Raw genomic sequence first — 57,671 nt, 5'->3', positions numbered from 1 at the left:
CCCTTGGTGACGAACGCAAGGATGCTGGCTTGCTCCGCGGCCATGCGCGCGGCTTTGCTGCGCTTCTTCGGAACAGGCGCGGGCACGGCGGGCGCGGCACCGATGCTCGAATAGATCACGTTGGTCCAGGTATCGAAGGCGCGAGCATCAAAGTAGCGGCCCCGTAACGTTCCGGAAGGCGTGGACTGCACGGAAGACAACGCCGGCAACGAAACCAGCACCGGTCCACTCGATACATCCAGCCATGCCGACGATTCCAGCGTATCCACGCTCGGCCGTCCCGTCGCGCCGACCGGCGGCAACGCGGTGGTGTGCCGCAAGGTGTTCACCGCCGCCTGACCGGGCTTCGATGCGTCGCCGCCCGTCGTCTTTTCGCGCCACAGATCGGACGCCACCAGCGGATAACCGAACACATAGGCATCGGCGACCTGGTCCTTGCGCCAGCCGTCGCCGTTCGTCGCGACCGGCGCCTGCGTCGAGCACCCGCCCAGTATTGCCAGCGTGCTCAAACCGGCAACCATCCAGCGTGCCCCACGCAACGGAAACAACGGAACTGCCCAGCGTCGGTTATTTTTCATTCGAATTAGGTCTGTTTAGGCTTTTTTACTTCGCCCGACGCGCGCGCTGGCGGGTTCTTAAATTAAGGCCCCGCGAATCTGCACGCCGACGTTCAAGCTATCTTGAAAACGCGTTTTATCTTATCCAATGAGGATAGGCAAGAAGAGCGTGACGAAGCCTCGAAATAAGTCTGATGTTTGGACAATCCAGCCATCGGTAACTACCTACATAGTGCCGGTTTTTTATTCACGCGCCGCAGCAAAAAGGGACAAACTCTCTTGAAAATACACCTTGACCTTCCAATGATTGGAATGTCGATACTGGTTTTATCGAGCTGAATCTCATGGCCCGCAATGAAACGGGATGCTTTTATGTCTGCTGGTACAAGTCAGAACATGGCTGTTGCGTCGAACACGGCTGAATTTGCTATTGGCGGGATGACCTGTGCCTCGTGCGTACGCCGCGTCGAAAAGGCGCTCGCCAAGGTGCCGGGCGTGGAAACCGTGTCCGTCAATCTCGCGACCGAGAAAGCCACGGTTCACGCCGGGCCGTCCGTTTCGCGCGACCAGTTGCTGGCCGCCGTCACGAAGGCCGGATATGAAGCTACGTTCATCGAGCCGGAAGCCGCGCCAGTGGCCGCGCCCGCTCATAGGGGCGAACTCGTCGCGGTGATCGTGTCGGCGCTGCTCACGCTGCCGCTCGTTTTGCCGATGTTGGGAATCAATCTGAACCTTGGCGTGTGGGTATCGCTCGCGTTGGCGAGCATCGTCCAATTCGTGCTCGGCGCGCGGTTTTACGTCGGCGGCTTCAAGGCGGTGCGCTCCGGCGAAGGCAATATGGACTTGCTGGTCGCGTTGGGGACATCGGCGGCGTGGGGTTTGAGCGTCTACGAGTTGTTTGCACATCCCGGTCAGTCGGCGCACCTCTACTTCGAGGCCGCCGCGGTCGTGATCACGCTCGTGCGCTTCGGCAAATGGCTGGAAGCGCGCGCGAAGCGCCAGACCACCGACGCCATCCGCGCCCTCGACGCGCTGCGCCCCGACCGTGCCCGGATTCGCGATACCGCGACCGGCCAGGAACGCGATGTCGCCTTGGCTGAAGTGCGCAAAGGCGATGTGGCGATCGTCCGGCCGGGCGAACGGATGCCCGTGGACGGCGTGATCCGCGAGGGCCGCACGCACGTGGATGAATCGCTGATTACCGGCGAGAGCCTGCCGGTCGCGAAGGAAACCGGCGCGCGGGTGACGGCGGGATCGATCAACGGCGAAGGCGCGATTGCCGTCAAAACGACTGCGACCGGCGCGGAAACGACGCTTGCACGGATCATCCGGCTGGTGGAATCGGCGCAGGCCGAGAAAGCCCCGATACAGCGGCTCGTCGACCGGGTATCGGCGATCTTCGTGCCGGTGATCCTGGTGATCGCGCTCGTGACGCTGGTCGGCTGGCTGGCTATGGGCGCGGGCGCCGAGACGGCCGTGCTGAACGCGGTCGCGGTGCTCGTGATTGCGTGTCCGTGCGCGCTCGGGCTCGCGACGCCCGCCGCGATCATGGCCGGGACCGGCGTTGCGGCGCGGCACGGCGTGCTGATCAAGGACCCGCAGGCGCTGGAAATGGCGCATCGGATCAGAATTGTTGCCTTCGATAAAACCGGCACGCTGACTGTCGGCCGTCCGTCGATGACCGCGTTCGACTCCGCTGACGGCGTGGACAGGAAGGAAGCCTTGGCGCTGGCCGCCGCCGTCCAGCGGCTGAGCGATCATCCGTTGGCGCGCGCGGTCGTTGCCGCCGCCGATGCCGAGTCGCTTCAGCCGGTCAACGCAAGCGACGCGAAAGCCGTCGCCGGACGCGGCGTGGAAGCGCGCGTCGCCGAGCGTCATCTGGCGGTTGCCAGCGCGCGCTGGCTGGAAGAATTGCGGCTTGTCGCGCCGGACGGTCTTGCAACACGGGCCGCAGAACTGGAAAAACTCGGCAATACGGTGTCGTGGCTCGTGGACCTGGGCGCTCCTGCCCGCGTGCTCGCGCTGCTGGCCTTTGGCGACTCCATGAAACCCGGTGCGCGCGAAGCCATCGCCCGATTGAGCGCGATGGGCATCCAGAGCGTCCTCATTACCGGCGACAACGCCGGCAGCGCGGCGAGCGTTGCAAAATCGCTCGGCATTGCGCCCGATGCCGTGCACGCGCAAATGCTCCCCGCCGACAAGGCGCGCGTGATCGCCGAATTGAAAGCGCGTGCCACAGGCGCAGTCGCGATGGCCGGCGACGGCATCAACGACGCGCCCGCGCTCGCCGCAGCGGACATCGGCATAGCGATGGCGACCGGCACCGATGTCGCCATGGAAGCCGCCGGTATCACGCTGATGCGCGGTGACCCGGCGCTGGTGGCGGACGCTATCGATATCGCGCGGCGCACGTATCGCAAGATCCAGCAGAACCTGTTCTGGGCGTTCGTGTACAACCTGATCGGCATTCCACTCGCCGCATTCGGCCTGCTCAACCCGATGCTCGCCGGCGCCGCGATGGCGTTCTCAAGCGTGAGCGTAGTGACGAACGCATTGTTGCTGCGGACCTGGCGCGCTCACGCGGGTTTGGTTCCAGCGGGCGAACGGGATCTGGAAGGCAAGCCGATCACGCGCCCGGCGTAACGCGCCTCCTTGATCGACCCGGCATGCATCTCTTCGATACGGGCGGCAACTTCCGTATCGAAGACTGCCGATTTCGCGCCGTTCGTCATGTCGACGTGCAGCAGCATCTGCTCACTCGCCGAGACGGGCTCGGCGCCCTCGCCTTCGAACATCTCCATGTAGAGGTGGACGCGCTTGGCATCGAATGCAAGCACCGATGCCTCCACGCGAACCGCCGCGCCCTCCTTGATCTCATGCAGATAATTGATGTGCGCCTCGAGCGTGAACAGCGAGCGGCCACGGGCTGCACGGCCCGCTTCATCCAGACCGATGCGGTCCATGAACGCATCGGTGGCGAGGCTGAAGATCAGCATGTAGAACGCGTCACGCAAATGTCCGTTGTAGTCGACCCACTCGGGCCTCACCGTGTCGCGATGGATAGTGCAGTTTTCCATTGATGGCCGCTTAGTCCGTGATGCCGTGGCGCGATTTCGCTTCGGCTATCGCGGTGAGGACGCTCGTGATGCAGTCATCGCGATAACGCTCCAGTTGCTTGATCGAATGCGAACCTTGCTGCTCGGTCGTGCCTTCCACCACGCGGTCGATGAGTTCATCCGTCAGCTTGGGTGCAACCAGTTTGGTCCACGGCAATTCTAGCGCCGGTCCGAATTGCTGCATGAAATGGCGCATGCCGGCCTCTCCACCCGCAAGCGTATAGGTCAGGAACGTGCCCATGAACGACCAGCGGATGCCGGCGCCAAAACGAATGGCGTCATCGATTTCACCGGTCGTCGCCACGCCTTCGTTCACCAGATGCAGCGCTTCGCGCCACAGCGCCTCAAGCAGCCGGTCCGCAATGAACCCCGGCACTTCCTTCCTCACGCGCAACGGGCGCATGCCGATGGATTGATAAAAAGTCGACGCCGCTTTCAACGTGTCTTCAGACGTCTGTTCGCCGCCCAAAACTTCAACGAGCGGCAAGAGATAAACCGGATTGAACGGATGGCCGACGATGCAACGCGACGGGTCCTTAGCCCTCGCGTAGAAGTCCGTTGGCAGCAAACCTGATGTTGACGAAGCAATGATCGCTTCAGGCTTCGCCGCCTTCGTAACGCGCTCGTGAAGGCTCAGTTTCAGGTCTTCGCGCTCGGGCGCGCTTTCCTGGATGAAGTCGGCGTCGGCGACACATTCCTCGACCGTCTCGACGAACCGCAACCGTCCCTTCGACGCCCCTTCGGCAAGCCCGACCCGCTCAAGTGCGGGCCAGGCATTGGCCACATTCTTTCTCAACTGCTCCTCGGCGCCCGGCGCCGGGTCCCACGCAACCACGTCAAGTCCGTGCGCCAGTGCCCTCGATACCCATCCGCTTCCGATCACGCCAACGCCCAACGCAGCAAACGTCTTCACTTGCATATACTGGATTCCTTAGTAATCTGAATTCAAGCAAACTGCTCGATCTTGCGACGATCGAGCAAACGTTCGCCGCGTGCGGGGAGCTTGAGTTTCTTGCGGCCTTCGGCAGGCGTCAGCGCACGCCCACCCAGCCGTTCGATGATCTCAACCGCGCGCTGTACGAGCGTCCCGTTGCTCGCGTGCACACCACGATCCAGATACAAGTTGTCTTCCAGTCCGACGCGAACATGACCGCCTAGAAGCATTGCTTGGGCGACCATCGGCATCTGCATCCGGCCGATACCAAAGCCCGCCCAATGCGCGCCCGCCGGCATGTTGTCGACCATCGACTTGAGCGTGCCGACGTCGGCCGGCGCACCCCATGGAATGCCCATGCAAAGCTGGAACAAAGGGGCGTCGTCGAGCAGCCCTTCCTTTTGCATTTGCTTCGCGAACCATAAATGGCCCGTATCGAAGATCTCGAGCTCGGGCTTCACGCCCAGTTCCTGAATGCGTTTTGCGCCCGCCCGAAGTTGCGCGGGCGTCGAAACATAGATGGTGTCGCCGTCGCCGAAATTGAGCGTGCCGCAGTCGAGCGTGCAGATCTCCGGCAGCAACTCTTCCACGTGCGCGAGGCGCGTCAATCCACCGACGAGATCCGTGGCGGCGCCGAATTCCATCGGCGACTCGCCTGCGCCGATTTCCAGATCGCCGCCCATACCGGCCGTGAGGTTGATGATCACGTCCACGTCCGATGACCGGATGCGGTCCACGACTTCGCGATACAACGCCGGATCGCGGCTGCCGCGCCCCGTTTTCGGATCGCGGACGTGACAGTGCGCGACTGTCGCGCCTGCATGCGCGGCTTCGATCGCCGCTTCCGCGATCTGTTTCGGTGTGACCGGAATCGCCGGATGCTTGCCGGTGGTGTCGCCTGCGCCCGTTACCGCGCACGTCACGATTACTTCGTAGTTCATGTCACGCCGTCCTTTCAAAGGCCAAGATATTGCTTGACTGCCGGCAAGCCATCCTTGCCGTCCACTGTCTTCACGCCCGCAAGCCATGCGTCGAGCACTTGCGGATTTTTCTTCAGATAAGCCTTTGCCGCGTCTGTCGGGCGCTCTTTCGCCATGACGGGAATCATCAACTGGTTCTCGAGTTGCGTTGTGAAGCGAAGATTCGATACGAGCTTTCCGGCGTTCGGGCAACGCGTCAGGAAGTCAGGGTTCGTCAGCGTGTAGACGCGCGCTTCGCCGTAGTTCGGACCGAAGACTTCGTCGCCGCCGGCGAGGTAATTCATCTTGACCTGGATGTTCATGGGGTGCGGTTCCCAGCCGACGAACACGACCCATTTCTTGTCGCGGACCGCCCGATCGACCGTGACCAGCATGCCCGCTTCGCTCGATTGCACGAGCTTGAAACCGCCGAGTCCATACTGGTTGGTATCGATCATCTTCTGGATTTGCGCGTTCGCGCTGCTGCCCGGTTCGATACCGTAGATCTTGCCGTCGAGCTCATCCTTATGCTTCGCGATGTCCTGGAACGTCTTCAGGCCCGCGTCGTATTCATAGCTCGGCACGGCGAGCGTGGCTTTTGCGCCGGAAAGATTGGGCGGATCGAGTTTGTCGATGGCTTTCGAATCGATGAACGGCTGGACCACCTTTTCCTGCACTGGCCACCAGTATCCGAGCGATACATCGATCTGCTTGCTTTTGAGGCCTGCCAGCGAGATGGGGACCGAGGCGACGGTGACTTTGGGGTTGTAGCCCAGGCCTTCGAATACCACCGATGCCAGCGCGGTGGTCGACGTGATGTCGGTCCAACCGATATCGACGAAACGGACCGTGTGGCAGGTTGCGTCTTCCTTGCTCTGGGCGGAGGCACCGAATGAAGTCAGCGCGAGAAACAGGCAGGCGAACAGCTTTTTCGTGGCCGGATAGGTGGGCATGGATTTCTGTTCCGATGGGTTCTGGTTGGACTGGGCGGGTTCGGTTCGGTCCCAACTGACCGTGGGTAAAGGTACTGCCGCAGAATACCGCTGAGGCGACCGGTTGCGACCGGGTTTTGACCATGTGCGACCAAGGCGGGGCGTTCGCACTGTTTTTTTGGGGGGCGGGGTTGGCGGGGGCGGGGGTGGGGTCTATGCCGGGTTGCTGCTCTCCAGGCTTTCGCGCGTTCATCGCTATCTGATTTTTTTAGCACTATTAGCCACTGTCCGTGGCGGGACTTCATTTCTTTTTCCAACGGCGAAAAAGAAACGAAGCAAAGAAAACGCCTTCCAACCGCTAATTCTTAAGTGTCCCGAGCGTGCAGTGACAACTGTTTGGTACTTCACAAGAACGCTCGACGCCGGACTTAAGAACACTTGAAACCCTCCCCCTCCGTAAACGGCAACCCACACGCTTCGCCACCAGTGTGGGAATCCGTTAATGAGGCTTCCGCGCTGCGCGCGCTGACGCCCGAACGACGGGCTTGGCTGTACTGGTTCCGTTTTGCCCGCGCGAGCCTGAGACCACCGGTGGCGATGTCTCGGCAAGTTCAGGATGCTGTAGCGCCGTCACGTGCTCAACCCGTTGTTTACTTGGGCCAGGTTTCCGTATTGACTGCCACAGTTACTGGTGGCGAAGCGTGTGGGTATCTGTTGACGGAGGGGGAGGGTTTCAACTGTTCGTGGTTATGGCGTCGAGCGTTCTTGTGAAGTACCAAACAGTTGTCACTGCACGCTCGGGACACTTAAGAGTTAGCGGTTGGAAGGCGTTTTCTTTGCTTCGTTTCTTTTTCGCCGTTGGAAAAAGAAATGAAGTCCCGCCACGGACAGTGGCTAATAGTGCTAAAAAAATCAGATAGCAACGAACGCGCGGTAGCCTAAAAAGCAGCAACCCGGCCTCAACCCCGACCCAACCCCGACCCAGCCCCGAGAAACCCCGCCCCGCCCCCCCGGAAACCTCCCCATTGCGCCAGCAATTTCCACTTGCTACCTTCCCCGGTCAGACCGAAAAAAAAACCCACCCTCGATGCCACCGACCGAAAACTTTCACTTCCTGCTGCTACCGGAGTTTTCCTCCATCGGCTTCATGTCGGCGATCGAACCGCTGCGCGTGGCAAATCGCTTTCGCGGCGAACTGTATCGCTGGCATATTCTAAGCATCGACGGCGGCCCGGTCTGCGCCAGCAACGGCATCTCCCTGAACGCCGAATGCGCCCTCGCCGACGTCAAATCAGCTCAGAACGTGATCGTGGTCGCCGGGTTCAACCCGCTCGACCAATACTCCCGCGAACTCGCCGAATGGCTCCGCAAGTTGGACCGCGCAGGCACAACGCTCGGCGGTATCGATACAGGCAGCTTCATCCTCGCCGAAGCCGGCCTCCTTCAGCACGAACGCGTGACCCTGCACTGGGAAGCGGCATCGGCGTTTCAGGAACGCTATCCATCGCTGGCGGTAAGCCAGGAGCTGTTCGAAATCGATGCACGGCGCATCACATGCGCGGGCGGCACGGCTTCCATCGACTTGATGCTGGATCTGATCGGCCGCCGCCACGGCGCGGAACTCGCCGCGCAGGTGTCCGAGCAATTCGTGCTCGGCCGTATCCGGCAGCGTTCGGATCATCAGCGCATGGAGATCGCGGCGCGCTACGGCATCCACAATCGCAAGCTGATTCAAGTAATCGGCGTGATGGAACAGCACATGGAGGAACCACTGTCGCCAGATGCACTGGCAGAGGAAATCGGTGTGACGCGGCGTCAGCTCGAACGCCTCTTCTGCTCGGCGCTGAAAGACACACCGACACATTTTTATCTCGGGCTGCGCCTGGCGCGTGCCCGAGAGTTGCTGCAGCAAACCGATATGTCGATCACGACGGTTTGCGTGGCGTGCGGCTTCGAATCACCATCGCATTTCTCGCGCACTTATCGCACGCGCTTTGGTTCAAGCCCGCGACAGGACCGCGCTTCGCCACGCGCGGCGGTCCCGCTTCAGGATACCGCCGCGCTGGCTTGATCGATCTAGAACGAGTGACGCAAGCCGATACGAACGTCGCTTTGCGTATTCGATGTCGATGGCGTGAAGCTATAGCCAATGACCGCATCCACTCCGTTCGATGCCCTCAGATAGTCGCCCGAGATGTAAAGATCGGTACGCTTGGACAAGAGGTAATGCAGCGCAAGCGAACCCATGTTCCACTTGTGTCCTTCGAAAGCCGTGAACTGATAACCGCCGTAAAGAATAAGCGCCGGCGTGAAGTTATAGGACGCACCGCCTTCGCCCACATGCATGTGCGATGACTGTCCAAAACCCTTGATGGTCGTGTACGTATAGTTGCCGAGCAGCATCAGGTTTCCGAACGCATACGACGAACCGATGCCGTAAGTCGCCTGGCTATCGACGGCAAGGGGAGTGCTGCTGAACAGGTCGTTGACCGCGCCGGTCGCCGGGTCCACGGTCGCAACGGTCTGGCCGAGGAAGGTCTTCGTGCCGATCATCGCGTAGGGATCGAATGCGTAGATGCCGTTCGGGTTGTTCAGGCGTGTGTAGGCCGTGCCGATGGTGAAATCGCCGTGCGCATAATGCGCGCCCGCGCTGTACGCGCTTTGCTGATGAAAGTTTCCCGACACATTGCCGAACGAATACATGCCGCCAAATGTGAGGCCGCTGATATTGGGCGACATGTACTTGATCGCGTTCGGCAAACGGTCGCCGTTCATGCGGTCGAAGTCGCCCTGGTGGATCGCGTAGCCGCTCGCGAAAGCGGAAATGTTGTAGCCTTCCATGAACTCGTTGGTCATGTCGAGCTGATTACCCAGCGATACCGTTCCCCACTGGCTCTGCAGGCCAACGTATGCCTGACGTCCGAATTCGGCGCCACCAAACGCGTACCTGCCGGTGCCGATATGGAAACCCGATTCAAGTGCGAAGATCGCCTTCAATCCGCCGCCGAGATCTTCAACGCCCTTGAAGCCCAGACGGTTGCCGTACGAGATGCCGTCCTCGAATCTGAAGGCGTGCGAACCGCCCGTGTTGTTCACGTAGGTGATACCCGCATCCAGAATGCCGTACAGGGTCACGCTGCCTTGCGCGTAGACCACGGCAGGTGCGGATACGGCGCTTGCGCTCAATGCAAGGGCCGCCAGCTTTGCGGCATTTCGCTTCTTCATCGTTGATTCTCCCTGATACCCGTGTTTGCTCGTTCGTTAGGTAAAGCGTGTCCCGCGCTGCTACGGCGAAGCCGCCACTAAGGCCGGCGCCGCGCAACGCTTCCCGCTCGATTTTTATTGCAGAGACTGGCTTGGTACGGTGATCTGAAGCTTGTGACGCCGGCGCCTGCTGCGGTACTTTCCGATGCAGGAACCAGCCATGCAAAAGTACGAGTCCATATTTACCGGGGCTCGACGGTTTGCGACGCAAACCTGCCTATGTGCGACGTGTGTTGTTATTTGGAGCCAAGCGCGGTTTGTACGGCTTGCAAACCATTTCCGCCTGTGGCGGTGGTCACGCCATCGAGCCAGCCCTTCACGACATCGGGATTGCGCTTGAGCGCCGCTGTGGCAGCGGTGTCAATGTTGGTCTTGTTTTCCAGCACGTCCGTGATGATCCCGTTCTCGAGGTCGACGTTGAAGGTCATCTGCTTCAAGAGGCGTCCAACGTTAGGGCATTCGCCGATATACCCGGTCCGTGCAACTGTGTTTACCGTCGCGCCGCCGAAGTTCGGACCGAAGTATTTGTCGCCGCCATCAAGGTAAGTGAGATGGAACTTCGTGTTCATCAGATGCGGTTCCCATGCAAGGAACACGATCCATTTCTTCTCGCGGACAGCGCGTTCGACTTGCGTGAGCATGCCGGTCTCGCTCGACTCGACGAGCTTCCAGCCGTTGAGTCCGAAAGCCTTTTCATCGACCATCTTCTTGATGTTCTGGTTCGCCGGCGCGCCCGGTTCAATGCCGTAGATCTTGCTTTCGAACTTGTCCGCGTTCTTCTGCAAATCGGCGAACGTATGGACGCCGGCCGCTGCCACATAGTCGGGAACCGCGAGTGTGAACTTGGCGTTGGTCAGGTTCGGATGCACGACCTCGATCGATTTTTCATCGACGAAAGGTTTGACCATCGGTGCTTGCGCAGGCATCCAGTTGCCCAGGAACGCGTCGATCTGCCCTTTCTTCAAACCCTGGTAGGTGATCGGCACCGAGAGATTCGACACGGTCTGCTTGTAGCCCAATGCCTTCAGCACGACGCCGGCCATGGCATTGGTTGCATCGATATCGGTCCAGCCCGGGTCCGCCATCTTCACCTGCAAGCAGCTTTGAGGCTCGGCCGCAATCACCGATCCGACGGATACGCATAGCGCTGCGATGCAGAATAATGCTTGTTTGAAGGGCTTTTTCATGGTGGCTTCCTGTGGGTGTGTTTTTATGCGAGCGCTTGCTTATTTTTTGACAGCGGGGAAACGTGCCATCGCTTCGAGCGTGTCCAGGTCGATGTGATTTCGCATGTAACGCTGGCTGGCATCGACTGACGGCTGCCAGTCCCATGACTCGATCACGCCCTGCGTGGTGGCGTCGAAATGGAATTGACGGCGGCGCTGGCTCTGCACGACTTCCTCTCGCAGCTTTACGAGGTCCCAACGCCGCGCGATTTCCTTGACGAACGCAGCGACCCGCTCCGCATGTTCCGGATGCGTCGCGAGGTTCGTTCGTTCCAGCGGATCGGCAGTGACGTTGAAGAGCTGGTCGGGGTCGGCCGGCGTATGGATGAACTTGAAATCGCCGCGACGCAACATGACGATGGGCGCAATCGCGCCTTCGGCAAGGTACTCGCCGATGGCTTCATCGTGCGCCCCGGAGTCGCCGCGAAGATGCGGCACGAGGCTTTGACCATCGAGCGTGTCGGGCCACGCGGGCCGCGCCGAACCGCGGCCGAGCTCAACGAGCGTTGGCAGCAAGTCGAGATGCGAGACCGAAGCCTTCACGTGACCCGCCTCGAATTGCCCGGGCGCATGCACGATCAGCGGCACGCGGCAACCGCCCTCGAAGAACGTCATCTTGTACCAAAGGCCGCGTTCGCCGAGCATCTCGCCATGATCGGACGTCACGATGACGATGGTGTCATCAGCCATGCCGGACTGATCGAGCGCTTCGAGGATCGCGCCGAACTGGGCGTCGACGTAAGAAATCGCGCCGTAATACGCGTGACGCGCATTGCGGATCTGCTGATCGGTCGGCGGCGTCTTGTCAGTTTCGCAGACATGGCGAAGGCGCTTTGAATGCGGATCGGCGGCGTCCAGCGTGTCGCGATACGAAGGCATCTGGATGTCTTCATCGCAATACATGTCCCAGTACTTCTGCGGAATCGCGTAAGGATCGTGCGGATGCGTCAGGGAAGCCACCACGCAAAACGGCCGCGCATCTTTGCCGGCTTGCCGCTCACGCGCTATGTCGAACAGCTTCTGGCGCGTGGTGTAGGTGACTTCATCGTCAAAATCGAGCTGGTTGGTACGCACGCAAGGACCTGCATCGATAACCGAACTCATGTTGTGATACCAGCTCGGGCGGGTCTCGAAGTCATCCCAGTTCGGCGTCCAGCCAAAGTCGGCGGGATAGATGTCCGTGGTCAGGCGCTCTTCAAAACCGTGCAACTGGTCGGGACCGCAGAAATGCATCTTCCCTGAAAGAACGGTCCTGTACCCCTCGGCACGCAGGTAATGCGCGAACGTCAATGTTTGCGATGGAAATTCGGCGGCGTTATCGTAGGCACCTATGTTGGACGGCAACTTCCCGGACAAGAATGAAAATCGCGACGGCGCGCAAAGCGGGCTCGCGCAATAGGCGGAATCGAACACCACGCCGCGCGCCGCGAGCGCGTCCATGTTCGGGGTTTTTGTCGCATGATGACCATAGGCCGATAACGCGAACGGCGTCATCTGGTCGGCCATCAGGATGAGGATATTTTGTCTTGGCTTAAGCATCGGGGCGAGGCTCGAATAGAATCGGAAGGTGGAACGCTGGCACACTGCATCGCGTATCACTATTGCCGTTCAAATCGCGGCTGTGAAGAGAGCAAAACGTTATGAGCTCATAAGGGGCACTTATGTCGAGACAGGATCGTTTGCCGCCAATGCAGGCGTTATCCATGTTCGAGTCCGCCGCGCGTCTCGCCAGTTTTACGGCGGCCGCGCGTGAGCTCGGCTCCACGCAGCCGGCCGTCAGCCAGCGCGTGGTGCAGCTCGAAGAGAATCTCGGCGCGCCGCTCTTCGAGCGTGGGCATCGCGGCGTGACGTTGACCGAAGACGGCGTGCGCCTCTTCGAAGCGGTGCGCCAGAGTCTCGAAACCATCCGCATCGCCACGAACGATATCCGCGCGCGTCATGCCGCACCTTCGCAGCAGTCGCTCAACCTTCTGACCGACTTCGGCTTTGCGACATACTGGTTGATGCCAAGGCTCTCGCAGTTCAAGGCGCTCATGCCTGACGTCGATGTAAGGATCACCACCGCGCAAGACGTCCTGGCAGCGGAGCACGATCATGCGGATATCGTGATCGGCTTCGGCCACGTTGCCATGAACTGGCCCGGGCGCGGCGCGCTCAAGCTGTTTCCGGAACAGGTCACGCCCGTATGCAGCCCCGCGTTTCTCGCGCGGCATGGCAAACCGGTAAGACCATCAGACCTGAGCGAATGGCCGTTGTTGCACCTTGAACCGACGAATCCGGAACGATGGCTTTCGTGGCACGGATGGTTCGCAGCGCACGGGCTGACCGCGCCGCCCGCGCATCGCGGCATTACATTCAACAGCTACGGCTTCGTAGCGCACGCCGCGATCATGGGCCAGGGCGTGGCACTCGGATGGGCGCCGCTCGTGGACGAACTCATCGCAAGCGGGCAACTGGTACAACTATTCGATAAACCAGTCATGACCGATGGCGGATATCTGCTCAGCGCACCGCGCGCACAAACAACGGCCGTTTGCGCATTCCGCGACTGGCTGCTGGCCGAGTGCGGCCTGGCTTCCCAAACCCCCGCTTGACGCTCCGATACCATCATCACGGCGCATAACTTCTAGCCGCAGTCCTGTGCGGTTTGCTCTACTGCGAAGTACACGCGCTGCCTTCGCGGCGCTGCCCTTTGCAGAGTGGAGAACCGCATGTCCAGCGATATGGCGTCTATAGCCCAACCCCATCGACTCGTGCTCACGGTCGCTTGCCCAAGCGCCGCGGGCCAGGTTGCAGCCGTGGTCGGCTTCCTCGACCGGCATAACTATTACGTCGATGAACTCACCGTCTTCGACGACGACCTCAGCCAGCGCTTTTTCGTGCGCTGCGTTTTCCACGGCGTGGATCGCGATGAAACGCTGCAGATCGCCGCGCTGCAGCAGGAATTCGCGCCCATCGCCGAGCGTTTTTCGATGACCTGGGCCATCCATAACGTCGATGCGCGGCCCAAGGTGCTGATTCTGGTCTCGAAGCTGGAGCATTGCCTCGCGGACTTGCTGTTCCGCTGGCGCATGGGTGAGCTGAAAATGGATATCGTGGGGATCGGGTCGAACCATCGTGACCTTGAACCGCTTGCGGTTCAGCATGGCTTGCCGTTTCATCATCTCCCCGTCACCGCCGATACCAAACCGCAGCAGGAAGCGCGCTTGCTCGACCTGTTCGACACGTCCGGCGCCGAGCTGATGATTCTCGCGCGCTACATGCAGATCCTTTCAGGCGAGACAAGCCGCCAGCTCGCCGCACGCGCGATCAACATCCATCATTCATTTCTGCCCGGATTCAAGGGCGCAAAGCCTTACCATCAGGCGCACACGCGTGGCGTCAAGCTGATCGGCGCGACCGCGCATTTCGTGACCGATGATCTGGATGAAGGTCCGATCATCGAACAGGTGGTCGAACGCGTGGACCATTCATACAAGCCGGAGCGCTTGCTGGCGACCGGACGCGATGTGGAATGCATCACGCTCGCGCGGGCGGTGAAGGCGTTTATCGAGCGGCGGGTGTTTATCAACGGCGACCGGACGGTCGTGCTGTAGTCGTTTGGATCTACCAATAAAAAACGCCGCTTGAATCAAGCGGCGTTTCTCGTTGAAGCGTTAGAACGAATTTACTTCGTCCAACTCGACACACGGTCCGCGTGTGCGTTCACCCACGCATCCGCAGCAGCGGCCGGTTTTGCGCCGTTCGTGGTCGCGAGCATGACGCTGTCGATCTCACCCGGTTTCCACTGGAACTTCTTCAGGAATGCGACCACCGTCGGTGCCTTCGTCTCAAGTCCCGGATTGATCACGCTGTCCACGTGCTCGGATTCGCCGAACACCTTCTTCGGATCTTCCAGGAACTTCAGTTTGTACTTCGCGAACATCCAGTGTGGCTTCCAGCCTGTCACGATGATCGGCTTCTTCGCGTTCTCGGCACGCGCCAGTTCCGCCGTCATCGCACTGCCCGAGCTTGGCATCAGCGTGTAGTCGAGGTTATAGGCCTTGATTGCTTCGGATGTCTTCGACATCACACCCGCGCCTGCATCGATGCCTACGATCCGTCCGCCGAAATCCGCCTTCTTCGCTTCGAGGTCCGTAAGGCTCGTGACCGGCGCATCTTCCGGAACGATCAAGCCGATCTTCGCATCAGGAAAGTTCACACCGACGTCGACGACCTTCGTCTTGAAGTTTTCCCAGTACGCGCCGTGCGTGACCGGCAACCATGCCGACAAGGTTGCATCGAGGTCGCCGCGCGCCACGCCCTGCCACATCACACCCGCTGCCACGGGCACGAGCTGCACGGGATAACCCAGCTTCTTCTCGATGATCTGCGCCGCCACGTTCGACGTCGCCACGCTGTCATCCCAGCCTTCCACATAACCGATCTTGATGGTCGGTTTTGCATCGGCGGCGATGGCGGACACACTGGCTGCGGCCAACGCTGCGCTCATCGCGCTTAATACCACTAGCTTCTTGATCAGTTTCATTGTCTTCTCCCCTTCGCGGTACACACTATTGAGGCTTTAGAATCACTGGCCAGAAATACGCCGACTGGTTTTTTTTCGACACCCAGTTGTCCGGATGCGACCTCGTTTTATCCCGGTGCGTCGCCGGTCCTGATGAATACCCTTACTTGTCTACAACAAGATCGGTCAGAGGCTTGCTACAGCACAAAAGCACCATGCCCTGATCGATCTCCCGCTGGCGAATGCCGCCGTTGTGCTTCATCTGCACCTCGCCGGAAATCAACTTGACCTTGCACGTGCCGCACATGCCCTGAGTGCAGGATGCCGGCAGACGGACGCCGGATTTCTTCGCAGCATCGAGCACATGTTGTCCGCTGCCGCATTCAATCTCGCGATTGCTTTTGGCGAAGCTGACCTTGAACGTGGTTTCAACGGGCGCGGCGATTGGTTCGGGTTCGGACACCGGTGCGAAGCCAACCGCTGTTTCACGCGCTTCGGCAAACGTTTCCAGAGATCGCAACGCATCGGCGACATGCGCCGTCGTGAGTTCGGCCGCGACTTCGGCGATCGTCTCGAAGGAGAAGCTTTCCTCGTGATAATGCGTGGTATCGAAACCGCCTTCCGCCAGGAGATCGCGGACGGCTTTCATATACGGCGCCGGACCACACGTGAAGATTTCGCGCTCCATGAAGTCCGGCGCGATGAGCTTGAGCAAGGGCAATGTCAGGAAACCGGTCACACCCGGCCAGTTCGTTCTCGCGCCGACGCGTTCGCACACGAAGGCAGTCCGGAAGTTCGCCTGGTTCGCCGCGATCAGGTCGAGCTCGCGCGCGAAGATGATGTCGTCCGGCGTGCGGGCGCTATGCAGGAACACGATGTCACGATCTTCGCCCAGTTCATGATGCGCGCGGCTCATGGACATCAAAGGCGTGACCCCCGATCCCGCCGATAAAAACAGAAACTTGCGCGCGGGATGCCGCGCGCAGGTAAATTCACCGGCGGGTCCCAGCACGCGAACCTTGCCACCGGTCTGCAGGTTATCGTGAAGCCAGTTCGAAACCTTCCCGCCCGGTACGCGCTTCACCGTGATCGAGATGGTATGCGGCCGTGTGGGAGGCGACGAAATGGTGTAGCAGCGATTGATCGACTCGCCGTCTATCTCGAGTTCAAGCGTAATGAACTGGCCCGGTTCGAAAACAAAGGTCCGCTCATTCGGCGCACGAAAGAAAAAACTCTTCACGTCATGCGTTTCCTGACGCACGTGGCAGCAGACGAGTGTGTCGTCGGTATCGCTGTCCCAGCGCGCCGGAAGCTTGCCCCAGAACTCGGGCTGGGTGACTCGGTTCGGGGCGGGCTCGAACGTCGCCTGATCGCGCATCATCTGTTTCTCCGCTTAAGACCTGAGTGCCGCGTTGTAATCAACGCTTGAACGACACGACTTTCTCGCCGTGCGAAGACGGCACGACCGCTTCATCCGGCGTATTCGCGTAGTCTTCGAGACGCCCGATGTACCACGCGCAAAACTTCTCCACGAGGCCTTCAGTGAAAGGCGAATACGGACCCGGCTCATATGCGCTGCTGGTCACGCCGAGCTGCGAAAATTCAACCAGCGCGCGGTCCTGATCGTTGGTCGCGCGCCAGACGGCCGTGAGGTTATCCACGTTGTAGTCGATACCCTCACGCGCGTCCTTGCTCACCAGCCACTTGGTGCGCACGAGCGTTTCACCCGCTGACAGCGGAATCACCGAGAAGCTTACGATGTGATCGCTCATGAAGTGATGCCATGAGTTCGGTTGCGTCCAGAACGACAGGCCGCCGAGATCCGCTTGCTCGAAACCGCCCAGGAGCTTTGTCGATGCAACCTTGGCGTCCATGGTCTGCGACTCGCCGCTGCGATCGAGCGGCAGGCGTTGCGTACGAAAGCCGGTGACGAGGTCTGCGAGTCGATCGATCTCCTTCGACGGCAGGTTCATCGCTTCCCATTGCTTCGTGCGCTCTTCAACGGTCTTGTCGAACGCGGCCATTGCTTCTTCATTATCGGCGGAACGTTGATAACCAAACCCGTATTCGTAGAGCGAGATGGTCAGTTCAGGATGGTTCGCGACGCAGTGATAGCACTCGCGGTTGTTTTCCATCGTGAGCTTCCAGTTACCCTTTTCAATGATGTCGATCGAAGCCGCGACCTTGCAATTGGCAAGACCATGCGGCAGCAGATAAGGTTCCATCGACGCACGCAGCACCGCGAAATCGGCAGGCGGCGTTTCTGCGAGGCAGATGAAAATCAGCCCGGCAAGGTTCTCGAGATGGACCTTCTTCAAACTGTGCTTGCATTTGTCGAACTGCTCGCCCATATGCTCGGCGAACATCAGATCCCCGTTCAGGTTGTATGTCCAGCTATGGTACGGACACACGATATTCCCAAGCGAACCCTTTTCCGAACTGCACAGACGCGCGCCACGATGGCGGCAAACGTTATGAAATGCACGGATCTGCATGTCGTCGTCGCGCACGATCAAAATGGAATCGTTGCCGAGTTCCACTGTCATGTAGTCGCCCGCTTCCGGCACATCCGGCTCGACCGCCACCTGAATCCAGTGCTTGCGGAAGATCACGTCCATGTCCAGTGCGTGAATTTCCTCGCTTGCGTAGAACGGCGCTTCGAGCGTGTGGCCCTTCTTGCGGCGTTCGATCATTGCGCGAACGTCAGCGGAAACTTTCATCGTGTACTCCGAGGTTTGGTACCCCGTGCGACCTTGAACGCGCGGGAAATTTCATATGGCGAATCAATAATCCACGAGTTGATGCTCGCGCAAATACGCCAGGATCACTTGTGCTTTTTCGACGGAAGTCCCTTCAATTACGACGCTTCCGCCGCGGCTTTCAGTCGTCGTCGCGGAGAGCATGCGCGCGTGTCCCGAGCGTTTCTCGGCAGCGGCCAGACGGACCGGTTTTGCGGTCGCGGGTTTGATGGACCATGCCCTGTTGTCCGATGCGCTGGCGGCGCTGACAAGCACCTTTTCGATGGTGCCTTCGCGCAGCTTTGCGTACGCGTAGCGCGGCGTGGCGTTGGCCATCGGATGCACGGCGATCAGCGCCGGAAGCTTCGCCTGCACGCGGCGGCGCAAACCTTTCGGCAGGAATTGCCGGACCGTCACGTGGTCCGCTTCGACCTCGATGTCCACCGCCGATGCAAGCAACGACATGTCGAGTGCGTCGGCAAGTTGATACGGCAACATGCCGCTGTCCTGCGTGCCTTCCGCGCGTGTGCCGGTGAGAATAAGGTCGTAGCCCTTCAGGCGAACGCTCAATGACGGCGCTATTTCATCACCCTCGGCCACCGAAAGCACTTCGACTTTCGCCGCGCCCAGCGCGAGGTATTCGCGCAACGCCGCGTTCGTGGGGTCGCCGGCGTGGATCACGTCGAGCGACGCGTGATGCCTTGCGGCAAGCGATGTGGCGAGGGTCAGCGCAGCGGCGTCGTTGCGGCTATAGCGCTGAGTGCCACTCACGGGATGACGGCCAACCGATACGAGCACCGCGATTCGCGCCGCGCGTTTCGCCGTCGATGCGTTGGAGTTCATGCGAGCGCTCCTTCCAGCTTTGCTGCGTTCGGCACATTGCTGCCGTGCGCAGCCATCGCACCAGGATTTGCACGTGCGCTGCGTGCTGCGGCGGCGGCATCGGTCAGTGCTGCAATCGTTTCGGCCGCGTCGCCGATGATCGTGAGGTTCGCGCGTTTTGCTATCGGAGCACTGGCGTCGAGGTTCACTGCAATCACGTGGCGGCAATCCTTGATGCCCTGCAAATGCTGCACGGCGCCCGAGATCCCGAAGGCGATATAGATGCTTGCATCAACGGTCTTGCCTGTCGCGCCGATTTGTTTATCGCGCGGGAATTTGCCGTCGTCCACGGCAACGCGGCTCGCGCCGACTGCCGCGCCGACCGTGCTCGCCAGCCGCTCGAACGCGGGAACATCGGTAACGCCGTTGCCTGCCGAAACGATAAAGTCCGCCTCCTCCAGCGCAACCTGCGCGGCGTCGATTTCCTCGATGCCGAGGTCCTTGTACGGGCTTGCTGTTTTCGAACTCGCCGTGGCGAATTGTTCAGCCGCAACCTGCTCGCCCGCGCCGACGAAAGGCAAACGGACATCGACCGCATTCGGTGCAAGCAGGATCACGTCGGGCAATGCGCGCACTGCATAAGCCTTGCGCACTTGCGTGTGAACCGAGACGTGCGTGGCGTCGATTTCGACGACTTGCGTCGCGACCGATGCCTCGGCTTGCGCCGCGTATCGACGGCCGAGGTCGCCGTCACCGGCGGCGTTATCGGGCAAAAAGATATGCAATGGCGAATACGCCGCAACACACGCAGCGAGCGCGTCCAGCGCGGCATCGGGCGTGAACGCGCGCCGGTCGAATGCAGGCATTGCGATGACCTTGTCCGCGCCGAGCGCGGCTGCATCGTCCTTCCATTCGCCAAAGACCAGCAGCACCACTTGCGCGGCCGCGTCCGCAAGCAACGCGGCGGCGGCAAGCGTCTGGCGCGCGTGGTCATCGAGTGATCCGCGATCGCTGTGCGCCGCCACGAGCAGCGAACGAAGCGCAGCAGAAGTCGTGCGCTGCGGCTTAACCTGTTCGCGATGGCCGCCGAGCGCCACAAGGTCGGCGTCGCCTGCTGCGCCGACAACACCCAGGGTAATGCGCTTGAGCCCTTCAGCCGTGACAGAGAACGGCCGGCGCGGATCGATTCGTTTGATTGTATGCATTGCTTACTCCAGCGCCGCTGCAACGAGTTCGGCCACGTCGAGCACTTCGGGACGCGCACCCACCACCCCTTCGAGCATCGCCGTGCAGTTCGGGCAGCCGACCGCGACGATCTCCGCGTTGATCGCGCGAGCGTCGTTGATCCGGATATCGGGAATGCGCTGCTTGCCGGGAATGTCCGTGAGAGGAGCGCCCCCGCCCCCGCCGCAGCATCGGCCGCGCATGCCATTGCGTTCCATCTCGACCACCTTGATGCCGATGGTCCGGAGCAACGTGCGCGGCGCTTCGGTTTCGCCGTTGTAACGGCCGAGATAGCACGGGTCGTGATACGTGACGGTCTTGCCCGTCGCGAGCGCGCTTTCCGCCGAGGGTTTCAGCTTGCCGCTCGCCACGAGTTCCGCGATCAGCGCAGTATGATGCTGAACCTCATACAAGCCACCAAGCGCGCGATATTCGTTACGCAAGCTATGCATGACGTGGGGATCGGCGGTGACGATTTTTCCGAATGAATACTGCGAGAGCGTTGCGATCAGTTGCGTAGCGAGCTGCTGGAATGTGGCTTCATCGCCGAGACGACGGGCGGTGTCGCCGGTATCCGTTTCCACGCCGCCAAGCACGGCGTAATCCACGCCGGCCTTGTTCAACACCTTGACCAATGCACGCAGCGAGCGTTGGTAGCGCATGTCGAACGCGCCTTCGCCTGCGATCAGCAACACGTCAACCGGACGGCCGGGTTGCGCAACCTGAACTTGCAGATCGACCGCCCAGTCATAACGCGCACCGATGTCGAAGCCGTTCGCGCTGCCCGTCTCACGCAGGTTCGCGAGCGTCTCCGGACCCTTGCCTGGCACGATACCTTCGACCAGCGTCTGGTTGCGCCGCATATCGACGATAGCGTCCACGTGCTCGATCAACATCGGGCATTCCTGCACGCACGCACGGCATGTGGTGCAGGACCAGATAGTGTCCGCTTCGATCATTGTGGAGATCAGCGGTTTCGACGGCGCGCCGGAGTGCTTGCCGAGCGGAATTCCGGGCGTCGGGCTGCCCGCATACGCCGCGTCCGTTCCACCGACCATGCCCGTCACGAGATCCTGGATCAGCTTCTTCGGATTCAACGGCTGGCCTGCCGCAAAGGCGGGACACGCCGCCTCGCATTTGCCGCATTGCACGCACGCATCGAAACTGAGCAGCTGGTTCCAGCGGAACTCGACCGGCCTGGATACGCCGTATTCTTTTGCATCGAGCACGGGCATCTTGAGGGCGGTCGGCGGGACCACGTCATGCTCATGGCTGCGGCCGGTGAAACGTTCCTGGCGCGGATGAAACGCGAGATGCAGCAAACCTGCGAGCGCGTGTTTCATCGGACCGCCGCGTGCGGCGCCGAAAGTCATGGTGAACGCGCCGGCTGCAATCAGCAGCGCAACGATGATCGCCAGCGCACCTGACATGGCCGACGCAGGCAACACGACGAACAACACAAGCCCGAGCGCAAACGAGCCCAGCAACAGCGGCAGGCTGTCCCACGGACCACGCGACAAACGCGCCGGCACCGCTTTGGCGCCATGCCTGCGACGCCATACGAACACCGCGCCCACGAGCATGATCAACGCAGCCAGGAAAATCAGCTTGTCGATCCATGGCGAATATATCGCCAGCCCGTAGTTGATGAACACGAGCCCCATTGCAGCGATGGCGCCGCCCGCCGTCGCCACGTGGGTCTTTGCAATATACGGATCACGCGCGACCACATGATGCAGATCGACGAAATAGCGCTTTGGAATGGAAAGCAGATTGCCCCAGCCGTATGCACCCGCGGCCGTTGCGCGCCCTTCACGCCAGTACGATGCGCGTTTGAACAATGCGAATGCCAGACCCGCCACCGACAACCACAACAACGCGGTAATGACAAACACCGGGCTCATTATCAGAAGTCCTTGACGAGGCGCAGCGCGTCGTAGATCGCGCCGTGGATGTTGTGCATGGAGATGCAATCGCCAACGCGGAACAGCAGGAAACGGCCATTGCCGAGTTCTTCGCTCAACGACGGTTGCGGCTCGGACGCAAAGAGCTTGTGGACATCGACCTGCCCACGATTGAGCGACTCGGGCTTGAGCTTCCAGTAGAGGTCATCGTTTGGCGTGATGCCATTTTCGATCACGACCTGATCGACCGCGCGCTCTTCCTGCTCTTCGGTGTATTCGTTGCGGATCACGGCGATCTTCTTGCCGTCTTCCTCATAGACTTTATCAAGCCAGTAGTTCGGCGTGGAGATCACACCGTGCGCATACAGCCGCCGATAAAAAATCGGGAACGTCGTGCCGCCAACGTCATCCGAGACCTTGACGTCGGGCGTGACGATCTCGACATTCGCGCCACGGCTCGCAACGAAATCCGCCACGCCCGCACCTGCGTGCATGCTGACGCCGTCATACACCAGCACGTTCTTGCCCGGTTCGACCTTGCCCGAAAGAATGTCCCAGGAACTCACGGCAAGCCCTTCTTCGACGCCCCACGCCGGAACCTGTTGCGTGAAAGACGAACCGCCCGTTGCCAGCACGATGATGTCCGGCTTCTCAGCCATGATCATCTTTTCGTCAGCCGCGACACCCAGGCGGCGGTCCACGCCAAGGCGCTTCGTTTCCATATCGAACCAGCGGACGATGCCGGCCATCTGCTCACGTTGCGGCGCCTTCGCGGCCAGCATGATCTGCCCGCCGACATAGTCGTTCTTCTCGAACAGCACCACATCATGGCCACGCGATTTCGCAACGCGTGCCGCTTCCAGTCCGGCAGGACCCGCGCCGACGACAACCACCCTGCGCTTTGGCCCGCGCGACTTTTCAATTACATGCGGCATGGTCGATTCACGCGATGTCGCCGCGTTTTGCACGCACAGCACATCGAGCCCGTTGTACTGGCGGTCGATGCAATAGTTCGCGCCCACGCATTGCTTGATCTCGTCCTCGCGGCCATCGCGAATCTTGATGACCATATGCGGATCAGCGATCTGCGCACGCGTCATGCCGACCAGATCGATCATGCCGGATTCGAGCAGGCGCTCAGCCTGGCCCGCATCGCGAATACTTTGCGCGTGCATGACCGGTACGTTCACGACCGACTTGATCCCGGCTGCAAGATGCACGAACGGCTCGGGCGGCAAGGCCATCGGCGGCATGCAGTTCGCAAGCGTGTTGTGCGTATCGGCGCCCGATCCAATCACACCGATGTAATCGATAAGACCCGACTCGGACATCGACTGAGCGATCTCTTTCAGCTGCGTGTGATCGAGTCCGTCTTCGTGAAATTCGTCGCCGCACATGCGCAGGCCGACGCAGAAATCCGGACCCACGGCTTCACGCACGGCCATGAGCACTTCGTTACCAAAACGAAGGCGGTTCTCGAGCGAGCCGCCCCATTCATCGGTACGAAAATTCGTGCGCGGGCTCCAGAACTGATCGATCAGGTGCTGGTGTGCAGCCGAGATTTCGACGCCGTCCATACCGGCGTCCTGGATGCGTTTTGCAGCGGCTGCAAAATCGGAAATGATGCGCTTGATTTCTTCGACTTCAATGATCTTTGCGTTACCGCGATGCACCGGCTCGCGCACGCCCGAAGGCGACATCAGGTGAGGCCAATGCTCGCCGTGATAAGCGGTGCGGCGGCCCATGTGCGTTGCCTGGATCATGATCTTCGCGCCGTGCCTGTGCATGGCTTCGGCAAGACGCGCAAGCGGGTCGATGATCTGGTCGGTCGCCAGATTCACCGACTTCCACCAGCCTTGCGGACTGTCCACGGACACCGGGCTCGACCCGCCGCAAACCGCCAATCCCACACCACCCTTCGCCTTCTCTTCGTAATAACGGATATATCTGTCACCCGGCAAACCGCCCGGTTCCGCATAGACCTCCGCGTGCGCGGTGCTGACAATGCGATTGCGCAGAGTCAGCTTGTTCAGCGTGAGAGGCTTGAAAAGGTTGGGGTAACGCATCGCGGTCGACCTCGGATTTATCTATGTACTGTGCGGCTTGTCACGCGTTCATGCGGCCAGCGGCGTCACTTCGAAAACGCAGTGCGCATAGCCTTCCGCAGCACATTGCGTTTCGACGGAGGAGGACTTCGGACCCCTCTTCGCGCCTTCCGGCGCGGTATCGTTGACCCAGTCCATCGCGCCCGAAAACCATCCGGCGAACATGTAGCAAAGCTTGCCTTCCTTGCCCGGCTGCGCAAGCACGAACGAAGAGTTGTGCAAGTGCACGGTGGCAGTAGATGCAGCCGGATCGCTCTTGACGATGGAAAACAAACCCCAGCCGCGCTGCGACAAACGCTTCAGATAATGTTCGAACACCGCCATGCCGCTGATACCGTGCTGCTTCGCTTCCTTGTCACACCAGTGGTACGCCGACTTGTGGCCCGCCGAGTACAGGCTCTTTGCATACACTTCGCGTCCCAACGCTTCTTCCACAGCCACATGGTTGTTCGTAAAGAAATGACGCGGCACGTACAACATGGGCAGTGAGTCGGTTGTCCAGACGCCGGTTTCCGGATCGACGTCGATAGGCAGTTGCGGTTGCATTGTGTTTTCTTCCTAAGGATGAGGGCTTTAGACGTTCCAGACGCTGTCGAACACGCGAACCCAGTTCTCGCCCATGACCTTCTTGATGCGCGACTCGCTCCAGCCCGCGCGTTCCATCGCGGCGGTCAAATTCGGAAACTCGCCAATCGTTCGGATGCCCTCCGGATTCACGACCTTGCCGAAGTTCGTCAGTTTGCGATAACGACCCTTGTCATGCGTAATCCAGTCGAAGAATTCCGTGCTATAGCCTTGCGTGAAGTCCGTGCCGATACCGACGTTGTCTTCGCCAATCAGGTCGACCACGTATTCAATCGCTTCGAGATAATCCTCGACGGTTGCATCCGGGCCGCGCTTGAGGAACGGCGCGAACATCGTCACGCCGACAAAACCGCCGGCGTCGACGATTTCCTTGAGCTGTTCGTCGGTCTTGTTGCGCGGATGTTCCTTCAGGCCCGAAGGGCAGCAGTGCGAATAGCAGACCGGCTTCGTGGATGCAGCGATCGCTTCCGAAGACGTCTTGCCGCCCACGTGCGAAAGGTCGACCATGATGCCCACGCGATTCATTTCCTGGATCACTTCGCGGCCGAACCCGGAAAGACCGCCGTCGCGCTCATAACATCCTGTACCAACCAGGTTCTGCGTGTTGTAGCAAAGCTGCACGACGTTCACGCCGAGCTGCTTGAACGTTTCGATATAACCGAGGTTGTCCTCGAACGCATGCGCGTTCTGGAAACCGAAGATGATGCCCGTCTTGTTCTCCTGCTTGGCGCGGCGGATGTCGTCGGTGGTGCGCACGAGCGTGAGAATGTCGCTGTGTTCGCGCATCATCTGGCGCATCTCGGCGATGTTGTCCACGGTCTTCTGGAAGCTCTCCCAGACCGACACGGTGCAGTTCACTGCGGTCACGCCGCCCTTTCTCATGTCCTCGAACACAGAAGGCTCGAACTTCGAAATATTCAGCCCGTCGATGATGATGCTGGTGTCGTGCAGTGTGCTCATCTCATGCTCCAGAATGGGAGGACGTAATCAATAAATGGGGAAGCGTTCGCACAGCGCGAAGATCTCGCGGCGCACGCGGTGTTCTGTGGCGGCATGGCCTTCCGGATGGTCGCGCAGCGCGTCGAACACCTCCACGATCAGGCGGCCAATATCGCGAAATTCGGCCACGCCAAAACCGCGCGTGGTGCCGGCCGGCGTACCGAGGCGCACGCCCGAAGTGACTGTGGGCTTTTCCGGATCGAACGGGATGCCGTTCTTGTTGCAGGTGATACCGGCGCGTTCCAACGCATGCTCGACCTGATTGCCCTTCAATCCCTTCGGACGCAGGTCGACGAGCAGCAAGTGGTTGTCCGTGCCGCCCGTGACGAGATCCACGCCACCGGCCTTGAGCACTTCGCCCAGCGCCCTGGCATTCGCCAGCACATTGTCGATATACGTCTTGAACGAAGGCTGCAGCGCCTCGCCGAAGGCAACGGCCTTGCCGGCGATCACGTGCATGAGCGGGCCGCCCTGGAGGCCAGGGAAAACCGCGGAATTGATCTTCTTGGCGATGTCTTCGTCATTGGTCAGCACAAAGCCGCCACGCGGACCGCGCAAGGTCTTGTGCGTGGTAGATGTCACCACGTGCGCATGCTCGACCGGATTCTGATGACGCCCCGCTGCGATCACGCCGGCGATGTGCGCCATGTCGACCATGAGCTTCGAGCCGGCCTTGTCGGCAATGGCACGCAAGCGCGCGAAGTCAAGTTCGCGGGGGTAGGCCGAGAAACCCGCGATCAGCAACGTCGGCTTGTGCTGCATCGCAAGTTCTTCGATTTGCTCGTAATCGATCAACATGGTCTCGCGATTCACGCCGTACTGCACCGCGTTGAACCACTTGCCGGACATGGCTGGCTTGGCGCCATGCGTCAAGTGGCCTCCTGCATCGAGCGACATGCCGAGCACCGTGTCGCCAGGCTTGGTCAACGCCAGCATCACCGCGCCGTTGGCCTGTGCGCCCGAGTGCGGCTGCACGTTCGCGAACTGCGCGTTGAAGATTCGCTTCACACGATCAATGGCAAGCGTTTCGATTTCATCGACGAATTCGCAACCGCCGTAATAACGCTTGCCCGGGTACCCTTCCGCGTATTTATTCGTCAGCACCGAACCCTGCGCCTCGAGCACCGCACGCGACACGATGTTTTCCGACGCGATCAATTCGATTTGCGATTGCTGGCGCTCCAGCTCCTTGAGGATCGCGCTGCGCACGGATACATCGCGAGTGGCAAGCGGTTCGTCAAAGAAAGGCGCGGCGGGGCGGGTCGTGGAATTTGCCATTGAAGCATCCGTGGGTTCGGGGACAAGTCGTATTTTGGAAAGTGGATTCGTCATGCCGAAGCGTTTGAAAACCCCTTCCTGATGCGTCTATTCTTGACTTTCGCTGAATCCGCCAATTTATGAATTTAGACGTGTTCTTGGCCTTTTCCGACATGAGCGTCCGTTTTACACAAGTCGCATCGCGCGCTTTGAGTTATGCGGTCTGTTGCTGCACTGCGGCGGACAATTCGCGCGCTCGCGCGGTGCGCGACTTGCGCCCTATCCCCGTCCCGGTGCGCTGCTTGGCACTTACATTTGCGCAAGCTTCAATGCCAATAGGGTTTAGCCTGATGGCATGCTAGTTGCAAACATCTACAAAATGTCCATAGTCGTGCCCCACGACACAGCAACCCAAAGATTCGAAGGAATCATTCCTCCATGTCCCCCGATCGCACCGCGTCGCTCGCGCACTTTGCGTTCATGCCGCTACCGAACTTCACGATGATCGCGTTCACAAACGCTATCGAAGTGCTGCGCATGGCGAACTATCTGACGGGGCAAAAGCTTTATACGTGGTCCGTCGTGAGCCCGGAAGGCGGCCCCGTGGCGGCAAGCAACGGTCTTTCCGTCGATACCGGCCCGGTCGATTGCGTAGGGCAACCGGATATCGTGTTCGTGGTGGGCGGTATCGATGTGCAACGTGAAACCACGGCGGCCCATCTCGCTGCGTTGCGCCGCTTCGCGCGACTCGGCAGCGCGCTGGGGAGCCTTTGCACCGGAACGTATGCACTCGCACGCGCCGGTCTGCTCGCCGGTTACGCATGCGCGATTCATTGGGAAAACATGTCGGCACTTAAAGAAGAATTTCCCGACACACGATTTCTCAAGGAGCTTTTTGTCATCGACCGGGATCGTGTGACGTGTACCGGCGGCGTCGCGCCGCTCGACATGATGCTGAACCTGATCGCCACGCGCGTGGGATCTGCGAAGGTCACGCAGATCGCGGAACAGTTCATCGTGGAGCATGTTCGCGATACCAGCGCGCAGCAGCGCATGCCGCTCGTCGCGCGCCTCGGGTCGGCGAACAAGTCGCTGTTCGAAGTGATCTCGCTGATGGAAAACAACATTGAAGAGCCGTTGTCGCGAGAAGAACTCGCGCGGCTCGCGGGGATGTCACAGCGGCAATTGCAGCGGTTATTCCGTGAGCATCTCGGCATGACGCCGACGCACTACTACCTGACATTGCGGCTGCGCCGCGCGCGCGAACTGCTGCTGCAGACCGATATGTCGATCATGCACATCACGATGGCTTGCGGGTTCCAGTCGGCGTGCCATTTCAGCAAGAGTTATCGCGATGCATTCGGCACGGCGCCCACTCGCGAGCGCCGCCGCCAGTTGCCGCCGCTAGCCGTCGTTCCTTCAATGGCGGTCGTCCAGAGCGCCGCTTAAGGCCCTATTTAAAGCCTCAAACGACGCCCTTGGAGCACGAGCCTCAAGCGGCTTTCAGCAACCCGTGCGGATCGATTACGAACTTGCGCGGCGCACCCCCATCGAATTGCCGATACCCATCCGGCGCCTGATCGAGCGTCACCACCGACACGTTCACGATATCAGCGATCGGCAAGCGGTCCCACAAGATCGCCTGCATCAGGTTCTGGTTGTACTTCATGACAGGCGTCTGACCGGTGAAAAACGAATGCGATTTGGCCCAGCCCAAACCGAAGCGAATGCTTAATGCACCCTTCTTCGCGGCTGCATCGGCGGCGCCCGGATCGTCGGTGACATAAAGGCCCGGAATGCCGATCGCCCCGGCCACGCGTGTGATTTCCATCAGCGAGTTCAGTACCGTTGCTGGCGCTTCTTCCTGGTGTCCGCTGCTGCCGGTGCCATGCGCTTCGAAGCCGACGCAATCGACGGCGCAATCCACTTCCGGCGTGCCGAGGATCGCCGCGATCTGCTCGCTGAGCGTTGCATCCTTCGATAAATCCACCGTCTCGAATCCGACCTTGCGTGCATGTGCCAAACGCTCTTCGTTCATGTCGCCGACAATCGTGACAGCCGCGCCGAGCAGACGCGCCGACGCCGCGGCAGCCATCCCCACAGGTCCGGCGCCTGCGATATAAACCGTCGAGCCAGGTTTCACGCCCGCCATCACTGCGCCGTGATATCCCGTCGGCAGGATGTCAGATAGACACGTGAGGTCGCGAATCTTGGACATTGCCTGTTCGCGATCCGGAAACTTCAGCAGATTGAAATCGGCGTAAGGGACCATGACGTATTCTGCCTGCCCCCCGATCCAGCCGCCCATATCGACGTAACCATAAGCGCCGCCTGCACGCGATGGATTAACGTTCAGGCATACGCCGGTGTTCTGTGCCTTGCAGGTCGGGCATCGTCCGCATGCCACGTTGAATGGCACGGAAACCAGATCGCCGATCTTGAGCGTCTCGACATCGCGCCCGACTTCAATCACTTCGCCCGTGATCTCGTGACCGAGCACCAGCCCGACTTGCGCGGTCGTGCGGCCTCGCACCATATGCTGGTCGGAGCCGCAGATGTTCGTGGTGACGACTTTGAGAATCACGCCATGACCGATTTGCCGGCCGCCCGGGTCAACCATTTTCGGATAGTCGATGGACTGCACTTCCACCTTGCCCTGCCCTAAATACACAACGCCGCGATTGTTGCTCATTGCCTTGTCTCCTTTCTCTCGTGGACGATCCGCACGGCTGACAACGCCGTGCACCGTCTCAGGAGCGTAGTCCCGTCCCGCATGGGGGATGCGCCTCCAACGCGACACGGGTTTGGCCGAAACCGACACGACGGTTTTTTATTGATTGACCGTTCAATATAAAATACTTAGGATTCAGGTCACGCATCTGGCAACCGTTTTAAAGAGAGAACGTCCATGCCCAAGCTTGGAATGCGCGAGATCCGCCGGGCGCAGTTGATCGATGCGACCCTGCTTACCATCGACCAAGCAGGTCTTCCCGGCACGACGCTCGCGTCTGTCGCACAGCGTGCGAGCATTTCCACAGGTATCGTCAGCCATTATTTCGGCGACAAAGACGGCCTGCTCGAAGCCACCATGCGGCACGTGCTGCGCGACTTGTGGAACGCAACCTCGCGCAAACGCCGTGCGGCGAAAGACGAACCGCGGGCGCGCTTGCGCGCCGTGGTAGCCGCGAATTTCGACGCAGCGCAAGTCAGCAATCCCGTAACAAAGACGTGGCTCGCGTTCTGGTCGGAGAGCATGCACAAGCCGCAATTGCAGCGCTTGCAGCGCATCAATACGCGACGCCTCTACTCAAATCTGTGCGCGGATTTCTCGAAGGCCTTGCCGCGTGTTGCAGCGCGTCGTGCGGCAAGCGGGCTGGCCGCGTTGATCGATGGCTTGTGGTTGCGCGGCGCCTTGTCGGGCGAACCGTTCGATACGAAGTCGGCGATCCGGCTCGCCAACGATTACATCGACCTCGTGCTCGATACACGCGGCCGCACTCTCACCTAAAGGACTACGCCATGCCCGCACTCGAATTGCAGCGCCTGTATATTGGCGGCGCTTACGTGGACGCCACCAGCGGTGAGACGTTCGACAGCATCGATCCCGCCACCGGCGAGACGCTTGCAAGCGTCCAGCAGGCGAGCGCCGCCGATATCGATCGCGCAGTGCGATCGGCGCATGAAGGCCAGCGTGAATGGGCCGCCATGACCGCGATGCAACGCTCGCGGATCTTGCGACGCGCAGTGGACATTCTCCGCGAACGCAACGACGAACTCGCCGCGCTTGAGACGCGTGACACCGGCAAGCCGATTACGGAGACCCGCGCGGTAGATATCGTGACGGGAGCCGATGTCATCGAGTACTACGCTGGACTCGCGACGGCCATTGAAGGCCGGCAGATCCCTCTGCGTCCGACATCGTTCGTCTATACACGGCGCGAACCGCTCGGCGTTTGCGCGGGCATCGGCGCGTGGAATTATCCGATCCAGATCGCATGCTGGAAGGCGGCGCCAGCGCTGGCCGCAGGCAATGCGATGATTTTCAAGCCAAGCGAAGTCACGCCTCTGAGCACGTTGAAACTCGCCGAAATCTTCACGGAGGCAGGCATACCGGCAGGGGTATTCAACGTCGTGCAAGGCGACGGCCGCGTTGGCGCAATGCTGGCGGCGCATCCCGACATTGCGAAGATATCGTTTACCGGCGGCGTTGAAACTGGCAAGAAAGTCATGTCGATGGCCGGCGGTTCATCGTTGAAAGAAGTCACGATGGAACTCGGCGGCAAGTCGCCTCTGATCGTTTTCGATGACGCCGATCTCGAACGCGCGGCAGACATTGCAATGAGCGCCAACTTCTTCAGCTCCGGCCAGGTTTGCACCAACGGCACGCGCGTGTTCGTTCAGCGGACCGTCCATGCACGCTTCGAGGCGCTGCTGCTCGAGCGGGTGAGGCGCATTCGCATCGGGTCTCCGACAGACGACAACACCAACTTCGGCCCCCTCGTCAGCGCCGCTCAGTTACACAAGGTGCTGGGGTTTATCGAAAGCGGGAAAAAGGAAGGCGCGCGGCTGATAGCGGGAGGATCGCGGATCGAGCATGGTGCGTTTGCTCAAGGGCAATACGTCGAGCCGACTGTCTTCACCGATTGCCGCGACGACATGCGGATCGTGCGCGAGGAAATCTTCGGGCCGGTCATGAGCATCCTGACCTTCGATGACGAAACCGAAGTCATCGCCCGTGCGAATGCAACATCGTATGGACTGGCCGCGGGCGTCGTGACGGAGAATCTTGCGCGTGCACATCGTGTGATTCATGCCATGCAGGCCGGCATCTGCTGGATCAACACCTGGGGCGAATCGCCCGCTGAAATGCCGGTGGGCGGTTACAAGCAATCGGGCGTCGGCCGCGAGAACGGCATCACCACACTCGAACACTACACCAGCATCAAGTCCGTTCAGGTCGAGATGGGCCCCTACCAACCCGTGTTCTAAGGAGCGGTCGATGAGCGCGAAGGAGTTTGATTACATCATCGTCGGCGCGGGGTCGGCGGGCAACGTACTGGCGTCGCGTCTCACGGAGGACGCCGACGTGACCGTGCTGCTGCTCGAAGCCGGAGGCCCGGACTACCGTTTCGATTTCCGCACGCAGATGCCGGCCGCGCTGGCCTATCCGTTGCAGGGCCGCCGATACAACTGGGCCTACGAAACCGATCCCGAACCGCACATGAACAACCGTCGCATGGAATGCGGCCGTGGCAAAGGGCTTGGCGGATCGTCGCTGATCAACGGCATGTGCTATATCCGCGGCAACGCGCTCGATTACGATGGATGGGCCAACAGAAAAGGCCTTGAAAACTGGACGTATTCCGATTGCCTGCCGTATTTCCGCAAAGCGGAGACACGTGACGTCGGACCCAATCCTTATCATGGCGGCGACGGTCCGGTCCACGTGACGACATCGAAGCCCGGCAACAATCCATTGTTCGCCGCAATGGTCGAAGCCGGCGTACAAGCAGGCTATCCGCGCACCGATGACCTCAACGGCTACAGTCAGGAGGGCTTCGGACCAATGGATCGAACCGTGACGCCGCAAGGCCGCAGATCGAGTACGGCGCGGGGCTATCTCGACCGCGCGAAGCATCGGCCCAACCTCACTATCGTCACGCACGCGGTGACCGACCGGGTCTTGTTCGCGGGGAAGCGGGCAATCGGCGTTGTGTACCTGCATGGCGGCGAAAACGTGACTGCCCATGTGCGTCGCGAAGTGCTGGTGTGCAGCGGTGCGATCGCATCGCCACAACTGCTGCAGCGTTCGGGCGTTGGACGCTCCACGTGGCTGCGCGAACTCGACGTCCCGTTGGTCCACGACCTGCCCGGCGTGGGTGAGAATCTCCAGGATCATCTGGAGATGTACATGCAGTACGAATGCCTCGAACCCGTGTCGCTGTATCCCGCGCTGCAGTGGTGGAACCAGCCGCAGATCGGCATTGAATGGATGTTGAAGGGCACGGGTATTGGCGCGAGCAATCAGTTCGAGGCCGGCGGTTTCATTCGCACGCGCGACGACGATCTCTGGCCGAACATCCAGTATCACTTCCTGCCTGTCGCGATCAACTACAACGGCTCGAATCCCATCAAGATGCATGGCTTCCAGGCGCATGTCGGGTCGATGCGTTCGCCCAGCCGTGGCCGCGTGAAGTTGAAGTCGCGCGATCCGAACGCGCATCCGAGCATCTTGTTCAACTACATGTCGGACCCGCTCGACTGGCGTGAATTCCGCGATGCAATCCGAATCACGCGCGAGATCATGCAGCAGCCGGCGTTGAAGAAGTATCGTGGCCGGGAGTTGCATCCCGGCGCTGATCTGAAAACCGACGATCAACTCGATGCCTTCGTCAAGCAACGCGCGGAAACTGCCTACCATCCGTCATGCTCGTGCAAAATGGGTTACGACGATATGGCCGTCGTAGATAGCGAAGGTCGCGTGCATGGGCTTGAATCACTGCGCGTGGTCGACGCGTCGATCATGCCGCAGATCGTCACCGGCAATCTGAACGCGCCGACCATCATGCTCGCTGAAAAGATCGCCGACGCGATTCGCGGGCGCGCGCCGCTCGCTCGTGTCGATACACCGTATTTTGTCGCATCGGGAGTGAAGGCGCGGAAGATGGAAATGGTTGCTTCAATATAATCATCGTCTGATAGATCAATCATCAACCAAGGGCATTCCGGTTTGAATAATCGGGATGCCCTTTTTGTTTTGAACCACGATTAAAAATCATATCTCACACAGTTAATTCCCATATCCGCAACACCGTCTTTTAAGACTGAACCCTATCTCTTTAAGACTGCTCCGATCAGCAAGGGGTCATCGATCAGTGAGAATACGTCCACTCGATGACAGCGCACGGCTCTTTCCGGCACAGACCTCCTGAATGATTTCGGAGGTCCGCATTGCCTCGGTGCAAACCATTTCCCGCGCCCATAACCCTCGAAGTTTTGCAATCGACGATTAATTCGGATCGTTCAGCAATCGATAGCCGCCTCGCGAAAAACAGCAGTATCGGACGCAATTGTTTAATACCAGATTAACTGAAGTGATCATAATGACTTTAAAAGACACATGGCATATCTATAAATTCGATAAATGCGACGCTCGCATTGCGCCAGTGATCGAGTCGACCGGATTCGCACGTTCAAACAGCATTGGCGCGGCCCTCTCTGTTCAGGGGCCAGCATGCTGAATCTCAAAGGTCTTCTCAACCGCGTTCTGGATGTCACGCTGATCCTGGCCGGCGCCGCGCTGGCTTATCAACTCCGCTTCGGCGACAGCGCGCCGGCAGGAACAGCAGCAATCGTCGCGTCCACCACGGCTTTTTCAATGGCGCTTTCGCTTGCCGTGTTTCACGCATTTCGCGTGTACAGCGATCAAGCGACGAAGCCACTCGGCAGCGTGCTCGGACAGATCGAATTCGTCTGGCTGATGACACAACTGTGCGGACTGCTCGTGACATTCTGCATCCACAGGACCGATCTCGTATCGCGTCTGTGGTTTGGCTATTGGACCCTTATCACCGCCGCCGCGTTGGCGCTGTCACGCCTGACCGCCCGCATCATTCTTGGACGGATGCGTCATGCGAAATCCAGCCCGCGCAGCGTAGCGATCGTCGCCGCGAGCGAGCATTGCGACTTGCTGATCCGCAGGATGGAAGCATCACGCGAGTCAGGCTTTCACGCGGTCATGACGCTCGATCCGCACGCCAGTCACCAGTTGCGCAACGCTGCCATTTCGCGCCATGCGTCGATTCCGGCGTTCGTGCAGCACGTACGCACCGGTAACGTTCGCGAGCTTTGGCTGGCGATGCCATTGTCCGAACAGCCGCTTATTACGAGCCTCGTAAAAGAGTTCAGGAAAGACCTGATCAACATCCGGTTTTTCCCCGACGTCAGCAGCCTGAGCCTTTTCGATGGCGGTGTCATCGACATGATCGGCATGCCTGCAATCAACCTGGTTGCGTCGCCTCTGTCGCCGCTCGCGCTTGCCAACAAGGACATGTTCGATCGTGTGTTCGCAGCGATCGCCCTGCTTGTACTTTCGCCGCTCATGATTGTCATCGCGCTGACCGTGAAGCTCTCCTCTCCCGGTCCGGTGTTGTTCACGCAACGCCGCAAGGGCGCAGACGGACAGGTGTTCCGGATTTTCAAGTTCCGTTCCATGAGCATGCATGCGCACGACGAAGGTGTCCTGAAGCAGGCCACCCGCAATGACCCGCGCGTGACGCGCGTTGGCGCGTTCCTGCGCCGGACGAGCCTGGACGAACTGCCGCAATTCATCAACGTGCTGATCGGCGACATGTCGGTCGTCGGTCCGCGACCTCACGCAATCGAACATGACGCTTTCTACCAGACAGTGGTCGATGACTACATCCATCGATACCGCATCAAGCCTGGCATCACGGGATGGGCACAAATCAACGGCTTTCGCGGTGAGACAGACCGCGTCGAAAAAATGCAGGGTCGAGTGGACCACGACCTCTATTACCTCCGCAACTGGTCCTTCGCGCTGGACATGCGCATCGTGGCCGCGACGGTCTTGAAAGGACTCAAGCATGGCAATGCTTATTGAAGCTCCGCACAAGACCCGCCACGAACCAAACATCAATGAACTGAATGGAAGGACCTCATGAATACCCCAAATACACCCGTCCGCTCGACCGTGCTCAGACTGGCAGCGCTAGGCGCCGCCGGCACGCTATTGTCGGCCTGCGCCGCTGTGCCGGGATGGAAAATGGATACCGGCACCGCTGCAAACATATCGACAAGTACTACGGCGCAAATGCAAACCGCCGGCGCTGAAGACGCGAGTAAAGAAGCGCAACTGCAGTCCGCCACGAGCGAGATCGACGTTGCGTTGATCAGGCAATTGCGCGACGAGAGCCGTCAGGCGCCCGGCTTGAACGAATCGCTGATCTCGCCCGCGACGCCCTATGTTCTCGGCCCTGGCGACGTACTGCAGATTACCGTCTGGGACCACCCGGAACTCGCCGCCGCACAGCTGGCACCCACGCAAACTGCAACGCGCGCGGCTGATCCGGTAGCGGGATTTGTCATCGACCAGCGCGGCGACGTCATGTTTCCATACGCCGGTCGCGTGCACGTAGCCGGCCTCACCGCGGAGCAAGCACAGGCCGTACTGGTGAGGGCACTCGGAAAGTCGTTCGTCGAACCTCAGGTCACGCTTCGCGTCGCTTCTTACCGGGCGTCGCAGATTTATATAGATGGTGAAATCCATACGCCGGGTCCGCAGCCGATCAACGATATCCCCATGGGACTATACGAGGCCATCAGCCGTGCGGGCGGTTTCAGCCCGACCGCTGATCAAAGCCGCATGGTCATCGTGCGCGATGGCGTTTCGCATCCAATCAACCTCTCGCAGATGCTGGAACGCGGTCAGAATCCTTCGAAAATCGTGCTCAAGAGCGGTGACGTGCTGCGTGTACCTGCTCGCGACGAAAGCGGCGTCTTCGTCATGGGCGAAGTGAACAAGCCGACCACCGCGATGCCGATGCGCAACGGCAAGCTGAGCTTGTCGGACGCTTTGGCGCAGGCAGGCAGCGTCAATCTGGCGTCGTCAAATCCCGGCCAGGTCTACGTGATACGCGACTCGCTCGGCGACACCCCCAAGGTCTTCCATCTCGATGCGAAGTCTCCGGTCGCAATGATCCTCGCCAACCAGTTCGACCTGCAACCGCACGACGTGGTGTACGTGGACAGCGGCAACCTCGTGCGTTTCAGCCGTGTTCTCAGCTTGCTGATGCCCGCGATCAACGCAGGTCTCACCGCCGCCGTCGTAGCGAAGTGATGTCATGAGAAACATCCTTGTCTTGTGCATTGGCAACATTTGCCGAAGCCCGATGGCGGCAGCGCTTTTGTCCCGCGCGCTGCCTGCCATGACCGTCCATTCCGCCGGACTTGATGCAGTAATCGGCGCGCCCGCTGATCCCATTTCCGTTGCATTGATGGACGAAGCCGGCATGGACATCACGGCACATCGCGGGCAACTGGTGAATACGCCGCTGATCGTACAAGCCGACCTGATCCTCGTCATGGACCGTGCGCAGCAACAAGAAGTGCACCGGCGTTACCCGACCTCGGCGGGAAAAGTGTTCTGTATCGGAGAACACGAACGGGTCGATATTCCAGATCCCTACCGCCAACCTCGTTCTTCCTTTGAACACGCGCTCCGTCTGATCGAGCAAAGTGTCGACAGCTGGGTGCCCCCGATTCGGGCGCTTCACCAACCGAATGCGGAGTAATCCTGATGAAAACCGAAATAACACATACCCCGGCCAAGATGTCGCCAGTAGAAGAGCTCGACCTTGTCCGTTATCTCGACGTGCTGCTTGCTAACCGCCGCCTGATTGGTGCTGTCACCGCCATCACGCTCGCAATTGGCGCGGCCTATGCAGTCATCACGCCTCCCGTGTACGAAGCCGACATGATGATCCAGGTCGAAGACAATGGCGTGAGCGCCGGCAGCCTGCTTGGCGATGCATCGGCGCTTTTCGACGTAAAGACACAAGCAGCCGCCGAACTTGAAATACTGCGTTCGCGCATGGTTATCGGCAAAGCGGTCGACACGCTGCAGCTATATATCGACGCCAAGCCGAAGTATTTCCCGGTCGTCGGCGCCTGGATTGCAAGCAGAAACAAGGGCATGTCCACGCCAGGCCTGTTCGGCAAAGGCGGATATGTGTGGGGTGCCGAGTCTTTGCAGCTCGCGACCTTCGACGTTCCAAAGGCGGTAGAAGGTGAAGCGCTCACGCTCACTGCGCTGGGCAACGGTGACTATCAGCTTGACTACCCCGACCTCGACCGGCCTATCAAGGGACATGTTGGCGTTGCGTTGCAGGTCACGCAGCAGATCGGCACGATCCGGCTGCTCGTTACAGAACTGCATGCGAAACCCGGCGGTCAATTCACGCTCGTGCGCAACTCGCAGCCCAAGACTGTCTCGAACCTGCAGTTGAACCTCGACATTGAGCCAAAGGGCAAGCAGAGCGGCATTATCGGCGCGACGCTTCGCGGCAAGGACCCAGCTTTGACGGCGTCCATCGTGAACCAGATCGGACAGGAATACGTCACGCAGAACGTCGAGCGCAAGACTGCGGAGGCGCAAAGCTCATTGACCTACCTTGAAAGCCAGATGCCGAGGCTAAAGGCGAAGCTGAGCGAATCCGAAGAACGATACAACGCGCTTCGCAACAGGAGCGGCACGTTCAATCTGAGCCAGGAAGGTACGGCGTTCTTGCAGGAAAGTGTTGCATCGGACACGAGCTTGCTCGAACTAAAGCAGAAGAGAGCCGAAATGGCGACCCGCTTCGCGCCGGGGCATCCCGCGCTGCGTGCGCTCGATAACCAGATCGCGGCAGTAACCGCCAAGAGCGGCAACATTGCGTCGCGCATGAGGGCGCTGCCCGACATCGAGCAGGAATCCCTGCGTCTCATGCGCGACCTTCAGGTGGACAGCGATACCTACGTCAATGTTGTGAATAACGTCGAGCGCCTGAAGCTCGTCAAGGCAGGAAAGGTCGGCACCGTTCGCCAGATCGACTATGCGAACGTTCCCGAAGAACCCGTCAAGCCGCGCAAAGGGATGGTGCTTGCACTGGCCGGGATGATCGGGCTGATGCTCGGCGTGGCCGCTGCATTCCTTCGCGACGGTCTCTTTGGCGGTCTGACCGATGCGCACGAGATCGAGCAACACACCGGTATGAAGGTATATGGCTCTGTGCCGTTCTCGCCGGCACAGGGCGTGCTCGCGAAGAACGTCGAGGGACGCGCAGCTGGCGTTCATCTTCTGGCTGCATCCCATCCGAACGACGCGCCCATCGAGAGTCTGCGCAGCTTTCGTACCGCTCTGCAATTTGCATTGCTCGGCGCAGCGAATAATCGCGTGGTCATCACGGGTCCTACGCCGGGTATCGGGAAATCCTTTATCTCCGCGAATCTTGCCGCGGTGGTCAGCGCCGCAGGCAAGCGCGTCTTGCTGGTGGATGCCGACCTGCGCAAGGGCTACCTTAATCAATACTTTGGCAAACCCCGCACATGCGGCCTTTCAGACCTGCTTATTGAAACGGCAACGTTCGATCAGGCGGTGCATCGCAACGTAGCGCCTGGCCTCGATTTCATCAGCACGGGCGCATTCCCGCCGAACTCGGCCGACCTGGTACAGAACGAACGCATGCTGCGCGTGCTCGACCAGATGAGCGCGCAATACGATCTCGTAATTGTCGATACGCCGCCGGTCCGGGCAGTGTCCGATTCCGTCAACATCGCAGCCCACTGCGCGACCGTATTCCTGATTGGGCGATTCAAGCGTACGACTATCGGAGAGTTGCTCGAATCGAACAAGCAACTCGAACAGGTCAACGTCGCCGTAAAAGGCGTGATTTTCAACGGCCTGGACGCCAAAGGCTTGCGATACGGTTCGAAGTACGGCCAATACCGTTATGTCGCGTATGAATACGGCAAGACTGACAAGCGGACGCCGAAATGAAACGGTACAGTCTGACCCCGCGCCGCCCGCAGCCGTCAGTTCCCATGCTCGTGCTTGCGGCTATGGCGGTGCTCGTCACAATGACCGCAGTCTTTCTCGGCAAGCTCAGTGCGACGACTGCCACGCTCTCTGTAGTCCTGGCTGCAAGCATCCTCGCGATACGCCCGCGTAACGAATTGCTGCGCCTGTTCAAGCTCTTCCTGCTTGCGACGTTTTGCGTGCTGCCGGCGTGGCAGCTCGCCGCCGGCGACGCGATTTATCTCGATCTGCTGAAGGAAGACAGCACCTCCGTCTTGCTTTGGTTCTTTCTGAGCGTCGCGGGCATCTGGGTTCTGAAGATTTCACTGGACTTGGCGCAGCGTCGCCTAATCGAGCGCGACAACACGCCGGCCGATCAGTCCGGTGTTACGGGACTCGTCTATTTTTTCACCCTGACGTCAGTCGCGGCCATCGCGTTCATTTATTTGAAGCTGGGAGGTTACGCAAAGATCGTCGACCTCTACGACGAACGGCTCCAGAGCAGCGTGACCGGATACGATCCGCTCGGCGGCCTGGGCATTGTGCAGGCACTGGCAAATACTGCGCCGCTCTGGATCTTCGTATGCCTGACGTTGCGCCCGCGATGCAGCAGATTGATGACAACCGTCGCCTTCGCCCAGATAGGCGTGTTGGGCTGGCTGGCATCGGGCGTGTTCGGGAATCGCCAGGGCATCATCTTCGCCTATCTGTTCGCAGCGTCGATCTATCACTTCCTGGTCGCACCGATCAGCCGCCGCACAGCGAAGATGTCAGCCATCCTGATGGCGGTCGTCGCACTCGTGCTGATGCCTATCAAGTTCGGTATTGACTATTCCGATCTCGGCAATCTTACCGAACGTTTCGCCGATCAGCGATCGCTCGAGCTCAGCATGGGTCCCGTCAGCTTCTTTTTGTTTCGTGATCTGTCACGCTTCGATGTACAGACGCAAACCATCGAAACGGTCACGAAGAACACCTACGACCTGCCGATGGGACGAAGCTTCGTGGGCGCGGCCGCATCGGTCATACCGAAAGCATTGTGGGAAGACCGTCCGTCCACGTTTGCAGAAGAAAAGAGCGATATCGTCAACGAGGTGCAATCGTCGGGCGACGCCGAGACCACACTGTTATTCGGCATGCCTGGGGAATTCCTCGCGAATTTCGGCTTGATCGGATATGTGCTTTCCTTCTCGCTACCCGCGTTATTGATGGTCGCAGTCAACTCGATCAGCGGTTCGCGCAACCGGAAATGGTTGCCGCTGAAAGTCGTACTGATGCCATTGCCATTTCTGTTTTTCCTGTTCGATTCAAACGTACTTGCGTACTACGTGGTGCGCTGGATCGTGTTGTTCGCTCTCCCGATGGCCTTTGTATTGAGGTTCTCCGAAGACCACAACAAAGCCGCAGCCTTCGGAGGGCCAACATCATGAAAATTGTTCACGTAGTCGAGACCTGGACCGGCGGAATTGCAACCTATGTACAGACACTAGCCGCGAAGCAACGCGATCTAGGCCATGACATCACACTGCTTTGCGATACCAGCAAAATGGAAGGCGGATTGAAGATAGATGGCATTGAAGTAGCCGATTACCGGTCAAGCCGCAACCCGGCTAGATTCTCGTCCATATCCAAGGCACTGCAACTGCGCATCGCGTCGCTGCATGCCGATGTTGTTCATTGCCACAGTTCGTTTCCCGGCATGTATGTGCGCTTGCGAAATCATCCGGGTGCGAAGGTTCTCTATACGCCTCACGCGTGGTCGTTTCTCAAAACCGACGTGACGACACCGGCAAAGTTGGCGTATGGTCTGGTCGAACGCGTACTCGCACAACGCTGCGACCGGATACTTTGCATGTCATTTGACGAATTGCGTGCGGCGCGCAAATATCGCATTCCGGCGGACAAGATCGAATTCATCTATACGGGTATCGCCCCCGACGAACGTTTCCAGATTCCTGAATATCGTGCCGAAACGAATTCAACGAAAGTCGGTTATTTCGGACGCCTTGATTATCAGAAGGGCTTTGATGTCGTTCTCGAAGCATTACCGTTACTCGATGCAAGACTTGAAATACACGCATTCGGCGCGGCGGTACGCGGTGGTATCGAAGCAGGTAACGATACCCGTATCACCTATCACGGCTGGCTGGATGCGGCCGGCACACGGCGCGCAATGCACGAGATGGATGTGATCGTGGTTCCGTCGCGATGGGAGGGGCTTGCGCTCGTGCCCATCGAGGCAATGCGCGCGGGCAAGGTGATTGTCGTGTCGGGTGAGAGTTCGTTACCCGAGCAGGTCATCCATGGATACAACGGCGTCATTCTTCGCGAGCTTACGGGCAGGTGCCTGGCCGAAAACCTCAACCGCCTCACATTGGACGAGTGCAGAAGAATGGGCGCCAATGCGCGTCACGTGTTCGAAAGTACGTTTCAGATCGACCGCTTCCTCAACACCTTGATGAGTTGCTATGAACGCCCCTGATTATTATCTGCTGCACGCCTATAGTTCGCACAACAGCGGCGACGGACTGCTGGTCAAACTCAGTCTCAAGGCGATCCGCGATGCGGGCATAACCAGGACGATCACTGTCGTATGCCTGGACAAGGAATCGTTCGCCGGATATATCGACGATGCGAATATCAGGCTCATTTCGCTTGGCGAATTCTTGCGCGGGCGGTTTCTCGGCGTGTTCTTGCGTCAACGTTCCGTGTACTTCGGCGTGGGCGGTGGCTACTTGCGTGCATCGAGCAGACCGGAAGGATGGAAGTCATTGATCGCACATGGTAGCCAGATCCTCATGTCTTCGTTCGGCGGTTCGAGCCGCCGGATTTATTTTCCGCAAAGCGTTGGACCGTTCGACACATTTGCCGGAAACCTGCTTGCGCGCATCGTGCGAAGCCGTGTAGAACGCATTTTCCTGCGCGACGACAAAAGCGTGTCCGAACTCGCGCATCCGGCGGCCACGAGAACCGGCGATCTGGTAGTGCTGGAGATTGCGCAGGAAGCGGGGGCAGGCACCTTGCGGCATACAAGGATCGCAGTGCCGCAGGTGTACCTCGTCTTTCGGGACCTGCAGAACAAGCCTTACCGCAATGCATATCTGGAACGCGTGCGCGCGCTTATGACGCTTCTGCCTGACGCAAAGCTAGCGATACAGGCGCGCGGTCGCGGCAACAGCGACGATGTTTTTTATCGCGAGCATCTCGGAGTGGACAACGCGGCCATGCTCAAGGACGTGCTTGCCGAGCGTTCTGCAATCGTGGTCTCGGTGAGGCTTCATGGGAGCCTCGAAAGCGTGCTCGCCGGTGTTCCGAGCGTGCACATCGCATACGAACGCAAGGGCCATGCAGCGTTTGGCGATCTGGGGCTCGACGACTTCGTATTTCATGCGAGCGACTTTGATCCCATTGCAGTAGCGAATGCAGTTCGCCTGCTCGTAGAAGACGAGGAGCAATACTGGGTGCGCGTCGAGTCGAATGTTAAACGTAGCCATGAACACTTTGTGGAGGCGATCAAAGATGAACTGCGCACGTTCGATAACGCTGATCATGGACGGTAACTTCCGTCGTGTCGGTGAAGATTTCCTGAGTCCCCACATGAGCTATGCGCGGTTTGGCGCACGCTTCACAGATTCTTTCGATCAAGTCGTGATCGTTGCGCGCTCATTTCCCGCAATGGAGGCAATTGGTAAACGCGTGACGGGCGAACACGTTTCGTTCGTCGATCTCGGCGCGAATCGCGGCGTGCGTGCGTTGATCACGAGCGTGCCGCGCTTGCTGACAAGGCTTTATCGACAGCTTGTTACGGCGCCTGTTGTGTTGATCCGGTTCCCCGGAAATATTGCGTCGCTTGCGTTATTCATTTGTTTGATCGGCGGCAAGCGATTTTCGGCCGAAGTCGTCGCCGATCCTGCCGATTACTTTGGCGCGTCTGCATCAAGGCACCCGTTGCGGCGTGTTGCGCGTCTCGTTCATTGCTGGACGACGCGAATAGCTGCACTTCGCGCAGTTACCGTCCGCTACGTGACAAGCGAGTACCTGCAGCGCAAGTATCCTGCAAAACACGCAGACATGATGTTTGGGTTCAGCGACGTCTATCTGAAGGATGCGTTGTTTGAAACGCCCCTGTTCAGGACGCCGCGCCCCGACGGCGGATTACGATTGATCAACACCGCGATGATGCACAACCACAGCAAAGGCCATGGCGTCCTGCTGCAAGCAGTTGCGGATCTGCATAAGCGGGACATCGCCGTCGAACTGACCCTGATCGGCGACGGTGCGCTGCGCCCCGAATTCGAAACGCAAGCGGCGCAACTGGGGCTTGGCGATCACGTTACGTTTGTCGGCATCGTCAATGCCGATCTCGTCGCGGATCACGTCGCAGAACATGACTTGTTTGTATTGCCGTCCTTTCAGGAAGGCATGCCGCGCGCGATGCTGGAGGCAATGGCCGCGGGAACGCCGGTCATTGCGTCGAACGTAGGCGGTATTCCGGAAGTGCTGGGCGAAGAGAGCATGGTCGCGCCCGGCGACGTTGCCGCCCTGGTTTCAAGCATCGAAATGCTGGCTCGGGACCGGTCACTCCTGCAGGCACGAGCGAAGGCCGCGCGAGAAGCGGCGCTCCCCTTTGGTTTCGACGCGTTACAAGCCCGTTATCGAACCTACTGCGACGCGCTGCTGAAGGCACATGGCAATGCGTAAGGATCTGGTTTATGTCATGCTCGGCTCGGCATTGCCGGCAGTAAGCAATTTTGTCGCGGTTGTCTTCGCACTGAAGTATCTGGACGCAGCGTGGCTAGGCCGCTCTTACGCGTTGCTCGCACTGTTTTTCGTTTCAATAGATGTATTCAATTTCGGTTCTGCCCGGCTGTATAGCGTCACTAAAATTCGTGAGCGTTTTCCAAGTCTGCTGTTTCTGGACACGGTCAGCGCAACAGGTTCGGCCTTGTTTTTCAGCATCGCGGCCTGGATCATGTCCGCCTCGGGAGCGATCGCATTACCTCAGATCTTGCCGATGCTCGTCATCGCGCCCGTCGGTTATGCGACCTCGCATTTTGCGCTCGGCTATCTTCGGCTCAAGGGCGGAAACGCCGCGATATGTGCTGTCTCCACTGTGTCGGCGTTGTGCCGTTGCTCGATGATCTGGCTCATCGCGACACATCCGTCATGGTCGCTCTATCTGCCCGATCTGCTTTTGCTCGTGGAAGGTTCGTACGGGACGATGCTGCTTGGTGCTTACCTGATTGTGCGTACACCTGAACCTGCCGCACCGGCGGGTCCGGCCGCATTGCGGCATCTGGTCGGTCTCGGCGGTAAGGAGCTGATCAGCAGCTGGTATTCGAACGCGATATTTTCAGGAGCGAAGCATCTCGACGTGATCATCGCCGCCATGCTTCTTGGACCTGCGGGCGCCGCGCTGTATCGAGGCGCGAAAAGCGTGCATAACCTCGCGTTCAATTTCGGGCAAGCGTTGGCGCTGGTCCTTCATTCGCGAATGCTTGCCTGGCTGCGCGCCTTGCGCAGACATCTTTCGAAAATGTCCGTGTTCGGCGTTGCAATCGCGATCTGCGCCTTGTTGACGTTTGGCGCGTTTCTCGCCTTCAAGATCAGGCTCTTTCCCACGGCAAGTCTTGGTTCACCTTCAAGACAATGCTTGTTCCTGTTCCTGATCTTTTTAGGTGCATCGCTGATGTTCGCGTGCAGACTGATATCGATAACCGTGTTTTCGATCAGCAAACGAACCTTCGTCATCTTGTCGACAATGGAAGTTGGCGTGTCACTCGCATTGCTCTCCTGCCTCTGCCTGATATTCGGCGTGGTGGGTGCGGCGCTGTCGGTGGTGGTGTCGTGCGGATCGGTTCTGCTTGCGTCGCTTGTCGTGGTGCAGCGATCCGCGCACGCCATCCGGGTCGACTGATTCATTGCTCGAAGCGCGAGCGAGCGGCCATCGCAATGCGCACGATGGTCTCGGCGCTCAGGCGTTCTGCAATCTTGTGCACGTAATCATGATGCTGCGCTGAAAGCGGTGCATCGAGATACTGCGCATGCAGGTATCGGATAAGCGCAATGCGTCTGTGCCCCAATGCGATGCTTCTATCAAGCAGCGCGAGGGCCGCCTCGGCGTCGCGTTGCTCGCAAGCGAGCTGTGAAAGCCCGGCGGTTTCAATGCGCGTGGACGTCATCGACCGTTCGGTGCACTGCAATCGAATGCGACTCGGCAGACGCGCGCCATGAGTCGAAGTCCGCCCGGTGCCAGTCTAGCTCGACGCCTACACGCCGCGTGCCCTCCCGAATCTTCGGCTTGTACAAAAGCAGCGTGAGCGCATCGAGCGCGGGCCACTCCGTGAACGACAGCGCTGCCACTTCAACGGCGAGCGTTTCCAGCAAACGCGTATGCGGCTTGCTCTCGAGATATGTCGAGACCCGTGTGCACCAAGTCTCGTAATCAATCAACCCGGAGCGATCGCCTTCAACCGGCACGCATCGATAATGCAGGCTCGCATCGATAACAACGGGCTGCGGCGCAAGATACTCGCGTTCATACAAGCCGATGCGTGTAGGCACGACCAGCTCATCGACCACGATGCGCCAGCCGCGGCCTCCAGGCCCGATCGGTTCATACAGTTTCACGACAAAAGCGGCTCTGCCGCGTCGAGCATGATCTTCACGAAGTAGTCCGCGAAGCTGCGGCGGATTACGAGGTCGAAGCTGTCATCTCCAGTCGGAACGATCGTCACCGATGCCTTGAAGTAATGACTCTGCGCACATTGTCCCGCGCCGAACAAACGCGGGTGCAAGTCGAGCGGACAGCCGCGGGCGAGGACATCGCGCGTACGTGCACCGCTTATTTCCAGCACGGTATAACCACTGCCGATATCCACCGCGGCTGCGAACAGACCTCTGAACGCGTTGCGCAGTTTTGCTTCCATCGGCGCCGCTTGCGTGGCCGAATGCGATGCCACCGAGCGCACGAGCCATTCATCGGGACCGAGCCACAGCAGATCGTAGCCGTTGCCTGTCGCCGTGGTGTTCGCCTTCTCGGGCGGTTTGCAGCCAAGCACGCTTTCAACGGCGGCAACGAACGCTGCATCGCGCAGATCGCCGCGCAGGTTTACCAGTTCGAGGAACGGCCGCTCGACGAGACGAAACGCCTTCGATCCCGCAGCCAGATGTTTCTTCAGCAGCCCGTCCGTGCCCACCAGCGGCGATTCCTGCCACACGCCCTGCCCGATTGCACGATCGACGACCGTCTGATTGCTGCCGTTTTCATTCCACATGTTGACGTGCTCCTTCGCTGTCGTAGAACACCGAGCTGGTGATTTTTGCCGGCATCTGCTTGCCGCCGGCAAGCGGAATCATCACTGACTCGCCGATCTTGTCGAGACCGCCCTTGATCACGGCCATCGCGATCGAGCGCTTTAAAATGGGGCTGAAATAGCTGGAGGTGACATGGCCGAGCATCGGTGCTGTCTCTCCGCTGAACGGACCCGCGACGATTTGCGAGCCTTCCGGGATCACGAACGACCCGTCTTCGGCGAGCAGTCCGACCAGTTGCTTGCGTCCCGCCTTGGCCGTATCCGAACGCGTCAGCGAACGCTTGCCAAGAAAGTCCTTGGACTTCGCAACGAGTCCGCCCATGCCAAGGTCGTACGGCGTCATGGAACCATCGGTATCCTGGCCCACGATGATGTAACCCTTCTCCGCACGCAACACGTGCATGGTTTCCGTGCCATAAGGCGTGATGTCAAACTCGGCGCCGGCCGCCATCAACGCTTCCCACACCGCGCGCCCCACGTTCGCGGGCACGTTGACTTCGTATGCCAGTTCGCCGGAAAAGCTGATGCGCATGACACGTGATGCCGCGCCCGCGACAGTCCCTTCTCGAAAGCTCATGAACGGAAACGCGGCATTCGCGAAGTCGATATCGCGACAGACCTTCTGCAGGACTTTGCGGCTGTTCGGTCCGACCACGGCAAAGGTCGCCCAGTGATCCGTCACCGATGCCAGGCGCACGCGCATGTCCGGCCACTCGGTCTGCAACCAGCGTTCGAGCCACGTCAGCACGCGAGCCGCGCCGCCGGTGGTGGTCGTCATCATGTAGTGCTGGTCGGCGAGACGTACGGTCACGCCGTCGTCGAAGATCATGCCGTTTTCGTCGAGCATCAGGCCATATCGGCATTTGCCCACTTCCAGCTTGCTCCACGGGTTTGTGTAGACCCAGTTGAGCAGCTTCGCGGCGTCAGGACCTTGAATGTCGATCTTGCCAAGGGTCGACGCATCGAGGATGCCGACGCTCGTACGCGTGGCGAGCGATTCACGGGCGACCGCTGCGTGCATGTCTTCACCCGGACGCGGGTAATACCAAGGCCGTTTCCAGTTGCCCACATCTTCGAACGCAGCGCCGTTTTCAACGTGCCACTCGTGCACCGCAGTCTTGCGGACCGGATCGAGAAACTCGCCCAGCTCGCGGCCGGCGAACGTGCCGAAGGTCACCGGCGTGTAGTTCGGACGGAAGGTCGTCGTGCCTGTTTCGGGGATGGTCTTGTTCAAGGCTTGCGCGAGAATCGCCATGCCGTTGATGTTGCCGAGTTTGCCCTGATCCGTGCCGAATCCCATCGCCGTATAGCGCTTCACGTGCTCGACCGACTCGAAACCTTCGCGCGCCGCAAGGAAAATATCGGCGGCGGATACATCGTTTTGATAGTCGATGAACTGCTTGGGACCCCGCGTCGCAAGCTCGCGGCCGCCGACGAGCCAAAGCGGCGTCAACGGTGCTTCGCTGATCTCGGCGACTTGCACGGGCGTCGGGCGTGCGACGATCAAGCCGACCGCACGCGCTGCATCCACGCCTGCATCGACGGCAAAACGAATCGCGCGGGCAAGCGTGAATTCGCCCGCGCAACCGCCCACGCTGCTCTCGGCTTGCATGGCCTTGCCGGGGACGAAACACAGTTTTTCGTCATGCCAGTGCGCCTTGCCGCCGGACTGTGCGAACAAGTGCAGGATCGGGCTCCAGCCCCCGGACATGGCGAGCAGGTCGCAAGGCAGGTCGGCTTGCTTTGCGCCAACAGTGCCATTCGAATAAGCGTTGATTTCAACCGATGCAACCCGCAGCTTGCCCTGCGCAACCGTCACGACCGATCCGTTCAGCACCTTTACACCATAACGTTTTGCCTGAGCCTGCAGCGCGCCTTTTTCATCGGCGAGACGAGGGTCCACGACGGTCACTTGCGCGCCCGCAGCCTTCAGATCCAGTGCACATTGGTAGCCGCTGTCGTTGTTCGTGAACACCACGGCGTTACGTCCCGGCAGCACGGCGAAGCGATGCAGATACGAAGACACGGCCGACGCCAGCATCACGCCCGGAAGGTCGTTGTTGCCAAATACGATGGGGCGTTCCTGCGCGCCGGTCGCGAGAATCACGCGCTTGGCGCGAATTTTCCACATCAGTTCGCGCGTACCCTTTCTCATCGATACCGGCAGATGCTCGGTCAGACGCTGCGTGACGGTGACGAGGTTGTGGTCCTGATACCCAAACGCCGTGCTGCGGCACAGGATCTTTACATCGGGCATCTTGCGCAATTCGGCTTCGATCTTTTGCGCCCATTTCAGCCCGGGCGCACCATCGATTTCCGCGCGGCACGACAGCAGCGAGCCACCGAGTTCCGGCTGGTCATCGACGAGAAACACACGCGCGCCCGACAAAGCCGCCGCATGCGCCGCAGCAAGGCCCGAAGGACCCGCGCCGACCACGAGCACGTCGCAATGCGCGAAGCACTTGTCGTAGCGGTCGGCATCGACTTGTTCCGGCGCCTTGCCGAGACCGGCGGCGTCGCGAATCACTTCTTCGTACTTCGGCCAGAACTTGCGCGGCCACATGAAGGTCTTGTAATAGAAACCGGCGGGAATGAAACGCGCGATCTTCTGGTTCACCGCCATGCGATCGTTTTCGATGCTCGGCTTCGCGTTCACGCTCGTGGCGACCAGCCCTTGATACAACTCGATTTCCGTCGCACGCGCATTCGGCACGGTATAAGCGCCGGTCTCGAGCTGGACGACCGCATTCGGCTCGGCAACGTCGGCTGTCACAATGCCGCGCGGCCGATGGTACTTCCAGCTACGCGCGACAAAGTGCACACCATTGGCGAGCAGCGCGGACGCGAGCGTGTCGCCCTGATGGCCCTGATACGTCTTGCCGTTGAACGTGAACGTGAGCGAGATCGCGCGATTGATGCGCCCGCCCGTAGCGAGTCGGTCTTTCTGGCTCATTTCGATTGTCCTGATTGTCCTTCTTCTTTCAATTCCATCACGGCGAGTGGCCGCGCGAACGTGTCATAGCCCTGGAACGCGTAGCTCACGGTATCGCGTTGCGCCATGAACCAGCGGCGGCAGCCCTGTGTGTGCATCCATTGCTCACGATGCACGCCACGCGGATTCTTGCGCATGAAGAGATAGTCGCCCCATTCCTTGTCGGTGAGCTTTTCGGTATCGAGCGGTCGCGCGATATCTGCTTCGCCACCACACGAGAATTCGGTTTCGGCACGCGGTCCGCACCAGGGGCATTCGATCAGCAACATACCTTTTCTCCTAAGGCGGATTAGTGGGCGACGGCGGCGGCGCCGTGTTCGTCGATCAGATGACCCGTGTAAAACCGGTCGATGGAAAACGGCGCGTTCAACGCATGCGGCTCGTCGTTGGCAATGGTGTGCGCATACGCCCAACCGGAACCCGGTGTCGCCTTGAAGCCCCCCGTACCCCATCCGCAGTTGAAATAGAGGCCTTTGACATCCGTCTTGCTGATGATCGGGCATGCATCCGGCGATACATCCACAATCCCGCCCCACTGGCGGTTCATCCGCACGCGCGAGAACACGGGGAACATTTCGACGATCGCCTCGAGCGTTCCTTCAATGATGTGAAAACTGCCGCGCTGGCCGAAGCCCGTATATTGATCGACGCCCGCACCGATCACGAGATCGCCCTTGTCGGACTGGCTGATATAGGCGTGCACCGCGTTCGACATCACCACCGTATTGACCACGGGCTTGATCGGCTCGGAGACCAGCGCCTGCAGCGGATGGCTTTCCAAAGGCAGGCGGATGCCGGCCATGTCGGCGAGTGTCGAGGTGTTTCCTGCCGCGACCACCGCGACCTTCTTCGCCTTGATGAAACCCTTGGTTGTATCGACACCTGTCACCTGGCTGCCGTTTCGGCGGATACCGGTGACCTGGCAGTTCTGCACGATATCCACGCCGGCCTGATCCGCGCCGCGCGCATAACCCCAGGCAACCGCATCGTGACGCGCGACACCGCCGCGACGCTGGATGGATGCGCCAAGTACGGGGTATCGGCTATTCAGGTTGATGGTCGGCTCGATCTGCTTGATCTGTTCGGGCGTGAGGAATTCCGCGTCGACACCGTTCAGCCGGTTTGCGTTCACGCGACGTTCAGTATCCCGGACATCCTGCAAGGTATGCGCGAGGTTCATCACGCCGCGCTGGCTGAACATCACGTTGTAGTTCAGGTCTTGCGAGAGACCTTCCCAAAGCTGCATCGCTTTTTCATACAGCGCGGCAGATTCGTCCCACAGATAATTCGACCGCACGATCGTCGTATTGCGCGCCGTATTCCCGCCGCCGATCCAGCCCTTCTCGAGCACCGCGATATTGCGCACGCCATGCTCTTTCGCGAGGTAATAAGCCGTGGCGAGACCATGTCCGCCGCCGCCGACGATGACCACGTCGTATTCCTGTTTCGGCTCGGGGCTCTTCCACTGGCGCTCCCAGTTCTCGTGATACGACATGCCGTTGCGCAGCAGGCTGAATATCGAATAGCGGCTCATGGTGTTTCCCTGGAACTTGTTGATGTTGCGAAACTGGCTTGCAACCTGTTAATTCAACACTCGATGACGTTCACGGCTAACCCGCCGCGCGACGTCTCCTTGTATTTCGTCTTCATGTCCGCGCCGGTTTCGCGCATGGTCTTGATCACGTTATCGAGCGATACATAGTGCGTGCCGTCGCCTTTCATCGCCATGCGTGCGGCGTTGAGCGCCTTGATCGCGCCCATAGCGTTGCGTTCTATGCACGGAATCTGCACGAGCCCGCCCACCGGATCGCAGGTCATGCCGAGGTTGTGTTCCATGCCTATTTCAGCGGCGTTTTCGACTTGCGTGGGCGTGCCGCCCATGACGGCGGCGAGCGCGGCGGCGGCCATCGAGCACGCCACGCCGACCTCGCCCTGACAGCCGACCTCGGCGCCGGATATCGATGCCGTCTCTTTGTAGATGATCCCGATCGCAGCGGCGGTCAGCAAGAACGTGACGATGCCTTCATCGGTCGCGTTGTGCATGAACTTCACGTAGTAGTGCAGCACGGCAGGGATCACGCCGGCAGCGCCGTTCGTGGGCGCGGTGACCACGCGACCGCCCGCTGCGTTCTCTTCGTTCACGGCCATGGCGTAGAGGTTGACCCAGTCGAGCATCGACAACGGGTCACGCAGCGATTCTTCCGAGCGGTGGCGCAATTGCGCCGAGAGATCGGCCGCGCGGCGCTTCACGTGCATCGGCCCGGGCAATTCGCCGCGAACCTTGCAGCCGCGCTCCACGCATGCAGCCATCACGCGCCAGATGGCGAGCAGACCTTCGCGGACTTCGCTTTCCGATCGCGATGCGCATTCGTTCAACATCGTCACTTCTGCAATCGATAAACCCGTCTCGCGGCACACGCGCATCAGGTCGTCGCCGGTGCGAAACGGATGCGGAACTTCGCCGCCCGATTGCACGCCGTTCACGCGCGTTCCTTCGCGGTTGATCACAAAGCCGCCGCCGACCGAGTAGTACTCTTTCTCGACGACCAACTGGCCGTTTTCATCGAAGGCCTGAAAGCGCATGCCGTTCGGATGCACGACGCTCGAGCCCGGCGCGCCCGGCATCAGCTTGCGGAAAAACCCGAGGTGTTCGCGTTCATCGAACTTCACTTCATGCTTGCCGAGCAGCATCAGCGTCTTGCACTCGCGGATCGCCCGCAGACGCGGTTCGATCGCATCCGGATCGATCGAGTCGGGGAGATAACCTTCAAGTCCGAGAAGCACGGCCTTGTCGGTGCCATGACCCTTGCCCGTTGCGCCCAGCGACCCGAACAGATCCACCCGCACGCGCCGCACGAACGCCAGAAGATTTGCGTCTTCAATATGCGATGCAAACCTGCACGCTGCGATCATCGGGCCGACCGTATGCGAACTCGACGGACCAATGCCGATCTTGAACAGATCGAAGACGCTGACATTCATGGCTTGCCTTGAAAGTGGAATGCGTGGGAATCACCAGGTAGCCATTGCACCGCACGTGAATTTCCGCCGATAGAACAAAAACGGCATGCACGTGGGACAGCGACGTCAGCGTGCCAAGTCAGTTTGATGACGCCGCGCGATCAGGCGTATTTGCGATATTCAACGGCGGAAACTGGCAAGTGAAAACATATCCACGATGGTGGTGGCACGTCACATGCTGAACAAGGGTTTGAGCAAGCAAGTGAGCGTCCGCTTGTTCGAAGTCATACGATCCATGGACGTCTCCAGTCTTACAGAAAGGAATACAGGCATGAAGCACTTCTCAATGGCATGCGCGATCGGCGCCGTACTTTGCGTTTCCAGCACGGCATTTGCACAAAACAATCCGCCCAGCTCGGCCACCGGCTTACAAGCGGGTGACAATGCCCAGACCACCAACCAGGCCGCTGGCATGGGCACGACCGGCACCACGCACCACAAGTCGATGAAGCACAAGAGCTCCACGTCGATGGGCAAGAGCGATACGCCTGGAATGGGCACGGCGACCCCGAGCGGTCCGGCCGCCCCCGTGACGGCAAGCGGCTCGGGCTCGTAAGCCATGCGCCGGAGGGGAATGTCGAGCCGGCGTTCCCTTGCTCCGTGACAGGGTTTCACCGAGATTCCTGATGCCGGGAAAGTGGCAGGGTTTAGCATTATTGATGACGTAGGCAGCAATACAACACTTTTGCAGCAGGCGTTATCGACCAGTTCTGGTTGAGGAATCGCTGCGCTACACTGTGTCGGCGTTTTGCAATACGCACGTCAACCCCTCGTCAAACTCTCGCTTATCAGGTTCGCCTCATGAACAATCTTCTGAAGAAATTCCTTGCAGTTCTGATCGTTGCTGCAGTGGCTGCGCCGGCCGTTTCGTACGCAAAGCCGCATCATCATCACAAATTTCCGAAAGCCGAGCACGTTACACACACGGCTCATTAAGTTCTCCGGGACGGTCAATAGCTTGTGGCGGGAGTGGTTGGCCAGCCAGGGGTTATCAAAGACGGCTTGCTCTTTACCGGGCAAGCCGTTTTTCTATTGGGCGATTCGAAATTTCAAAGCACTTAATGTCAGTGATATGCTGGTCCATTATCGCGTCGCGTTTCTTGAATCCGCATTCCCTGAATTCGGTTTTACATCTACGGCAAGCGCATGAATCCCGCTGACCTCCTTCCCGCCCAGTCGCCCGATACGGCGGCCAAACAGCGCATTCGCTTTGGCATTGTGCTGTTGCCGAATTTCACGCTGACGGCATTTTCCGGCTTTGTCGATCTATTGCGTCTTTCCGCCGACGAAGGCGATTTCAGCAAGCCGGTCAGGTGCTCGTGGAGCGTGATAGGCGAAACGCTTGCACCGGTGCGTGCGAGTTGCGGCATTCAGATTACGCCCTGGGAGACATTCGACAAAGCCGAGTCATTCGACTACGTAGTCGTCGTGGGCGGCCTGCTGCATTCAGGCGTGGGCGCAAACGACGCCACGCTGCAATTCATCCGCCGCGCCGCGACCACCAACGCCACGCTCGTCGGCATTTGCACGGGCGTGTTCTCCCTGATGCGCGCGGGCGTGCTGGACGGTTATCGAATTTGCGTAAGCTGGTTTCATTACTGGGATTTCGTGGAACGTTTTCCCGGCGTGAATGAAGAAATGCTGGTTGCAGACCGGTTATTCGTCATGGATCACCGGCGCATCACATGCTCGGGCGGGCGTGCATCGATCGATGTTGCCGCTGCAATCCTGCTGCGTCATTTCGAAGCTGCGACAGTGCAAAAGGCGCTGCGCATCTTGCTTGTCGATGACATGCAAAAAGGCAACGCGCCGCAACCGCATCCGCCGGGCCTGGCGCCCGCGACGCATCCGAAAGTAAAGCGCGCAATCTTGCTGATGGAACAGCACGTGGGACGCTCACTGACGCTCGATGAACTTGCGCACAAACTGGATCTATCGACGCGGCAACTGGAAAGGTTGTTCAAGGCCGAAACGGGCAAGGCGCCACAGGCTTACGCCAAGCAAGTGAGGTTGCGCACAGCCGCCTGGTTGCTGACCAGCTCCGACAAAACGGTTGCCGATATTGCATCGAGCTGCGGATTTTCCGATGCTTCGCACCTGGGCCGCGAATTCAGGAAGCAGTTCGGGCTTGCGCCAATGATGTATCGCGAGCAGCGCGGCACGGCCGCGCCCGAAGACGCGGCGAGCGTCGCAACGCTCGAACTGGCCGCGGATTTCGATGAAACTTTCCCAGGGCGCGCGCGGGCTATCTAATACCGTTCACCCGCGCGAGCGAAGCTTACTGCGCCACGTAGGTCTTGACCGCCGTCAATCCATCCTTCCCATCGAACGTCTTCACCCCCGCCAGCCATTTATCCAGCACCGCCGGGTTCGCCTTCAACCAATCCTTGGCCGCCTTGTTCGGATCGGTCTTGTTCATGATCGGCGTCATCACATGATTTTCTATATCTGTGGAGAACTTCAGGTTATCGACGAGATGAGCGACGTTCGGGCATCGCGCGGCATAATCCGGCGGCGTGACCGTCAGCACTTTTGCTTCGCCGTAATTCGCGCCGAACACGTCGTCGCCACCGCTCAGATAATCGATCTTCATCGATACATTCATCGGGTGCGGTTCCCATCCCAGGAACACAATCCACTTCTTCTCGCGAATCGCCCGGCCCACTTCGACCAGCATGCCGGCTTCGCTTGACTCGACCATCTTGAACTTGCCCAGGCCATACTGATTCGAGTCGATCATTTTCTTGATCAACGCGTTGCCATCGTTACCTGGTTCAATGCCATAGATCTTGCCATCGAGCTTGTCGAAGTTCTTGGCGATATCGCTGAAGGACTTCAGGCCGCCCTGGTACGCGTAATCGGGAACTGCGAGCGTGTATTTCGCGCCCGTCAGGTTGGGCGCGGGCAGGACTTTGATCTGGTTTGCCTTCTGGAACGGCTGGACGATCGGGTCCATCGTCGGTGACCAGTAACCGAGGAACACATCGATCTGCTTGTTCTTGATACCCGCAAACGTAATCGGCACGGAAGCGATCGTCTTTGTCGGCTTGTATCCGAGACCCTGCAGCACAGTGGTCGCGAGTCCCGTGGTCGCGGCAATATCGGTCCAGCCGACATCGGCGAAACGCACGTTCTGGCACGCCGCCGCGTCGGCCGCAAACGCGCCACCGGACATCGTGACATTCATTAAAACCGCAAGCGCGCACGACGACGCAATTCCGTGAAGTTTCATATTTCTCCCTATTGTGGAAACTGCAGACACGACAATGCCGCGCCAGACACGGCGCGTCACGTTTGAAACTGATCTTTAGGCCGATTGCCTGCGCTCGATACTCGGCGCATGGCCAAATTGCGCGCGATATGCCTTGCTGAAATGACAAGGCGAGTGGAAACCGCAAATGGCGGTAACGCGCGAAATGGAGGCATCGCTGTTACGCAATAACTCGCGCGCACGCCGCAGGCGCAGCGTGAGGTAATAGTGCGTTGGCGATACGCTCAGGAACATCTTGAACATGCGCTGCAGATGCCGCTGCGAGAGCTTCACGAGCCGCGCAAGTTCTTCCAGGGAAAGGGGCTCTTCAATATTGGCTTCCATCAGCCGCACGACTTCGATCAGCTCGGCGCGTGAGAAACCGACACGGGCGTCCACCGGGATGTGTTGATGATCGGTCGTGCCGCGAATCCGTTCAACGATGAATTGCTCGGACACCTGCGCCGCATGCGCCTGCCCGAGCCTCATGCCGACAAGATTCAGCATCAGGTCGAGCGGCGCGGTGCCGCCCGTGCACGTCACGCGGTCCCGGTCGATGACAAAGATTTCATCGGCGAAACGCACATGAGGATAGCTCTTGTGCAGCGGCGACATATCTTCCCAATGCACGGTGCATCTGTAGCCATCGAGCAGATTGGCCGCCAGCAATGCATATGCGCCCGTGCATATGCCGCCTAGCGGTATGCCTTGCTGTGCGACCTGCTGCAGCAACGCAATCACGTCGTCGTTCACGTAATTGCGGACATGCCAGCCCGCACATACAATCAATACATCCGGCATGCCCGCTTCGGCAAGCGTCCTCGTCGGCTTCACCGTGATGCCGTTGCTTGCACGCGCCGGTTCGCCATCAGGCGTGATCACCGACCATGTGTAGTGCTCCGCGCGTCCAACATAGTTAGCCATCCGTAATACTTCGATAGCGCTCGTAAAAGCGATCATCGAAAAATTCGGCAGCGTCAAAAACCCGAAGTGCGACAGCTTCGATAACGGCGAGTCAGATGGCTGACTCGCTGGATGAATCCGGTCCGGCACCATCGCGTCTCGCTTCATCGGGTTTTTATCCTTGGCTGATTTGACCGCGTGCCCTGCAAAAAACTCAACTTTGTTGCGCAGCCGGCGTGCGCCGCACACGCATGACACTGCGAATTCCTGACAGCAGCGGTGCGCGCGCCATACCCGGCGAACGGCCGAAGCTTTCCGTAATGCGGTCCAGGATGATCGCGAGCAACACCACCGACAAGCCGCTTTCAAACCCGAGCCCGATATCGAGCCGCTGAATACTCGCGAGCACGTCGTTGCCGAGACCGCCGGCGCCGACCATGGACGCGATGATCACCATGGACAAAGCCATCATGATTGTCTGGTTCA

General features: G+C 59.6%; 48 protein-coding genes (2 of these 48 running past the window's edge). 19 read left to right on the top strand and 29 right to left on the bottom strand.

What is annotated here, in order from left to right; translation table 11 throughout:
* On the bottom strand, positions 1-578 hold the 5' portion of the coding sequence (locus tag AX768_RS29620; protein WP_062003590.1) for a DUF1254 domain-containing protein. Its footprint begins 937 nt before the window's first position; 578 of the gene's 1,515 nt are visible here — the first part of the coding sequence; its start codon is at positions 576-578; its stop codon lies beyond the left edge, outside the window.
* Positions 579-929: 351 nt separating this feature from the next.
* Here AX768_RS29620 and AX768_RS29615 point away from each other — a divergent pair, with 351 nt between their 5' ends.
* Positions 930-3,200, top strand: coding sequence for a heavy metal translocating P-type ATPase (locus AX768_RS29615; RefSeq protein ID WP_231941586.1), 2,271 nt, complete (start codon positions 930-932; stop codon positions 3,198-3,200).
* On the opposite strand, the gene AX768_RS29610 is transcribed toward AX768_RS29615, so the two are convergent.
* From AX768_RS29610 to AX768_RS29595, 4 genes are read right to left on the bottom strand one after another with little or no spacing between them, the layout of a single operon-like run.
* Positions 3,134-3,634: a thioesterase family protein gene (locus AX768_RS29610; RefSeq protein ID WP_062003589.1), complete on the bottom strand. Its 501-nt coding sequence runs from the start codon at positions 3,632-3,634 to the stop codon at positions 3,134-3,136. The genes AX768_RS29615 and AX768_RS29610 overlap by 67 nt on opposite strands.
* A gap of 10 nt (positions 3,635-3,644) precedes the next feature.
* Complete coding sequence (locus AX768_RS29605; protein WP_062003588.1) at positions 3,645-4,592, bottom strand: L-carnitine dehydrogenase; 948 nt, start codon at positions 4,590-4,592, stop codon at positions 3,645-3,647.
* Between the two features lie 26 nt (positions 4,593-4,618).
* Complete coding sequence (locus tag AX768_RS29600; protein ID WP_062003587.1) at positions 4,619-5,548, bottom strand: 3-keto-5-aminohexanoate cleavage protein; 930 nt, start codon at positions 5,546-5,548, stop codon at positions 4,619-4,621.
* A 14-nt stretch (positions 5,549-5,562) separates the two neighbouring features.
* Entirely contained in the window at positions 5,563-6,519 is a 957-nt protein-coding gene (locus tag AX768_RS29595) for a choline ABC transporter substrate-binding protein (protein WP_062003586.1), read from the bottom strand.
* Positions 6,520-7,585: 1,066 nt separating this feature from the next.
* On the opposite strand from AX768_RS29595, the gene AX768_RS29590 reads away from it, so the two are divergent.
* Positions 7,586-8,569 carry a GlxA family transcriptional regulator gene (locus AX768_RS29590; RefSeq protein WP_062003585.1) on the top strand — a complete coding sequence of 328 codons (984 nt, stop codon included), beginning with the start codon at positions 7,586-7,588 and terminating at the stop codon, positions 8,567-8,569.
* Between the two features lie 5 nt (positions 8,570-8,574).
* Here the strand turns inward: AX768_RS29590 and AX768_RS29585 are convergent, their stop codons facing one another.
* The 3 genes from AX768_RS29585 to betC all read right to left on the bottom strand — a co-directional run bounded on the left by AX768_RS29585 (position 8,575) and on the right by betC (position 12,527).
* Positions 8,575-9,723 carry a porin gene (locus AX768_RS29585; protein WP_062003584.1) on the bottom strand — a complete coding sequence of 383 codons (1,149 nt, stop codon included), beginning with the start codon at positions 9,721-9,723 and terminating at the stop codon, positions 8,575-8,577.
* 275 nt (positions 9,724-9,998) lie between these two features.
* Positions 9,999-10,949: a choline ABC transporter substrate-binding protein gene (locus AX768_RS29580; RefSeq protein ID WP_062003583.1), complete on the bottom strand. Its 951-nt coding sequence runs from the start codon at positions 10,947-10,949 to the stop codon at positions 9,999-10,001.
* A gap of 39 nt (positions 10,950-10,988) precedes the next feature.
* Positions 10,989-12,527, bottom strand: a complete 1,539-nt coding sequence (gene betC, locus AX768_RS29575) for a choline-sulfatase (protein ID WP_062003582.1) — start codon at positions 12,525-12,527, stop codon at positions 10,989-10,991.
* A 122-nt stretch (positions 12,528-12,649) separates the two neighbouring features.
* Between betC and AX768_RS29570 the strand changes: the two genes are divergently transcribed.
* Together AX768_RS29570 and purU are read left to right on the top strand one after the other, a co-directional pair.
* Positions 12,650-13,582, top strand: coding sequence for a choline sulfate utilization transcriptional regulator (locus tag AX768_RS29570; RefSeq protein ID WP_062003581.1), 933 nt, complete (start codon positions 12,650-12,652; stop codon positions 13,580-13,582).
* Positions 13,583-13,711: 129 nt separating this feature from the next.
* Positions 13,712-14,584: a formyltetrahydrofolate deformylase gene (purU, locus tag AX768_RS29565; RefSeq protein ID WP_062003768.1), complete on the top strand. Its 873-nt coding sequence runs from the start codon at positions 13,712-13,714 to the stop codon at positions 14,582-14,584.
* A 71-nt stretch (positions 14,585-14,655) separates the two neighbouring features.
* Here the strand turns inward: purU and AX768_RS29560 are convergent, their stop codons facing one another.
* The 10 genes from AX768_RS29560 to AX768_RS29515 all read right to left on the bottom strand — a co-directional run bounded on the left by AX768_RS29560 (position 14,656) and on the right by AX768_RS29515 (position 27,150).
* Entirely contained in the window at positions 14,656-15,516 is an 861-nt protein-coding gene (locus AX768_RS29560) for a glycine betaine ABC transporter substrate-binding protein (protein ID WP_062003767.1), read from the bottom strand.
* Positions 15,517-15,658: 142 nt separating this feature from the next.
* Positions 15,659-16,876 (bottom strand): hybrid-cluster NAD(P)-dependent oxidoreductase, encoded by a 1,218-nt coding sequence (locus tag AX768_RS29555; protein WP_062003580.1) that lies wholly within the window; start codon positions 16,874-16,876, stop codon positions 15,659-15,661.
* Between the two features lie 37 nt (positions 16,877-16,913).
* Positions 16,914-18,215 carry an aromatic ring-hydroxylating oxygenase subunit alpha gene (locus tag AX768_RS29550; RefSeq protein ID WP_062003579.1) on the bottom strand — a complete coding sequence of 434 codons (1,302 nt, stop codon included), beginning with the start codon at positions 18,213-18,215 and terminating at the stop codon, positions 16,914-16,916.
* A 63-nt stretch (positions 18,216-18,278) separates the two neighbouring features.
* On the bottom strand, positions 18,279-19,076 hold the full coding sequence (locus AX768_RS29545) for a drug:proton antiporter (RefSeq protein WP_062003578.1): 798 nt from the start codon (positions 19,074-19,076) through the stop codon (positions 18,279-18,281).
* The gene (locus AX768_RS29540; protein ID WP_062003577.1) at positions 19,073-20,260 is read right to left on the bottom strand and encodes an electron transfer flavoprotein subunit alpha/FixB family protein; all 1,188 of its coding nucleotides are present in this window, start codon (positions 20,258-20,260) and stop codon (positions 19,073-19,075) included. Before AX768_RS29540 ends, AX768_RS29545 begins: the two co-directional genes overlap by 4 nt.
* 3 nt (positions 20,261-20,263) lie before the next feature.
* Entirely contained in the window at positions 20,264-22,183 is a 1,920-nt protein-coding gene (locus tag AX768_RS29535) for a (Fe-S)-binding protein (RefSeq protein WP_062003576.1), read from the bottom strand.
* 2 nt (positions 22,184-22,185) lie between these two features.
* Positions 22,186-24,249: an NADH:flavin oxidoreductase gene (locus AX768_RS29530; RefSeq protein WP_062003575.1), complete on the bottom strand. Its 2,064-nt coding sequence runs from the start codon at positions 24,247-24,249 to the stop codon at positions 22,186-22,188.
* A 48-nt stretch (positions 24,250-24,297) separates the two neighbouring features.
* Positions 24,298-24,834 carry a DUF5943 domain-containing protein gene (locus AX768_RS29525; protein ID WP_062003574.1) on the bottom strand — a complete coding sequence of 179 codons (537 nt, stop codon included), beginning with the start codon at positions 24,832-24,834 and terminating at the stop codon, positions 24,298-24,300.
* A 27-nt stretch (positions 24,835-24,861) separates the two neighbouring features.
* A complete protein-coding gene (locus tag AX768_RS29520) occupies positions 24,862-25,833 on the bottom strand; it encodes a dipeptidase (RefSeq protein WP_062003573.1) in 972 nt (323 codons plus the stop codon).
* 27 nt (positions 25,834-25,860) lie between these two features.
* The gene (locus tag AX768_RS29515; RefSeq protein ID WP_062003766.1) at positions 25,861-27,150 is read right to left on the bottom strand and encodes a serine hydroxymethyltransferase; all 1,290 of its coding nucleotides are present in this window, start codon (positions 27,148-27,150) and stop codon (positions 25,861-25,863) included.
* A 417-nt stretch (positions 27,151-27,567) separates the two neighbouring features.
* Here AX768_RS29515 and AX768_RS29510 point away from each other — a divergent pair, with 417 nt between their 5' ends.
* A complete protein-coding gene (locus tag AX768_RS29510; RefSeq protein WP_062003572.1) occupies positions 27,568-28,578 on the top strand; it encodes a GlxA family transcriptional regulator in 1,011 nt (336 codons plus the stop codon).
* Positions 28,579-28,621: 43 nt separating this feature from the next.
* Here AX768_RS29510 and fdhA read toward each other — a convergent pair whose 3' ends face one another.
* Positions 28,622-29,821 (bottom strand): formaldehyde dehydrogenase, glutathione-independent, encoded by a 1,200-nt coding sequence (fdhA, locus tag AX768_RS29505; RefSeq protein WP_062003571.1) that lies wholly within the window; start codon positions 29,819-29,821, stop codon positions 28,622-28,624.
* A 216-nt stretch (positions 29,822-30,037) separates the two neighbouring features.
* Here fdhA and betI point away from each other — a divergent pair, with 216 nt between their 5' ends.
* The 12 genes from betI to AX768_RS29445 all read left to right on the top strand — a co-directional run bounded on the left by betI (position 30,038) and on the right by AX768_RS29445 (position 45,620).
* Positions 30,038-30,637 carry a transcriptional regulator BetI gene (gene betI / locus AX768_RS29500; RefSeq protein WP_062003570.1) on the top strand — a complete coding sequence of 200 codons (600 nt, stop codon included), beginning with the start codon at positions 30,038-30,040 and terminating at the stop codon, positions 30,635-30,637.
* An 11-nt stretch (positions 30,638-30,648) separates the two neighbouring features.
* Positions 30,649-32,118 (top strand): betaine-aldehyde dehydrogenase, encoded by a 1,470-nt coding sequence (gene betB / locus AX768_RS29495; RefSeq protein WP_062003569.1) that lies wholly within the window; start codon positions 30,649-30,651, stop codon positions 32,116-32,118.
* 10 nt (positions 32,119-32,128) lie between these two features.
* The gene (gene betA / locus AX768_RS29490) at positions 32,129-33,817 is read left to right on the top strand and encodes a choline dehydrogenase (protein WP_062003568.1); all 1,689 of its coding nucleotides are present in this window, start codon (positions 32,129-32,131) and stop codon (positions 33,815-33,817) included.
* A 546-nt stretch (positions 33,818-34,363) separates the two neighbouring features.
* Entirely contained in the window at positions 34,364-35,752 is a 1,389-nt protein-coding gene (locus tag AX768_RS29485) for an undecaprenyl-phosphate glucose phosphotransferase (protein ID WP_062003567.1), read from the top strand.
* A 57-nt stretch (positions 35,753-35,809) separates the two neighbouring features.
* Positions 35,810-36,988, top strand: coding sequence for a polysaccharide biosynthesis/export family protein (locus AX768_RS29480; RefSeq protein ID WP_082779128.1), 1,179 nt, complete (start codon positions 35,810-35,812; stop codon positions 36,986-36,988).
* 52 nt (positions 36,989-37,040) lie between these two features.
* Positions 37,041-37,442, top strand: coding sequence for an arsenate reductase/protein-tyrosine-phosphatase family protein (locus AX768_RS29475; RefSeq protein WP_231941584.1), 402 nt, complete (start codon positions 37,041-37,043; stop codon positions 37,440-37,442).
* A gap of 5 nt (positions 37,443-37,447) precedes the next feature.
* Positions 37,448-39,685, top strand: coding sequence for a polysaccharide biosynthesis tyrosine autokinase (locus AX768_RS29470; RefSeq protein ID WP_062003565.1), 2,238 nt, complete (start codon positions 37,448-37,450; stop codon positions 39,683-39,685).
* Positions 39,682-41,133 carry a hypothetical protein gene (locus AX768_RS29465; protein ID WP_155524359.1) on the top strand — a complete coding sequence of 484 codons (1,452 nt, stop codon included), beginning with the start codon at positions 39,682-39,684 and terminating at the stop codon, positions 41,131-41,133. The genes AX768_RS29470 and AX768_RS29465 overlap by 4 nt, the downstream gene beginning before the upstream one ends.
* Positions 41,130-42,185 (top strand): glycosyltransferase family 4 protein, encoded by a 1,056-nt coding sequence (locus AX768_RS29460; protein ID WP_062003563.1) that lies wholly within the window; start codon positions 41,130-41,132, stop codon positions 42,183-42,185. The genes AX768_RS29465 and AX768_RS29460 overlap by 4 nt, the downstream gene beginning before the upstream one ends.
* A complete protein-coding gene (locus AX768_RS29455; protein WP_062003562.1) occupies positions 42,172-43,263 on the top strand; it encodes a polysaccharide pyruvyl transferase family protein in 1,092 nt (363 codons plus the stop codon). The genes AX768_RS29460 and AX768_RS29455 overlap by 14 nt, the downstream gene beginning before the upstream one ends.
* Complete coding sequence (locus AX768_RS34215; RefSeq protein WP_231941582.1) at positions 43,223-44,404, top strand: glycosyltransferase family 4 protein; 1,182 nt, start codon at positions 43,223-43,225, stop codon at positions 44,402-44,404. The genes AX768_RS29455 and AX768_RS34215 overlap by 41 nt, the downstream gene beginning before the upstream one ends.
* Complete coding sequence (locus AX768_RS29445; RefSeq protein WP_062003560.1) at positions 44,391-45,620, top strand: hypothetical protein; 1,230 nt, start codon at positions 44,391-44,393, stop codon at positions 45,618-45,620. The genes AX768_RS34215 and AX768_RS29445 overlap by 14 nt, the downstream gene beginning before the upstream one ends.
* Position 45,621: 1 nt before the next feature.
* On the opposite strand, the gene AX768_RS29440 is transcribed toward AX768_RS29445, so the two are convergent.
* Genes AX768_RS29440 through AX768_RS29410 form a run of 7 tightly spaced genes read right to left on the bottom strand, consistent with a single transcriptional unit; the run spans position 45,622 to position 52,993 of the window.
* On the bottom strand, positions 45,622-45,885 hold the full coding sequence (locus AX768_RS29440) for a hypothetical protein (protein ID WP_062003559.1): 264 nt from the start codon (positions 45,883-45,885) through the stop codon (positions 45,622-45,624).
* Entirely contained in the window at positions 45,866-46,333 is a 468-nt protein-coding gene (locus AX768_RS29435) for a dihydroneopterin aldolase (protein WP_062003558.1), read from the bottom strand. The genes AX768_RS29440 and AX768_RS29435 overlap by 20 nt, the downstream gene beginning before the upstream one ends.
* The gene (locus AX768_RS29430) at positions 46,330-46,980 is read right to left on the bottom strand and encodes a sarcosine oxidase subunit gamma (RefSeq protein ID WP_062003556.1); all 651 of its coding nucleotides are present in this window, start codon (positions 46,978-46,980) and stop codon (positions 46,330-46,332) included. The genes AX768_RS29435 and AX768_RS29430 overlap by 4 nt, the downstream gene beginning before the upstream one ends.
* Complete coding sequence (locus AX768_RS29425; RefSeq protein ID WP_062003554.1) at positions 46,970-49,972, bottom strand: sarcosine oxidase subunit alpha family protein; 3,003 nt, start codon at positions 49,970-49,972, stop codon at positions 46,970-46,972. Before AX768_RS29425 ends, AX768_RS29430 begins: the two co-directional genes overlap by 11 nt.
* Positions 49,969-50,280, bottom strand: a complete 312-nt coding sequence (locus tag AX768_RS29420) for a sarcosine oxidase subunit delta (protein WP_062003552.1) — start codon at positions 50,278-50,280, stop codon at positions 49,969-49,971. The genes AX768_RS29425 and AX768_RS29420 overlap by 4 nt, the downstream gene beginning before the upstream one ends.
* Positions 50,281-50,300: 20 nt before the next feature.
* Entirely contained in the window at positions 50,301-51,545 is a 1,245-nt protein-coding gene (locus tag AX768_RS29415; protein WP_062003550.1) for a sarcosine oxidase subunit beta family protein, read from the bottom strand.
* Positions 51,546-51,598: 53 nt separating this feature from the next.
* The gene (locus AX768_RS29410) at positions 51,599-52,993 is read right to left on the bottom strand and encodes an L-serine ammonia-lyase (protein ID WP_062003548.1); all 1,395 of its coding nucleotides are present in this window, start codon (positions 52,991-52,993) and stop codon (positions 51,599-51,601) included.
* A 310-nt stretch (positions 52,994-53,303) separates the two neighbouring features.
* On the opposite strand from AX768_RS29410, the gene AX768_RS29405 reads away from it, so the two are divergent.
* Positions 53,304-53,588 carry a hypothetical protein gene (locus AX768_RS29405; protein WP_062003764.1) on the top strand — a complete coding sequence of 95 codons (285 nt, stop codon included), beginning with the start codon at positions 53,304-53,306 and terminating at the stop codon, positions 53,586-53,588.
* Between the two features lie 590 nt (positions 53,589-54,178).
* Complete coding sequence (locus AX768_RS29395) at positions 54,179-55,285, top strand: GlxA family transcriptional regulator (protein ID WP_062003545.1); 1,107 nt, start codon at positions 54,179-54,181, stop codon at positions 55,283-55,285.
* A 25-nt stretch (positions 55,286-55,310) separates the two neighbouring features.
* Here AX768_RS29395 and AX768_RS29390 read toward each other — a convergent pair whose 3' ends face one another.
* The 3 genes from AX768_RS29390 to choW all read right to left on the bottom strand — a co-directional run.
* Positions 55,311-56,219 (bottom strand): choline ABC transporter substrate-binding protein, encoded by a 909-nt coding sequence (locus AX768_RS29390; RefSeq protein WP_442857278.1) that lies wholly within the window; start codon positions 56,217-56,219, stop codon positions 55,311-55,313.
* Positions 56,220-56,339: 120 nt separating this feature from the next.
* Entirely contained in the window at positions 56,340-57,353 is a 1,014-nt protein-coding gene (locus AX768_RS29385) for a GlxA family transcriptional regulator (RefSeq protein WP_062003763.1), read from the bottom strand.
* Between the two features lie 46 nt (positions 57,354-57,399).
* A protein-coding gene (gene choW, locus AX768_RS29380; protein WP_062003541.1) for a choline ABC transporter permease subunit crosses the window boundary here: on the bottom strand, positions 57,400-57,671 show its end. Its footprint extends 631 nt past the window's final position; 272 of the gene's 903 nt are visible here — the last part of the coding sequence; its start codon lies off the right edge, out of view; the stop codon is at positions 57,400-57,402.

Origin of the sequence: Burkholderia sp. PAMC 28687 (genome assembly GCF_001577465.1) — a bacterium.
In the GTDB taxonomy this organism is placed as follows: domain Bacteria; phylum Pseudomonadota; class Gammaproteobacteria; order Burkholderiales; family Burkholderiaceae; genus Caballeronia.
The sequence above is the reverse complement of the archived record's forward strand: the minus strand, read 5'-3'. Positions and strand labels throughout refer to the sequence as shown.

Bases quoted from the DNA above. Each gene is read 5' to 3' on its own strand.
- AX768_RS29615 (WP_231941586.1), top strand. From the start codon at position 930: ATGTCTGCTGGTACAAGTCAGAACATGGCTGTTGCGTCGAACACGGCT.
- AX768_RS29610 (WP_062003589.1), bottom strand. From the start codon at position 3,634: ATGGAAAACTGCACTATCCATCGCGACACGGTGAGGCCCGAGTGGGTC.
- AX768_RS29605 (WP_062003588.1), bottom strand. From the start codon at position 4,592: ATGCAAGTGAAGACGTTTGCTGCGTTGGGCGTTGGCGTGATCGGAAGC.
- AX768_RS29600 (WP_062003587.1), bottom strand. From the start codon at position 5,548: ATGAACTACGAAGTAATCGTGACGTGCGCGGTAACGGGCGCAGGCGAC.
- AX768_RS29595 (WP_062003586.1), bottom strand. From the start codon at position 6,519: ATGCCCACCTATCCGGCCACGAAAAAGCTGTTCGCCTGCCTGTTTCTC.
- AX768_RS29590 (WP_062003585.1), top strand. From the start codon at position 7,586: ATGCCACCGACCGAAAACTTTCACTTCCTGCTGCTACCGGAGTTTTCC.
- AX768_RS29585 (WP_062003584.1), bottom strand. From the start codon at position 9,723: ATGAAGAAGCGAAATGCCGCAAAGCTGGCGGCCCTTGCATTGAGCGCA.
- AX768_RS29580 (WP_062003583.1), bottom strand. From the start codon at position 10,949: ATGAAAAAGCCCTTCAAACAAGCATTATTCTGCATCGCAGCGCTATGC.
- betC (WP_062003582.1), bottom strand. From the start codon at position 12,527: ATGCTTAAGCCAAGACAAAATATCCTCATCCTGATGGCCGACCAGATG.
- AX768_RS29570 (WP_062003581.1), top strand. From the start codon at position 12,650: ATGTCGAGACAGGATCGTTTGCCGCCAATGCAGGCGTTATCCATGTTC.
- purU (WP_062003768.1), top strand. From the start codon at position 13,712: ATGGCGTCTATAGCCCAACCCCATCGACTCGTGCTCACGGTCGCTTGC.
- AX768_RS29560 (WP_062003767.1), bottom strand. From the start codon at position 15,516: ATGAAACTGATCAAGAAGCTAGTGGTATTAAGCGCGATGAGCGCAGCG.
- AX768_RS29555 (WP_062003580.1), bottom strand. From the start codon at position 16,876: ATGATGCGCGATCAGGCGACGTTCGAGCCCGCCCCGAACCGAGTCACC.
- AX768_RS29550 (WP_062003579.1), bottom strand. From the start codon at position 18,215: ATGAAAGTTTCCGCTGACGTTCGCGCAATGATCGAACGCCGCAAGAAG.
- AX768_RS29545 (WP_062003578.1), bottom strand. From the start codon at position 19,076: ATGAACTCCAACGCATCGACGGCGAAACGCGCGGCGCGAATCGCGGTG.
- AX768_RS29540 (WP_062003577.1), bottom strand. From the start codon at position 20,260: ATGCATACAATCAAACGAATCGATCCGCGCCGGCCGTTCTCTGTCACG.
- AX768_RS29535 (WP_062003576.1), bottom strand. From the start codon at position 22,183: ATGAGCCCGGTGTTTGTCATTACCGCGTTGTTGTGGTTGTCGGTGGCG.
- AX768_RS29530 (WP_062003575.1), bottom strand. From the start codon at position 24,249: ATGCGTTACCCCAACCTTTTCAAGCCTCTCACGCTGAACAAGCTGACT.
- AX768_RS29525 (WP_062003574.1), bottom strand. From the start codon at position 24,834: ATGCAACCGCAACTGCCTATCGACGTCGATCCGGAAACCGGCGTCTGG.
- AX768_RS29520 (WP_062003573.1), bottom strand. From the start codon at position 25,833: ATGAGCACACTGCACGACACCAGCATCATCATCGACGGGCTGAATATT.
- AX768_RS29515 (WP_062003766.1), bottom strand. From the start codon at position 27,150: ATGGCAAATTCCACGACCCGCCCCGCCGCGCCTTTCTTTGACGAACCG.
- AX768_RS29510 (WP_062003572.1), top strand. From the start codon at position 27,568: ATGTCCCCCGATCGCACCGCGTCGCTCGCGCACTTTGCGTTCATGCCG.
- fdhA (WP_062003571.1), bottom strand. From the start codon at position 29,821: ATGAGCAACAATCGCGGCGTTGTGTATTTAGGGCAGGGCAAGGTGGAA.
- betI (WP_062003570.1), top strand. From the start codon at position 30,038: ATGCCCAAGCTTGGAATGCGCGAGATCCGCCGGGCGCAGTTGATCGAT.
- betB (WP_062003569.1), top strand. From the start codon at position 30,649: ATGCCCGCACTCGAATTGCAGCGCCTGTATATTGGCGGCGCTTACGTG.
- betA (WP_062003568.1), top strand. From the start codon at position 32,129: ATGAGCGCGAAGGAGTTTGATTACATCATCGTCGGCGCGGGGTCGGCG.
- AX768_RS29485 (WP_062003567.1), top strand. From the start codon at position 34,364: ATGCTGAATCTCAAAGGTCTTCTCAACCGCGTTCTGGATGTCACGCTG.
- AX768_RS29480 (WP_082779128.1), top strand. From the start codon at position 35,810: ATGAATACCCCAAATACACCCGTCCGCTCGACCGTGCTCAGACTGGCA.
- AX768_RS29475 (WP_231941584.1), top strand. From the start codon at position 37,041: ATGGCGGCAGCGCTTTTGTCCCGCGCGCTGCCTGCCATGACCGTCCAT.
- AX768_RS29470 (WP_062003565.1), top strand. From the start codon at position 37,448: ATGAAAACCGAAATAACACATACCCCGGCCAAGATGTCGCCAGTAGAA.
- AX768_RS29465 (WP_155524359.1), top strand. From the start codon at position 39,682: ATGAAACGGTACAGTCTGACCCCGCGCCGCCCGCAGCCGTCAGTTCCC.
- AX768_RS29460 (WP_062003563.1), top strand. From the start codon at position 41,130: ATGAAAATTGTTCACGTAGTCGAGACCTGGACCGGCGGAATTGCAACC.
- AX768_RS29455 (WP_062003562.1), top strand. From the start codon at position 42,172: ATGAACGCCCCTGATTATTATCTGCTGCACGCCTATAGTTCGCACAAC.
- AX768_RS34215 (WP_231941582.1), top strand. From the start codon at position 43,223: ATGAACTGCGCACGTTCGATAACGCTGATCATGGACGGTAACTTCCGT.
- AX768_RS29445 (WP_062003560.1), top strand. From the start codon at position 44,391: ATGGCAATGCGTAAGGATCTGGTTTATGTCATGCTCGGCTCGGCATTG.
- AX768_RS29440 (WP_062003559.1), bottom strand. From the start codon at position 45,885: ATGACGTCCACGCGCATTGAAACCGCCGGGCTTTCACAGCTCGCTTGC.
- AX768_RS29430 (WP_062003556.1), bottom strand. From the start codon at position 46,980: ATGTGGAATGAAAACGGCAGCAATCAGACGGTCGTCGATCGTGCAATC.
- AX768_RS29425 (WP_062003554.1), bottom strand. From the start codon at position 49,972: ATGAGCCAGAAAGACCGACTCGCTACGGGCGGGCGCATCAATCGCGCG.
- AX768_RS29420 (WP_062003552.1), bottom strand. From the start codon at position 50,280: ATGTTGCTGATCGAATGCCCCTGGTGCGGACCGCGTGCCGAAACCGAA.
- AX768_RS29415 (WP_062003550.1), bottom strand. From the start codon at position 51,545: ATGAGCCGCTATTCGATATTCAGCCTGCTGCGCAACGGCATGTCGTAT.
- AX768_RS29410 (WP_062003548.1), bottom strand. From the start codon at position 52,993: ATGAATGTCAGCGTCTTCGATCTGTTCAAGATCGGCATTGGTCCGTCG.
- AX768_RS29405 (WP_062003764.1), top strand. From the start codon at position 53,304: ATGAAGCACTTCTCAATGGCATGCGCGATCGGCGCCGTACTTTGCGTT.
- AX768_RS29395 (WP_062003545.1), top strand. From the start codon at position 54,179: ATGAATCCCGCTGACCTCCTTCCCGCCCAGTCGCCCGATACGGCGGCC.
- AX768_RS29390 (WP_442857278.1), bottom strand. From the start codon at position 56,219: ATGAATGTCACGATGTCCGGTGGCGCGTTTGCGGCCGACGCGGCGGCG.
- AX768_RS29385 (WP_062003763.1), bottom strand. From the start codon at position 57,353: ATGAAGCGAGACGCGATGGTGCCGGACCGGATTCATCCAGCGAGTCAG.